Consider the following 50,869-nt stretch of genomic DNA (forward strand, 5'->3'; position numbering starts at 1 on the left):
GCCGAACTGACCCTCAGTGCGCTGCAGGCGGTCGAGTTCGACACATCGAGGCTTACGCTCAAGTCCTACCCCGGCGGCGAACTTCGTGACTCCGTCTGTCTCGACGGGGTGGTAGTCGATCTGGAAACCTCTTCGACATCTCTTGAAGCGCTCAGTCACCCAAGTATCCAAACGGACGACGAGCCGGCTATCGCGATGGTCGACGCCGAAATCGGCATCGAGGAACCGAACAGTATCGAATCGGTGGAGCTACAAGACGCGACACAGCGGAACGCGTTTCAGGCCCACGAACAGGACCGGAGAACGGAGCTGGTAGAGCAAGTGGTGCAGTCAGGTGCGACCGTCTTGTTCTGCCAGAAAGCCATCGACGAGGCGGTCAGAACCGCGCTCGCTCAACGAGGTGTACTCCCCGTCGAGCGGACCCGGCGGGACGAGTTCGATGTCATCGCCCGGGCGACAGGAAGCACGCCAGTGATGGCCGTCGACGACCTGACCGTGGACAGCACCGGCACTGTCGAATCGGTCACACAGCGGACGGTCGGGACCACACAGACGCTTACCTTGCAGGGCTGCCCTGAGGAACAACGAGCAACACTGCTGCTCCGTGGCGGCACGCCACACGTTGCAGAAGAGGTCCGCCGAATCGTAGCAGACTGTATCGACGTTACTCGTGTCATACTCGACGACGGTGCGTTCCTGCCGGGCGGCGGTGCGGTGCCGGCCGCACTGGCGATGGACATCGCCGCCCTGTCCCGTGGGATACCGGACCGGACACAGATCGTGTTCGATGGGTTCGGGACCGCGCTGGAAGCCATCCCACGGACACTGGCCACGAACGCGGGTACGGACTCACTGAACACGCTGACGACGATAAAACAGCGGCACGACGCTGGTTCAGAGACAGTCGGTGTCGGCCCCGATGGCCATCCCCGCGATATGATTGCGGCAGGTGTTCTGGAACCATCCACAGTGTTCAGGAGTGTTCTGCAACGGGCAGTCGCTGTTGTGACACAGATCCTACGGGTCGACGACATCGTGCGGACTAGTGCAGACGAGCGCAGAACTGACGCTGAACACGACCACGCCCACGCGGCGACGGGTGGCTATCCGTGGGCAGTGGGGCACTGAGGGCATGACAGGAGCGCAGACACAGACAGCTATCCAGCCGACCGAATACTGAATGAGGGCGAGTTACTCGTCTTCGTCCGCTGCAGCGCGTTCCCGCTGGACCACGAACACCGGCCCGAGAAACCGGTTGGCGACCTGATCGGCTGGCATTCCGAACACGAACGTCGCCAGCGACGGGTCGGTTTCACCCATCACGACCGTGTCAAACGCGTCTGCTACGTCGACAATTGCGTCAAGGGGGTCCTGATCGCGGTCGATCCGTGTCTCGATAGTCGACGGGTCCATGCCGAACTCCGCCAACCGGTCCGCCATTCCGCCAAGCAGTGTCTGGATATCGTCGTCCGTTGTGTCTTCGTCCGCGACGTGATATAACGTCACGTCGGCGTCCATGTCCCCAAACACACTGGCGACGACGCGGGAGAGACGGTCAACGCCGATAGCCCCACGGACTGGGACCAGTACGTCTTCGACCGGTCCCGTAGCGTTCGGAACGAGAACAGCCATGCAGTCGTGCTCGGCGATCATGCGGTCAATGGTCTTCTGGCCGTTATGGGTGAACACGAGTCGCCGTTCGACGGTGGCTCCGGCGTCCTCGAACATCTCCTCGTACTCATCAAGCCGTTCCGTGGCCCGATCCTCGAACTGCATCCGCGCCTGTCCGGGCGCAGTCTGCTCCGGGATGACGTGATACCCCAGCAGGACAACGTGCGCATGGGCGAGCAGTTCGGGGACACCCTCCGGGATCGACTCTCCCTCAAGGACGCGGATCGGAACGAGTATCGATAGACGGTCGGTCATATTCAGATATCTCCCTTGAGTGTCACGTCCCCAGCGTAATAACGGTACCAGAGGTACGAGGCGAGCATGACAACGACGCCAATAGCGATTGACGCGGGCTGCATGAAGATGATCAGGCCGAAACTCGCGAGCGCACCCACGGCCGGGACCACCGGATAGCCCGGTACTCGATAGCTAGGTGAGTACCACTCCGGGTTCCGACGCCGCAACACGAGCAGGGCGATACACATCAGCCCATACATAATCAGGTGGAGGAACGAGGCGACTTCGGCGAGGAGTTCGACCCGGCCAGTCGCGACGAGGACGAGAATCGGGCCGCCAGCAGAGAGCAGTGCGACGTGTGGGGTACCGTACCGGAGGTTGACCTCGCTCGCCTTTCTGGGGAGCAAGGCATCACGGCTCAACGCGTACACCGCCCGCGAGGCACTGAGAATTGACGCGTTTGCACTCGAAAACGTCGCCAACAGTCCGGCACCCAGAATCGCGACCGCACCGGGTAACCCGAGGAAGTCACGGGCCACTTCGACCATCGCAGTCTCCCCGAACTCCCCGAGACGTTCAGCGCCGAAGGCGCTGGTCGCGACGAAAATCGTCACGACGTAAAAAACGGTCACAATCAGGACCGAGCCGACCATCGCCAGCGGAAGGTTCCGACCCGGCTGTTTGATTTCACCTGCGACAGTTGCGACCTGGGCGAATCCCAGATACGACGTGAACACGAGCGCAGCGGTCGTCAAAACCCGAAAGTACCCCCTGGAAAAGAACTGCTCCGGCACGGTGCCGCCGCCGAAGACGCCCACAGCGTCGAGGACACCGTAGGAAAGGAATCCCGTGAGCACGACAAGGAGGACCCCCACCACCACGTTCTGGATCTTCGCGGTGTTTTCTGTGCCACCGATACTCAATGCCGTCAGTGCAGCCCCGAACAGCAACCCAATGCCGATGACTGGACTGAACGGGAGCGCGACGTTTAGCTCAGCGAACACGGCGCTCGCGTAGTGGCCGAGCCCGACCAGATAGAACGCCGAGGCGAACATCAGTCCGAGCCACAGTCCGAGGCCCACGATTGCGCCATATGCTGTCCCCATTCCACGCGAGATGAAGTAGTACCCGCCACCGCTCCGTGGCATGGCCGTCGCGAGTTCGGAAGTCGGAAGCGCCACGAGCAACGCGATCAGCCCGCCGATTGCGAACGAAAGGGTAGCTGCAAGCCCAGCGTTGGCGGCCGCCAGCCCCGGAAACACGAAGATTCCGGCACCAATCATCGTCCCGATTCCGATTGCCAGCCCACCGACCAGCCCGATAGTCCGTTCCAGTTCAACGTTGTCGTCGTGGACGACTGCGTCGTCGGTGACGGCTTCCGGCTCCTCAGCAGGTACCTCACCGGCGATGTTCTCGCCCGCTGCGTCGACATCAACAGGCTGGTCAACCATATGCTAGAAATTATATCACCTACCCGATAAAACCGCCGACGAAATGCGTGCCGACTCGCAGGCCGCAACGCCGGTGAACTGGATGAACAGGCCGGCGACATAAGCGTAGCGCCACATAGAGAACCATCTCTGTGGGCTCGCGAAACCCCGCTTGCGGCTCCGGAAGCCAGTGAACCGGCCACACACTACCGGCTGGCCAGTCGAAACAACTCTATGTCTCGGTCACCTGCTGTAGGTACTGTGCGTTTCAGTCATCGGGCCCGAGCGCTCACGGTTCCCGACGAGGTTCGGGACGCGATAGCGGCGCACATCGCGGCGAGTCATCCCCACGAGGCTGGGGGATACCTCGCGTGTACGCGACAGGATGACCAGTTGTATGCGACCGATCACGTCCCGCTCGAAAATGTTTCGCCGAGGCCGCGGCGTCGGTTCGCCGCCACGGCACCCGATCAGATTCCGCCGGAGCCTCGGGTGTTCTATCACTCACACACGTCGGCGTCGACGCCGTCCGGTCTGACGGGCACCGACCGGCGGAACATCCGTGACCGGTTCGCACTCGTCGTGTTCGCCCCACACGGGGAGCCCTACAGTTACCGGCTGTTCCGACTGGGGTTGTTTAATTGGCAAGAGATCCCAGTGATGGGAGAACCATCCCACGAAGAGCCGACCAGACTGCCACGGCTCATCTGAGGTAACTGGTCTGAGTGTGGCAACTCGGGGCTGGTGCGTGCTGGTCGACAGTGAAATCGGAAGCGCTGGCGGTAAAGCGGTATATACTCAGTCTTCCTCGCCGCCGGCTACGATGTTGGGGTTGCTCTGTTTCTCGACGCTGTATATCGGGTAGTCGTCCTTGGTGACGAAGGCGATGACGAGGAACGCCACAAGCCCCACCGCGGCGGCGATGAACGTCGGCAGGCCGTCGAAAGCGGCGGTGAAGATGTCGTTAGGGATGTACAGGAGCGTGTTCTCGTAGGCGTAGGTCGTCGGCACCATCACGAAGAGCACGAGACGGGTGGCGGAGCCAGCGATCATCGAGCCGAGTGCTGCCGGCGTGGTCGCGATATCGGACCAGTATAGTCCCATCACAAGCGGGACGAACGCGCCAGCCAGCATGATGTCGAACGCCAGCACGAGCAACATCCCGGTCGCGGACACCCGTATCGCGAGGAACACGCCAAGTAGCGTTATCGGGACTGACATCAGGCGCGTGACGGTGAGGAGTTTGTCACTCTCCGAACCGAAGAAGCCCTCGTCGACGCCGCCGTCCGCGGCGGCTGCCGGGCTGGCGGCACTCTCCTCGTCGACGCGGATGTTACCGATGTTCCGAGCGATGACCGCCGACGTTCCCAGAATCGCCCCATCGCTCGTCGAGAACGAGGCGGCGACGATGCCGGCGAGGACGAGTGCAGCCAGCCACGGTGGGACAGCGTTCTGTAGTAGCGTGTACAGCACGGCCTGGTTCCCGGCCTCGACACCAAGGGAGGCCAGAATCGGGTTCGCCGACAACGCGACGACAGAGAACGGGACACCAATGATCAGCGTACCGGCGGCCCCGATGAAGCAGGCTTTCTGTGCGGTTTCGGGACTGTCAGCCGCGAACACCCGCTCCATGAAGTCGATGGCGACGATGTCACCAAGTCCGAGAGCGACGATGGTGGCGAGGTTGATGTAGGCCCCCTGACTCGGGTCGGTGAGCTGCCCGAGGTTCGTCGGTCCCATCCCGGACGGAATCGTGATGCCGTAGTTCGTCGTGACGTAGACGATGAGCGCGATGGAGCCGAAGAAGGCGATCCCTGCCTGTATCACGTCGGTGTAGGCGACCGAGAACAGCCCGCCGGCGACAGTGTACGCGAGCACGAGTCCGGCGATGATGAACACACCCAGTTGGAAGCTCGTGCCGACGAAAATCTGGAAGAGGTAGCCGCCGGCGACGAGGTTCCCCGCGAGCAGGAACGCATAGGCGACGGACATGATGATGCTTGCGACGATCTCGGCGGTACGACCGTACTTCCGGCGGTAGAAGTCCGGCAGCGTCGTGAGGTTGAGTCGGTTCATCGGCTTCGCAAAGAACAGTCCGGTGAGGAACAGGCAGAGCGCCAGCCCGACGGGCAGTGCCGCACCGGCCCAGAAGCCAAACCCTGCTGCGAGGTCGGTGTTCCCAAGCGTCGCGTTCGAGTCGAGCGATTGCGCCATCAGCGTCGCCGCGGCCAGCGGGAGAATGAGTCCCCGACCGGCGACGATGTAGTTGATACTGTCGCCGTTGACCTTCTTCGCGACGTAGAACCCGATGGCCATCATCGTCACGATGGTGGCGGCGAGCCCATAGAGGATGACGCTCACGGCGAACCACCACTGTTGACGATTGAACAACTATCATCGCCTCTGTAGCCCGATTCCACAGTTTTACGCCCAGATTGGTTCCGGGCCGGACGGTATTCAGTCACATCAGTTTCGTTTTGAGCACTACATAAAGCGATTATGACAGTATTGTTTACACAGTAGAGTTATCCCGCAACGAGCATGGACTGTAGGAGTGTGTTAGTGGACACATGTACGGTGCGTAACTCCTAGGACTGTTTTAATACCTTAGCTGCGCAGGCACTTGCATATCGTTCAGTTTCTTGCGAATGTGGAGAATTTGTTTCAACCGGAAGTAGAAAATGCGCCCTAATCTGATAAGAGATAGAGCGATTGATGGACGTTTCGAAAATCCATAGGAGTGGTGCGTGGTGACGCCCGATCCGATTCGAATGAAACGGAAAGTCCAGCAGCTGGGCTCGTCCACGCTGGCGGTGACACTGCCCGTGGACTGGGCACGGCAACACGACATCTCGAAGGGTGACGAGGTCATCGTCCAGCGCGACGAAAATGGTGGGTCGCTGCTCGTTGTCCCCGAACAGCCCACTATCGAGGACGTGGAGGCGACCATCGACGCCGACGCGCTGACCCCTGACGCGCTGGAGCGGGCCATCATCACGCAGTACGTTCTTGGCCGACAGCTCATCCGAATCGAGGCGACGGCACCGCTGGAGACCGAACACCGTACCGCCGTAATGAATGCCGAGCGTCGACTAATGGGGCTGGGTATCGTTGAACAGGCCGAAACAACGGTGACGGTGCGATGCTCGGTCGCGCCCGAGGACTTCGACCTCCCGACGCTGCTGGGCCGACTTAGTCGCACCGAGGCGGTGATACGTGGGGACGCGATTTCCGCGCTCATCGAGGGTGACACGGCCCTCATCGAGACGGTGGAGAGCCGCCAGGCCCAGGTCGAGAAGCTGTTTTACCTGTTCCTGCGTCTGGTGTTTACTATCTACCGGAACCCGCGACTGAACCAGACTGTCGGGCTGGAGACAGGCTTTCCACTGATCGGGTACCGCTCGGTCGCACAGGACGTGGTGTTGATGGCCGACACGGCCATCGAGATCGCGGGGCTGGCGAGCGACTCGGCGACGCCCGACCAACGGACCGCCTCGAAGCTCACCGAACTCGGGGACGCGCTCGATGACGCCGCGAGCGCGACCCGGTCGGCAGTGACGACCCCCGACTACGACGCGACCGAAGACGCCCGCGCCGCGTTCGACCTGGTCGATGACAGGATCGCCGAACTGAACGCCCACCTCGAAGCCGAACGTCCCGAACCGTTGCTGGCGCTCCAGCGCGCTGTGGTCCTGCTCGAACGTAGCGCCAGACACGCCCGCGACAGCCTCTCAGTTGCGACGCATCTGGCCTTCCGGAACGACCCTTCTCTGGTCACCGGGGAGTAACTGCTGACCGAGAGGGGCGAGCCAGCATTAAATTCCTTAAGGAAACTCGAACAGTACATGTCCACTCGTGGTCATAGGAGTGGGTTTTACACATCCGAAGGAACGCTTATCCGTAGTTCGCAATCATCTACTTTTGTCGATACACACGCTGGGTTCGACCAGTTCGAGCCCGGGGAACCACTATATCATGACTAACCGAAACGGCGACGACATCTACGGCGAAAAGCATAAAGAAGCGAACGAACCCATTTTCAGCGGCATCCCGACGTTCCTCAAACTCCCAGAAGTCGAACGCGACGCGCTCGATGAAGAGGATGTCGACATCGGTATTCTCGGTGCACCGCTGGACACGGCGACGACTATCCGTCCGGGCACCCGCTACGGCCCGCGTGCAGTCCGGGCCGCCTCGACGGTCCCTTCGCCCCCCTACGAGCATTTCAACATCGAGACCGGTATCGACCCCTTCGACACATTTAGCGTGGCCGACACCGGCGATGCAGCCGTCTCGCCCGGGGACACCCGTCAGAGCCAACTGAACATCGAGGACGCGGTCTACGAGATCAGCGAGCAGGCCACGCCCATTGTCATCGGCGGCGACCATTCTATTTCCTACCCCGACATCAAGGGCTGGGCCGAGGCGAACGGCTACGACGACATCGGCCTCATCCACTTCGACTGTCACGCGGACACGGGCGACGAGGGCCTGACCGGCTTCGAGTACGACCACGGGGCGTGGGTCAAGCGGGTCTTCGACGACGACCTCATGGCCGGAGAGAACTACACGCTCATCGGTCCGCGTGGATTCTGGCCCGGTCCGGACACCTACGAGGAGATGCGAGAGGCCGATATGAAGTGGTACACTTCGATGGATGTCGGCGGGATGGACCTCGACGATATCGTCGCCGACGCGGTCCAGCGAGCTACTGACGGGACCGACGCAGTGTGGGTCTCTTTCGACGTGGACGTGATGGAGCCGGCCTACGCACCCGGCACCGGCGAACCCGAACCCGGCGGCCTCGTTCCGCGGGAAGCCATCTACATGGTCCGCGAGGTTGTGAAGGCCCTCGACCCAGAGGACTTCGGCTTCGACGTGGTCGAAGTCTCCCCGGCCTATGACACCAGCGACAGTAGTTCCTACAACGGCGGCGTCACCAGCGGGCTGGCCAACCGTCTCATCATCGAGGTCATGGGGAGCATGGCACTCGCCGAAAAGGGACTGGAATCGGGGGACCCGATCAAGCCCAAGGAACCGCTCGGTCCCACGGAGGAAGCCGAGACGCCGGCCGACGACTGACCACCGCCGCGGTATACGGCTCAATCGCTGTTGTTGTACTCCATTGGTGGAATGTGCTTGGGGGGTGGTGTGTCGGCCGGTAGACGCTGGCTCGGATGACGTCAAAAGGGGTCACCGGACAGCAGCCAGTCATCAAGCGTTGCGAGTACCCGCGCATTTTTGATTATCACAGCGGTATATTGAGAAGTGGTAGCAATTCAGCCGGAACTGGACGGGCGTACTGCTCTTGTGACAGGGTCTGCGAAGCGTGTCGGCCGAGAGATGCTCCTCGAGTTGGCGGCTGCCGGTGCCGATGTCGCTGTGCACTACTGGACAAGCGAAGAAGCGGCGGCGGAGACAGCAGCCGACGCACGGACCCACGGCGTCGAGGCAACCATGGTGGAAGGTGACGTAACAGATCCCGACGCCGTTGATTCGCTGTTCTCGGAGTGTGAGTCAGAACTTGGCGATATCGATATCTTGGTCAATGCCGTCGGGCCGCTCCCACAGGGACAGTGGGACGAACTGTCCCTCGATGAGTGGAAAACCGCTGTTGAAGGGTGTCTATACTCGACGTATCTGTGCTCGCAGCGAGCGCTCCCATCGATGCGGTCGGCCGGTTGGGGACGAATTATCAACTTCGGCGTGGCAGATGCGCGTGACGACAGGGCAGTGCCGATGAACTTCCCGTACTTCGCAGCGAAAAAAGCCGTCCTGCAGTTTACGCGCACACTGGCGTACGATACACAGGACGACGGGATTACGGTCAACGCTGTGTCGCCCTTTGCGGTCGAGAACACTGTGGTGGACGTATCGGAGTACCCGCGCGGGCGGCCAGCCACATTCGAGGACGTTGCGGCACCGATTCTGTTTTTCTGTAGTGACGCGGCTGCCTACATTTCCGGTCAGAACGTGGCCGTCGACGGTGGTCGACTACAGGAAGCGTGACCGGGCAGACACCAGTCGATGCATACTCACAGCAGGTATGTTGGGACGGCGAGAGTCCCACAATCGCTACAGTCCACACTGGTCACCAGCCATCGCAGGTCCGCGGCTAGACGGTGTCTGCGGCTTCCGACTCCTCGCTATCCAATCGAGCGAGTACGATGCCGGCGATGAAACACGCAGCCCCCAGCCCGTACAGGCCATAGCTCAGTGGTGCCGAAACGAGGAACCCTGCGACGATCAGTACTCCGAACGCGGCGTGCAGAATCGCAGTCTGGTTCACAGCCGGTGTAGCGGGTTCAGAAGCAAAAATGCCGCGGTACGGGGCTCACTGACCGAGTCTAATCGATAGGAATTTGTGGGAGTATGGACCAGAACGGTCCCATTCACCGTTGATGTATCGCTCCAACACCAATTCAGATCACGGGCACAGGTCGCCGATCCACACGGTTGTCGCCGAATCAGCCGATTCTGGCAGGTCGGAGTCGGACGATGGGTGCGTCCGGCGAGTCGATGGCAGCAAGGACGTTCCCAGTCTCGGGTTCGACGACGACATCACGGATACGCCACCCTCGGTCGGCGAGGAGAGGCGTCGCTTCCTCGACCGTTCGCCCGTCGACGGTGAACCGGGCGAGGTATTGCGATGCCAGCCCGCCGACGAGCAAGTCGCCGGTCCACTCCGGGAAAGCGTCACCGGTGTAGAAAGTCGCGCCGCTGGGCGGGAACCCACCTGATCCGCAGCCCCACGAATAAACTGGTGCCACGACGTCGTCGCGATCCGCGTGGCTGACGCCGATAGGGTCGCCGCTGCCGTAGGTACAGCCCTCGTCGGCGACCGGCCAGCCGTAGTTAGCGCCACGTTCGACGATGTTGATTTCGTCACCGTCCTGTTCGCCGAACTCAGTCTGCCAGATAGCTCCCGTGTCGGGGTGGACGGTCATCCCCTGGGCGTTGCGGTGGCCGTAGCTGAATATCGAATCGACCGCGTCCGGGTCGTCGGTGAACGGGTTCGCATCGGGAATACCACCCGAGGGTGTCAACCGAAGCGTGGTCCCGAGCTCGTTCGTCCTGTCCTGAGCGACGTGGTCGGGTCCAAAGTCCTTGAATTGCCTGTCGCCGACAGTCATGTACACCAACTCGTCCGGGCCGAACACGACGCGAGACCCGAAGTGCCCGTCGGAGTCGACGAACGGCTCCGCGACGTGCAGTTGTTCAAATCGATCGAACTGCGCGTCAGCCGCGTTCAGGCGACCACGACCCAGATGTGTTGCCGATTCACCGCTATCGTTGGCTTTCGAATATGTCAGATACACCAACGCCGGGTCCGGAAAGTCGGGATGGAGCGCCGTATCGAGCATCCCGCCCTGACCGCTCGCGTACACCGACGGTACGTTACTGATCGGTGTGACTGTGCCGTCTGACGGATCGACCAGCACCACGCGGCCGACGCGCTCTGTGACCAGCCACTGTGAGCCGTCAGGGAGCGGCGTGACGCTCCAGGGGGATTCGAGCCCATCGACGACGGTTTCGACAGTCACAGCGGTCGCTGAGTCGTCGGTCTGCCCGGAATCCGTGGCTGTATCGCCGTCGCCTTGTTGGTTGTCGCTGGGAGCACTACAGCCCGCGAGTGTCCCTGCGACCGTGAGCCCGCTCGCAGCAAGGAAGGTCCGTCTGTCCATCGTGGCCACAGCTACGGTCGCAGTGCTGTTAACTGCGGTCCCAGCCGCGGCCAGCCCGCAGAATCAGTCACTCTACGACCGAGCGTGTTCGACGGCGTCCTCGGCAGTGTCGCCGACGTACTCGTAGAACTGTCCGCGCAGGCTATCACTGTGCTGTGACATCTGTGTGATGACTGCGACGTGGTCGCTTTCGACGGCGAACACGATGTCAAGCTGTAGTCCGTAAAACTCACCGCGCAGTGTAAATTCGTTGTCTGGGTACAGGTCGTCATGATTCGGTGACGCGCGTCGGCACACGTAGCCGGTGTGTTCCCGCAGCACGGTCTTGAGTTGCTCCGGCGTGAGATATCGGTCAGCTTTCTCTGCAGCGGTATGGCTTACTTCGATCCGGTCGACGTTCATCAGATATCTATCCAGTAGGCAGCGACGGCTTATTTTGGCTCCCATCGGGAAGTTCCAGTCATTGGAGAGATATTCGTACGCCGACCGCCCGTTGGGCCTGTCGCGGCGAAGTGTCTTTTAGCCTCCCGCAGCTACGCAGCACTGATGGACCGTCACAATCAGCCAGCAGGTGATAGAGAGCGTCTGCCAGCGGAGACACTCTCGCCGCTGGCGACACGGGTCGACGAACTGCTGGCCCTGTATCGATACGAACTCACCCCCGCTATCGATGCGATCAATGCTGCCGTCGCTGGCTACGGTGGCCTGTTCGACCCGGAGACAACTGCTGCTGAAATACGGACCGCAATCGACGAGCTCATCGAATCTGGCCCGCCCCCGGCACAGCAGAGCGCGGCTACTTCCGCCGTGTCACAGGTAGTTCTCTATGTGGACGGCAGCGCACACAGTAACGGGCCGGCCGGGGCCGGTGCTGTGATTCAGGCTGATGAGACGGAGATCGCCCGACTCGGGCGTCCGGTTGGCTCCCGGACGAACAACAACGTCGCCGAATACGCTGCCCTCCAGCTCGGGCTGCAAGCACTGGTGGCACGATGTGATCCGGAATCGGTCGAGATCCGCATCGATTCGATGACCGTCATCAACCACATCTGGGGTAGCAAAGAGAGCACTGTGAAAGCGACGCCGTACAGCACAGCGATCACTGACCACCTGTCGGCGCTGCCCGCCCACGAGTGGACGCATCTGGCTGACAGTGATCCGAACCCAGCTGATGCACAGGCGACGGTCGGGGCCGACATCGCAGCCCTCGGTCCTGGGTGAGACAGGGGCCAGAGAGCCTGTCGGTCGCGTTGCTCGCGAAATGGCTCACCAGCGAGAGATGGGTGTGTAAGTAGCCGCTGTTCTGCTGTTTTTATTCCTTGAGCACGTGTTTTATGCTAATGTATACTGATGGGCAGTTCGACTATGATGTGGTCGTGGTCGGCGGCGGCCCGGCCGGGCTGACGAGTGCACTATACACCACCCGACTGGGGATGGACACGATTGTCATCAACCGCGGTGGGGGCCGCGCTGCAATGATGACCGACACGCACAACGTCATCGGCGTCACTGAGGACGTTTCGGGGAACGAGTTCCTGGAGACGGCACGCGAACAGGTGCAGGATTACGGCGGCACCTACGAACGAGGTTTCGTGGAGTCAGTCGAGCCACTCGGAGACGAGGACGGCTTCACGGTGACGACGAGCGACGGCGAACTGGTGGTCAAGCGGGTCGTCTTGGCGACCGGGTTCGCCGACGAGCGTCCAGACCCGCCGCTGCCACGCACCGGGAAAGGGCTCCACTGGTGTCTCCACTGTGACGCGTTCATGTTCGTCGGCGAGCCGGTGTTCGTCATGGGGACCGGCGAAGCCGCGGCCCACGTCGCGATGATTATGCTGAACTACACTGACGACGTGGACGTCCTGACTCGCGGCGAGGAGCCGGAATGGAGCGACGAGACGCAGACGATGCTCGACAATCACCCGGTCGAGATCGTCGAGACAGAGTTGTCCGGCAAGCAAACCGACGATGACGGCTGGCTATCAGCGTACGAATTCGAGGACGGAAGCGTCCGGGAGTACAAGGGCGGCTTCCCGATGCTCGGTTCGGACTATCACGCGGAACTGGCCGACGAGCTGGGAGTCGATAGAAACGACGACGGGACGGTGGCCGTCGACGACCACGGCGAGACCAGTATCGACGGGATCTACGCAGTCGGAGACCTGACGCCAGGTCACAACCAGATTCCAGTCGCGATGGGCGAGGGCGCGGATGCGGGCATCGCTATCCACAAGGACCTCAGGAAGTACCCGCGTTCAGTCGAAGACATCGAGTCCGAGGGAGCGGTCGAAGATGTGGAGGTGCCCGCTGTCTCGGAAGAACTGTTCGCGACGGCGCTGGCACACGAGGGTCACGCCGCCGGGCCACGCTCGGCTGAGACGCCAGAGGCCCGCGCTGACGACGACTGACGCTCCGGAGTAAGTAACCGAGTATCGGCCCCGAGAAGCGACTATTCGTCTTCGGTGTCGTGCTGTCGATAGGATTCGAGCAAGTCGTCAAGCAGTAAGCAGCGAGGGTCTGTCACGGGGTACGCAGTGTCGATGTACTCCTCTGCGGTCTCGATGTCACCACGAATCGCGAACTGTCGGACGCGAGCAGCGTTCTCGTAGAAGTTCTCGTTGATCTCCGGCGACATCTCGGCCCCACTGGAAGCCGGTTGGTGCTGGAAGACCTCTTTCTGTAGCTCGTCGAAATCAACCATCTCGGGTTCGTAGTCCTCGATTTCCGAAAGGACGTACTCAACGGCGAACCGCTGAAACTCGGACTTGTTCGAGAAGACACCCTCTTCTACCATCTCCTCGACGCAGTCCATCACCGCTTCAGGGAACCGAACCGTTGACTTGACCACGTATTACTCATCAGACTGTCGACCCATATAAAATATGCTCCCGCGGGGGCTGGCACACTGTGTGTTGATTGTTTTGGTATCGCCTATTTGATTGTAAAATCCCGCCTGACAGTACTAGCAGCGGTGATGATTTCTGGCGGCAGTGAGGAACGTAGAGTGCGCTCACTGACACAAAGTCGATCCCGTCCAATGACGGGGAGGCAATTAGTTCTGTACACCGATGCTATCGACTCCCCGGCAAGTAGATACTGGCTACCAGCACGACAATGAAAATCCCGATTACAGAACATACTTTTGCCGTGGACACCTTCTAAAGTTTGACAATGGGTCGGCCAAACGTGTTACTCGTCGTTCTCGACTGCGTACGCGCGGCGAACACCTCGTTGTTAGGTCACCGGCGCAAGACCACACCCTTTCTGGAGGAATTCGCTCGGGAGGCGACAGTGTACACGCAGGCACGGACGACCGCGAGCTGGTCGCTGCCGGCACATACGAGCCTGTTCACCGGTGTTCCGTCCGAGGGGCATAAACTCCAGATAACCGAACGGCTGGAGCCCGGGCAGACCATCTTTGATTTCCTCGATGGGGAAGGCTACGAAACTGGCGTGTTTACCGAGAACCCGTATCTTACGGTTCACCCATCCGGTCTCAGTGATAGCTTCGAGTCCGTCGTCACGGAACGGCCCGACTCAACGGACGTTGACGACCCGTCCGAGACCCGCAACGGTGTCGACGGGTTCTGGTACGCTGACAGGCTGACGGAGTGGATCGACGAGCAATCGGAGTCATGGGCTGCGTGCCTGAATCTGATGGATGCGCATATGCCGTACGCGACGCGGGACGCCTACGATGAGTGGGGCGCGGACTTTTACTGGGCAATGCACGACGAACTCCCGATCAAATGGGAGTGGAGCGTCTACGGGGAGCAACTCCCAGCGGGCATCGGACAACTACTCGAACCGCTGTACGATGGGGCGATTCGACAGACTGACGCCATTCTGGAGCAGGTCATCGGTGCTCTGGAGACACGCGGTGTGTTAGATGAGACGCTCGTGGTCATCACGTCGGACCACGGGGATGGGTTCGGAGAGCCGCCACAGGCGGCCACAGAGCCACCGGCCGTCATGCACGGCATGGGCACGCAGGAGGAACTGTTTCACGTCCCGCTGGTCGTCCGCGGACCGGGGCAGACCGAGGGGCGGCGAATCGAGTCCCTGGCGACGCTGTCACGGTTTCCCGACGCCGTACTGGCTGCCTTTGACGGGGATGAGGACGACTCCGGATGGTTCGTCGCACCTGATGGGCAAACGACTGCATACCAGTCACCGCCCACCGGACAGACAGCTGAGTACGCCGAGCAGTACACTGACGAACCGGACCGATTCCGACAGCCTGCATCACTTGTGTATCTTGACGGGCCCGGCGACACCGTCTACAAGCGCGCAGCGTGGGGAGAGGATGAATACGAAGCGGTCGTGCGGGGCCGGCGGTCCGAGTCCAACCACGATACACCTATCGACCGCTCGCCGTCGGACGTTGTCGCTGACTCCGCAGCGCACAGTGAGACGCTCGAAATCACCCAACTTGCGTCTGGGGAGGACGAAATGGCAGAATACGATATCGATGGCTTCGACGACGTAGACCTCAAGTCGCGGTTGGAGCGACTCGGCTATCTCTGAACCGGTGCTAATCAGGCCGAAACCGAGCATCGTCCGCCACACTCGTATTATAGCTGTCGTACTTGCGATGGCTGAACAGAATCGAAAGGGATGTTTGTCGCAACTTGATTTGTACGAACGATGTATAGCGATATTCTCGTTCCAACGGATGGGAGTGCGTCAATGCAGCAGGTACTGGAACACACAATCGATATTGCCGACGGGCGGGATGTCACCGTCCACGCGCTGTATGTCATCGACGACCGGGCGTTCTTGTCGATGGATGACGAGATGCAGGACGAAGTGCTTGAGAACCTCCGAGCGGAGGGCGAAGAAGCCACGTCGGCAGTCCGGGACACACTGGAACAGGAAGGAATCGAAGTCTCGACAGCGACCCAGCGGGGCAAACCAGCAGACAACATTGTGTCGTACGTTGAAGACGCCGATATTGATCTGATTACGATGGGAACGCAGGCAGACAAGTATGAACAGAATATGCTCGGGAGCACGGCACAGAAGGTCGTCACGAAGTCGTCCGTTCCGGTCCTCACTGTTGGCGTTTCCGAGTCGGAGTAAGCGCGCGGTTCGTCAGTGGTCGCAGGCTGCGGTAGTTGATGCAGGCGGAAACTAGAAATTCGGGTCCCTACTTACTGTGACTGAGCGACATCGGTTCTGACGCTGAACGACCCGACCAGCGTTTCGAGCTGTTGTGCCTGGTCGGACAGCGACTCCATCCGGTTGCTCACTTCATTGATCGAAGCAGTTTGTTCTTCGACTGTCGCAGACACAGATTCAGTTTCGTCTGCCGACTCAACACTAATATCCGCGACCTCGTCGATCATCGACACGACACCTTCACTGGTCGCCGCCTGGCTATCAGTCGTGTCGCTGATTTCTTGGACACCGGTATCGGTTTCCGCGGCGTTCTCAGCAACCCGTTCGAACGCAGTAACGGACCGCTCAACGGCTTCGATCTCTTTTTCCACTAACTCACTCGCCCGTTCAACCTGACTGACGACAGTGCCGGTCTGGTCCTGAATGTTCTCGATTCGGGTTCGAATGTTCCCCGCAGACTCCTGGGTCTCGTCGGCCAGTGTCTTGACCTCGTCAGCCACAACAGCGAAGCCGTCGCCTGCATCTCCGGTCCCGGAGTTCCCAGCGCGGGCCGCTTCGATGTTCGCGTTCAGCGCCAGCATATTCGTCTGTTCAGCAATATCGGAGATGAAATCGACAATTGTCGCGATCTCTGCCATCTGGTCGTCGAGTTCGGTTACTGTCTCCACCGTTTCGTCGATAGACGCCTTGACATCTTTCGCATCAGTTAGCGTGTCTTCGGCGAGTGACTGCCCATCACTCGCGATTGTTGCGGTCTCGGCAGAAGTCTGTGCGACTTCATCAGCCGACGCCGCGATCTCTTCGACCGCCGCTGAGAAGTTCGACACCTCGGCGCTCGCCTCTTCGACCATTCCCCGCTGTTCATCAGCGCCGGCAGCGATCTGCTGGATAGAGCCGCTCACACCGTCGCTCGCCGTCGCGACTTCCTGCAGTGCTGAATCCGACTCCGTGACCTGTCTATCGACAGCAGCAGCGAACGACTGAATCTCGCCGAGCGTCGCTTCGAGTTCGTCCGCCATACCGTTGAACGCAACGCCGATTTCAGCCATCGAATCGTTCATACTATCCGCATCAACACGCGTTGTGAAGTCGCCGTCCGCCATGTCCTCCATTGCGTCTTTGTACGTCTGGGCCTTCAGTTCGAGATGGCTGTTGAGCGCAGCGACCTCTTCACGCTCCTGCTCGGCCTCGTCTTTGAGACGTTGGGCTTCCTCGCGCTGCTGTTCAATTTCGGCTCGCTCCTCTTCGAGATTATCGATCTTATTCGCCCGCTCGCGGGCACGTTCAATCTCTGTCTGTGCCTTTTGTCGAGACTTTTCGATGGAACTCAGGTGGATCGTCAATGAGATCGCCAGCATTGCAACGAAGCCGCCATGGATAGCGCCCCAAGCGATGGGGTTCAGTTGCGCTGCCGTGTGGTTGTAGACTGAGGCGGGGTCGATGATGCCGAAGATAATGTGGCTCACGACGACGTACGCGATGCCGATGCCGAACGGAATCCAATCTTCATAGATTGCGGCGATGCCGATTGCGATGAAGAAGTGGAAGTGTGCCTCAATGTACCCGCCGCTAAAGTGCACAAGCGTGCCGGTACAGAACGCGAGTCCCGTGACCGCTAGCACAGTTCGCACTCGACGGCTGAGTTGCGGTAGGGCTGCGGCGAACGCAAACCCAGCAATGAGACCAATCTGAAGCAGCACCCGTCCGGTCGGTACGGCGGGGATGGCTGCGCCGATGATCGGACTCTGCGTCGTTTCGACGAGCCCTAGAATCAACAGAAACGGGATATGCGCCAGAACTGTGATGATGAAATATTTGTGGCGGCGTTGCCACGTTTCGTCGGGAATTGAACTCCCATCCGGGATGGTCGAGAGGAAGCCACCATCGCCGCCGGTGGTGTCCCGGCTTCCAATGTTTCCAGCACCTGTCATGTTACCATTTGCCATACCTCTGAAAAACGCTCAGAAATTATATTACTGTTCATGAAATTATCAAATTTGATTAGTGCACGCTGGACGGTGCAAAGACATACACTATTATTCAATATGGTTTGTTCACTATTTGCGCTGTTGTCATTCGGTCAGGTATGTGCTGAGGGTCAACAGCTACGACAGACGACCGCGTATATTCAGTAATTGATAGCTAGCCACTTCGTTGCCTGAGGTGGATGGCAGCGACTGCGAGCACAGTGCTGCGGTAGCGACCCTTGAAAACGCAGGTCTTGGTTTACTCACAGCAACACTAAAGTCGGTACATGGCAGTCTCTCTGTCAATAAGGGAAGACACACTGACCGCAACTCGGGTCACGGATGAGTGGGCTGCAGGTGGTGGGGTGGGAGAAACTGTGTGCAACCCACTGTGTGTCGCCAACCACGACGACAGGTTCTGCACTCCGGTACATCAGTGGCCGGGGGGAGACACACACTGACTGTGGAGCCAAGTAGCAGAACCCACGTGCAAGGTTACCAAGCAAGTAAAAAGCTCTTGTGACTTTCAGTTACAACACAAACTGTTTCGCCCAGATTACAGCACTTCCGAATGAGGTTTGTGAATATCTGACTGTTGTTTTCGAGGCTATTTGCTAGGTTTTTGGTAGTTAATTCGTAATCGAAAAGTTCCATGCCTTCCTCGTTTAAAACACCATGTCCACAACCCTGACCGTCGAAGGGATGAGTTGCGGTCACTGTGAGCAGACCGTCGAAGAAGCCATCGAGGCGCTCGCCGGTGTCAAAGACGCAGAGGCCGACAGAAACGCCGATCAGGTGTCTGTCGACGGCGATGTCAGCACGGAACAACTCATCGCCGCTGTGGAGGATGCGGGGTATGACGCGGGGACCTGAGACAGCCAGTCCCAAATACTGTAGTAACTGTTGTCGATACGGGTTCGGTACCACTGCTGGGTAGCGGATGACTGTCACCCCGTGGAGAGGGGAGACGGAAAGTTCGGCTCAGTCAAACAGCCCTTCTTCCCGAAAGCCGGCCATCAAATCGTCGATAAGGGCCGAAGCCGTCTCGTAGGGATAGTCCTGATACTCGGCGTATTCTGTACCAAAATCCATCACCCCGACGCGGACATCCCCTGCTTCGAAGGTCGTACTTGGGCCGTCCGGCAGCACTGGCACTAGTTCCATCGGTTCCTCGACAGGGTACTCTGCGCTGGTGAAAACCGCCTCTAATTCCGCTCGAAGCTGCCCGGCAGTGTCTTCTGTCATACCGGAGACTTGGTTGAGAGAGACAAAAGGCTTGTTCTGTGCAAACAGTCGTAGTCACGCATCACTCGGTATAGCCGAGTTAGCGGATGTTTTTCAGGATGTCTTCGCCCTCGGCGGCAGTATCGATGGCTTCGACCACGATATCCTGTGGCTCTTGAACTACTTGTAGAAGTTGTCGCGCACTTCTGAGTTTGTATCGGGCTTCAGAGCCATCCCCGTCGTCGAAAGCGCCTTCCAGTCGTTCGTCAGTTGTAGCGAGCGTCGTTTCGGCTATAGAACCGCTGTTGGGAATGTTTTTCTAAGTTTTGTTACATTTGTCTGAGAAATAATTCTCGAATAATAGTAGAGAGTCTCCCAGACTGTTGCTGAGAATGTGTATGAGTCTTCTGGACAACCGGTGGTTGAATTTCTTGCACGTTGGGATATCGTATTAACATTTTTTATCGAGCTATCAGAACAGGCAGTCGATGCCCTCCACGCTGCGGCGGACATTCCTCGGAATGGTCGCCACTGGATCAGTCGCCAGTATCGCTGGCTGTTCGTCGTCGTGCCCTGACGACGGCGCACCAGACCCATCTCATACAGTCGAACCGGATATCGACAGTTCTGGCTTCGAGACAGTGCCCGACGGCTCGTGGCCGTTGCCGCGGTTCGACGCGACGAACACGGGCTATGCGCCAGTCGGGATGGAAACCACGACACCATCGGTCAGATGGCACGCAGATATTTCAACATCGTCCGGTGACAGTGAAACCACCGGTGCAAGCGCGGTGGTCGTCGCCGACAGCACTGTCGTGCTAACGACAGCGACCGGTGTCGTCGCCCTATCGCTCCGTGACGGCGAAGAACAGTGGCGGCGAGATCTCACACCGGCGACGGTTCCGTCAGTGGTCGACATTGGAGACGAACCAGCGCCACCGGTGATAGCGAACAGTCGCGTCTTTCTCGCGACGACAGACAGTATCGCTGCATTCGAGGTTGCGGACGGAGCAGTTGCGTGGCGAAACACCGACACGGCCGGGGCAGGCGTTCCAGCTGTGACTGACGACGCCCTGTTCGTCCCCACGACTGACGGGGTAGCGAGATTTGCGACCGACGACGGACGCCGGCAGTGGACGGCGACCGCCGACGGGACGAGGCTGGCCGTAGCTGACGACACCGTCATTATTGCTGGACAGGAGATAGTGGCGGTAGACGCCGCAACTGGCGAGGTCCAGTGGGAACACTCGGATCGACCTGAGGGCTATCCCGTCGTCTCTGATGGGACCGTCTATGTGAGCAACACGTACGGCGACCTGATAGGCCGGTCACTTACGGACGGGAGCGAGCAGTGGCGTCTCGACGACAGACGGTCACTCGAGTTCCCGGTCGTGACGCCTGATAGCGTGTATGCGATCGAGCGCCCGGGTGAGTCCGCCAGCGCAACATTCGCCTTCGACCGCGTCGAAAACGGGCCACCAGAGCCCCGGTGGTGCTCGAAAATCAATCTCGGTGGCGCGGTGACTGCCGCGACTGATGACGCTGTGTTCACGTTCCAGAGTGATGATGGCCTCACCGCGTTCACCACGCGTCTCGGCGAGGCAGTATGGCAGTATCCGACCGAGTATCAGGCAGTCTCACTGGCGGTACTCGATGGCGGAATCGTGAGCGTGTCGCCGGACGGAACCGTCGTGGCCCTCGGAGGTGAGTGACCTGCCATGTGGCGTCGCTCATATCGGTTGGCCGGTCCGCTGCTTGGGTTGAGTGCAGTCTGTCTGCTCATCACCGCAGTGCCGCTCGAACTTTGGCCGACACCGCGGCCGGGTGATTCGTATGTGTTCAACCCACCGCCGTTTAGCGCAATTTGGGTACAACGGACGCTCAGACCGGGACTCATCATAACCGCGAATGCGCTGCTGTTAGTCGGGCTGGGCACAGTACTCAGGCGTGACAGCGCGTCGATGTCTCGCTTACAGCGCGTGTTCGCATTCAGTGCTCTCGTTGGGGCCGGAGCCTGTTTGCTCGGAACGCTGTTGTTCACAACAGCCGGGACAAACGATATCGGAAGAGAGCTCACCGCGCTCCTCATATTGGCGCTCGCGATTCCGCTTATAATACTGGGACTCGTCGGCTGGGGCGCTGGCTATCTCCGGGCGGACAGCACTCGACTCGGTGCTGCACTCACTGTCCCACCGGTACTGGCTGTGGCATACATCGGTCTCTCGATGGCTGGCATTGACTTCGCACCCGTTGGCAGGCTGCTATTGATTATCCCAACGAGTGGCATGGCGCTGGTCGTCGGCTATGACCTATGGAGCGACAACACGATCGCCAATGATAGATAGTGAAGCCCGCCACAGGCCGCTCAAACGACTCACCCGAGTAATCCAGCCCGACCGGGGAGTATCTGTTCTGACCGCTCGGGTTGTCGGTCAAACGCCGCGACGACTGAGGCGGTATCAGGCAAATGTGGCAGTATATACTCGCCTTCAGTGTGTTCAATAGTAACCGTCTCTGTGCCGAGCAGCGAATCAAGCGGCGTCTTCTCAACGCGGAGGCTACGTTCCTCCCCCGACTCGACGCGCCAGAGTGCCGTGCCAAACAGACGGTCATATGCGACGAGCACACCAGCGTCAGCGTCGATTCGGTATTCGATCGTTCCATATCGCAATAGCTGGTCGAGACACAGCAGGAAAACCGGGATGCTAACGCTTGCGACAACGATCACGGCGACGATATCCCAGGCACTGCCGATTGCAAACAGGACCGCAACAAGCAGCCCCATACCACCGATAAACAGGCTGCCTGGGTGAGATGGAAATCTGAGGAGGCCGCCGATGACCCGTCCCCAACGGACCGGACGAACCCGCTCAGGTGCATCAGCGAGTGTCTTGTCGATAGATCGTGCCTTCGGCGGGGCCGTTTGCCAGCCGTATTCCTGATCGTAGGACTTGAAATAGACGGCAAGACGGTCGCTATAGACGCCCAAGAGATCAGACGTGAATTTGAGACAGACGACCATGAGTAACAGTGGGAGTCCGACAACAGTCGGGTCGAGACTGCCGAGTTCTGCTTCAGGCCCCTCGGTAGCTGCTGTTATCAGTGTCAAAGTGAGTATGCCGCCGAAAAAGACGGTACATATCCGAGGTAACAGTCCGCGAAACGCCGTCGTCGAGTTGTGTTTCCGATACTCCCCGTTGTAGAAGTAATTCCGTACCGTAGTGACGCCCGTCAGAAGGAAAATTCCGACAGTTGCCAGCAGGACACCAGTTACCGTCTCCGTGCCGGGTTCCGGCAACGGGCCGATCAGCAAGGCCCCAGTAAACAACCAGACGACCACCAGGATGAGAACAGTAACCGGGAGCACGAGCAGGGTCGTGAAATAGACTCGCAGATCGGTTCGCGGGATAGCGAGGGAGAACTGCCGTTGTGCCAGCGGTCCGATAAGTAAGGTTCCAGTTTCAATCTCCGGCGGGCGACCGGCGAACACTGCCCGGATGAGTGCCCAGACCGAGTCGACGCCAAGCTCAAACCAATAGAGAAACAGCAATGCAGCCGCACTCCAGTCGAGAAACGCAACACCGACGATCGGAAGCGAATTCGAGACGATAGTTCCGAGTAGTTCCGTCCGACGGCTATCCTCTGTACGGAGAATCCGTCCGGGGGAGGGCATTATTCTATGGTGATAGCTAGTGACGTATGAACGAACTGATTGCACAGCCGACTGCGTCAGGTAGCAGGGCAAGAGTCGGCACACAGCTTCGGCTCATGTAGGTGGCAGTTCAGGGAATACAGGCAGACCAGTCGCTGTCCGAACTAGCCACTGGCACTACCTGCACACTCCCAATCCAACGATATATCCGGCGAGAACCCCTAGTGAATACATGGTCCGTTTTAGCTCGGTTCTCATCTACGACGGCGAATGTCCGTACTGCTCGGTGGCTGCGAAAGCCCTCGAACAGGTCGACGATATCGGCGCGATCTCGTGGTACGATGAGTCGGCCCAGTCGTTTCTGACGGCCCAGTTCGACGAGCCGCCGTTTGCGATGGTTTTAGTCGACCGGCCGGCACAGCAGGTGTTCGCGGGCCGCGCAGCCGCCGAAGAACTCGCCGGCCGCGCCGGGCTCCCCGATCTCGTCGGTTCGCTCGTCAGAGAGAACTACGAGAGAATCGCCCACGTCGTTGGGCTGGCGAGTGGGCGTGGGAGAGAACCAGACGATGTCCACGAGCAATACGCACTGACAGACGACGCGCAAGACCGCTTCGGGACGCTTGCGAGAAACGCCGTTGGTCGGGACATTCGCGCCGACGCATAATCGTCTGTTCTTTCCCAGCGTTTTCTGAGGCAGTGGTAACGAGACGATAGCAGGAAGGCACCTGTGCCTTACTCACTAGCTGCCCTCGCGGCGGTTGTAAGCCGCCAGCGGCGAACACCCCTGTGCGTGTTGAACCCGACCAGACCTTTCAAAGCGAGTTGCTGGAGATGTGTCGTGACATACGGTTTCGGGGCCGAAAGGCGTGCAGAGATGTGTGCTGTCGGGACCGCCGTCGCCTCGCAATCTTCGAGGACCGCCAGAACGTCGTCGTTCGTCAGTGGGTCGATTGCCATACCTCCTGTTCGGACTGACAGGTAACAAAGCCTCGTACTCAGGTAGCAGGTGACAGGGATTGCTGTCGCTTGTCAGCTGTTGAATTGGTGGTCTGTGCTCCTGCGCTTCCCCGGGTTCGTTAATTAAGAGTCGCATTCCGAGTACCCGAGAATCGTCTCCGGGTTTAATTCAGCATCAAGAACATATTTTGATTATGAGTTCAGATTACCAACCATTATTGGGCGCAGAGTTGGAAGATTCCATTATTGATGAGGTGCTAACCGAGAGAGGTGTTGGTGTGCTGTCGATGGCCGCTGAGGGAGTGCCATACGGCGTGCCGCTATCTTTCGGGTACGACGGAGAGGACACCCTGTACTTCGTGTTTTTGGGCGCAACCACCGAACTCCGGAAAGAGAGTTACGCGGAGCAGGCCGACGTAGCGAGTTTTACCACCTTCGATATTGGTCAAGATGGTGCATGGCGGAGTGTGATTGTCGCCGGACCGCTCAAACGCATCGAAATAGACGAATGGGACAGCGCACGTGAGTCACTCGCTGATAACGCGTACCAGTCAAACCTTCTCTCTGAGTATGAACTACAGGAGAATCCCAACGTATGGGCACTGAAAGTCCAGGAACGGTCAGGCCGCGCTGTCGGACAGCAGTGATCGTGTGTCTTTTCTAGCCCTGTGCTGACGGGCCATGCTGTAGTTAACGCTGCCATGGACATGAACGAGTCGCCATGTGGGCACGAGCGCGGGGGTTTCACAGCAAGCTAACTCCACGAGTTCTGCAAAGCGTCATATGATTGTTTTAATCGCTCGGTATATGATGGCTGGTTCCACTGTTCCCAGCTGTACGTGGCTGTGTCCACTGTCGTACCGTTGCGTCCGGGGAGAGCGTCTATGAGATTTGTTGTGCCATCGATGGCCCGTGCCTGTTGTCCGTCTGTGGTCGGACGGTATGTTGCGGCGCTAGCTGTTATTGTATCGAAGGACGTTGTTTCAAGACCGTCAGACCAGTCCGATGCGATTCGCTGTTTGGTTGACGGATCAGCAATGTTGAGTAGAACCCAGGGCAGTCGCACTTCGACTGTTCGGTCTGCTGGACTGACGTGGACATCAGTGAGCGAATTGTAATCTGGCGATGACGGGTCCCCGTTCGCGTAAGTGAGCTGTCCCGTTTCGACGGCCTCGAACGGAACCACATCGCCGGTCGCTGGGACAGTGTATCCACGATTGATAGGCTCGCGTACCGGAACGAATCCCGCCGTTCCGTCGCGATATTCTTGCACTGGTACGCCCGCCTGAGAGCCGAATTCGCGGGCGAACGCGTCGAACGACGACTGGACCAACAAGCGGGATGTCGCTGGTCCACACAGATGAACGACAAAGTCAGCAGCGGCTGTCGCACCCGTATTGAGTGGGAGTGGCGTCTCTTGCCCACGTAGTCCAACTGTCAGGATGATGTTCACCCGACTCCAGTCCATCGGGTCGGCTACGTCACCGAGCATTACTCGCATCTCTAATCCTTCTAAACTGTGTGAGATGCGAAGCTCCTCGAGTTGTTGATCGGCTGGAACATTGGCTGCTGTTTGTGGCTTGATCACAGTGGCGTCGTCCCAGTCTGAGCTGTTGCCGGACAGGGAAACCGCATTCTCCGGCTCAAACGCCAACAATCCGAATCGCTGTTCGGGAGTTTCGATGTTTGACCAGTACGGACGGCGGTCGGGGACCGAGCGGGCATCGAGATTCCACGTCCGCTTGAACCACTCGTCTTGCCATGCGAACGCAACGCCGCCTGCGGTGCCTGCCTTGACGATGTCCTCGTACATCGCCGCGACGATCTCGCCCTGGGACTGCTCAGTATGTTGGCCCTGATGACGCCCATGTACGTCACGGTGTGCGATACCCCGTGAACTCGGCACTCCGAACTCAGCGATGAGGAGGGGATGGGTTGTCACACTGACCAAGTCATTGAGGTAGCCGGCATAGCTATTGGGCTCACCACGGTGGTCAATAAAGTCGACGTAGTCCGGTGTTTCATTGAGCAGGTCGGGATAATACGGATAGACGTGGTATGCCGCAAACGTGCCCGGATCGAACTCGTCAGTTGTGGTGACAGTATCCGGATCAATCGTGACCGAATCTTCGTCTACAAATGGCTCATACGGATGCTCCAGCGGATCAGTCGTCACCCAGTTGACGAACCCGACAGGGGCTTGCCAGTCATGGTTGGTGGTCTCGTGTGCGACAGCGCCGTCTAACCGCTCCGCAAGCCACCGCTCGAAGGCACTCCCATCACTCTGTACGTACGACCCGCTGTACGTCCCAGCGTCGATGGCTTGATTCGTTGCCTCGACGACGGATGGTGGCCACTCGATGCCGAATAAGTACCCCAGAAGCCACTCGTGAACGTCAGCATCGTAGACACCACCAGCGTGCCCGGCTCTGTCTGGAAGAGTCGCATCACCGTGGACAACGTCCACGGTACGCTGTAGCTCCTGATCGACTGTGTCTGAGATGCTGGTTGCATCGCCTGCTGTGACCAGTGGCTTGTGTGGTACCCACGTTCCCTGCAGTAGGTACAGCGGATCGGTTGCATCCGCGTTGTACGCTGCAAGGGCCTGATAGAACTCGGGGGGGTGAATCGTATACGTTCGTATCACGTTGGCGATAGCGCCGATATCCGCTATCCAGCGGTCGTATTCATCACGCGTAATGGCTGCCGACCCCGGGAAATAGCCGGGCTTTGCCATACCAATGTTCAGGCCACGAACGGTCAGCGGTTCATACCCGTCGTCAGTGAGTCGCTCAAACCCTTTCCGACGAACCTGAAACATCGGTTGATTACCGTTCTCGCTTAAACACCCCGCAACACCAGCAGCCCCAGTCACACCGACAGACGCGAGAAAGCGGCGACGTTCCATAGATAGCATATGGCTCTGTATCTGATTACTCTATTGCTCTCTAATGGATAGTAATTACTAGCCACTGATATATTATTAGACGGACTTTTGACTCTGCATATATTAGCGACAACAACAAATGGGTGATGAAATACTCGTAGTTGATGACGATGAAACACTTCGGCAGTTGCTCACCCACCGATTGGAGAGTGCGGGATACGCTGTCCGCGTCTGTGAGGACGGACAGGCCGCGGCCGATCTGCTTGATACAGGATATGAACCAGCACTGGTTATTTGTGATGTGATGATGCCGCGTCTCGACGGGACCCGACTACTACGGATGATCCGGAGCGGTGAGTTAGCAGTGCGTTCGGACTTACCCATTGTCATGCTCACATCTCGTGGACAGGAAGAGCACGTACTGGAGGGGTTTGACTCCGGCGCAGATGATTATGTCACCAAGCCGTTTCGTGCGCAAGAGCTGCTAGCTCGGGTTCGAAGATATGCGACGGCGTGAGCAGGAGTGCCGGTGATGCAGGGTGCCGTGGCAGTAGGTGAGTATTCCGTACCCATCAGTGTCATCCTCTCTGTTCTGGGACTTCTCGTTGGAATCGGACTCGTAGTCTCGCTTGCACTCACAATGGGGCTGTCGAGCTACCGGTATCTCAAGGCCACACAGCGGAGCCGCGTGCGATCGAACGTGCAAAGCGAGCTACTCAGCAGAGCCTTTGCACCAGAACCGAAATGGGACGAATGGGCTCCTACTCTTTCGAAGACAGAACGGAGCGTCGCGACGGAACTTCTAGCAGAGTATCTCCGTGAACTGGACGGGAGCGAAGCCGATTCACTCAAGCAACTCGGTGTCGCATTGGGCATCCCAGATGAGGCTCGAGCTGATTTAGAACGTGGTCATACGTTCGTTCGATTACAGGCGTTAACGTGGCTCATCAGACTAGATGATCCAGACCCGTACCATGCGGCATCTTACGAGCCAACGACACAGGCCGAACGAGCGGCCGTTGCGCGCCTTCTCTTTCAGACCGGACAGTTGGATTCTCCCGCGGAGGGCGTCGAGTTACTGCTAGATGGGGCGACAACAGAGTTCAGTGTCTTCGGGCAAGATACACTGTATCGGCTTGCCCGGGAGGCCCCTGATGCGATGTTTGCACTTGCAGCAAACCGGTACGAGGCGTGGTCAGATGCACTGTTGGCGCAGGTGTTACTCGTTCACGGACAACTCGGGACAGGCATTCGCACAGCAGATGTGTCGTGGTTGACATCCAATTTAGAGGCTGATGATGAGGGTGTACGAGCGGCCGCAGCAAGTGCGCTTGGCAGTTTTGGTTGGCGGCCGGAACTTCGGGATTCACGGTTTCTGGCCCGGGCCACGGCTGATTCCTCGCCGCGTGTTCGGGGTGCTGTCTACGAGATGCTGGGTTCATGGGGCGATCAAGAGGCAGTGACAATCCTTCTCTATGCGCTTGTTTCCGAAGAGGATCCACGGGCGTTAGTCCGTGGAACGAACGCACTGGTGCGGCGACAGGATCAGATCGGTCGTAGTGGACCGGCCATTCTCGGCGCTGCCTGGGAATGGAGCAGTGAACACGCATCATACGATAGTGTCGCCCGGGGCCACACCCGGGCCACCCAGGGATAACGAATGCATTCAACGACTCATCTGGCCGTCACGGTGTTCGGCGTAACTGGACTGTTCGTTCTTGCGTACTATCTCGTAGTAAACGGCTATTATCTCTGTCTCCATATCCTGGCTCTGTTCGAGCTACGCGACAATGTTCGCGAGGCAAACTGGGATGAGCCGTTCAGGCGGTTTGCAAGCCCGTTCTATCCAGGGATTGCGCTTGTCGTTCCAGCCTACAACGAGGCAGCAACCATTGAAGAGAGTGTCCAGTCGATGCTGTCGCTGAACTACCCAGAACTCGAGGTTGTCGTCGTCAACGATGGGTCAACTGATGCAACACTCAAGAAGTTGATCGAACGGTTTGAACTCGAAGAAATCGAGGCAGAGGTGCCATTCGAAGTGCCCAGCGAAGCGATACACGGGACATACCGGTCAACCCGATATGAAGAGCTATTGGTTGTTGACAAAGTAAACGGTGGTAAGAGTGACGCACTTAATGCTGGTATCTGGCTGACAGAGATGCCGCTGTTCTGTGCAGTCGATTCGGATACGCTTATCGACAGAGATGCCTTACTGCAGATTGTCAAACCGTTTCTCAAGCGGCCAGGGACGACGGTTGCGACGGGCGGCGTCATCAGAGTGGCAAACGAATGTAGCGTCAGAGATGGCCTCGTCAAAGAGGTGAATCTTCCGAAGACTGGGCTCCCAGGACTACAGGTAATGGAGTATCTCCGTGCGTTCTACTCCGGCCGACTCGGACTCAATCGGCTTAACGGATTGATTCTCATCTCAGGTGCGTTCGGTCTCTTTCGAACCGACGTTGTCCGGGAAATCGGTGGCTACCGCCATGACACGATCACAGAAGACTTCGACATCATCGTTCGCCTCCACCGGTATCTGACCGATGAAGGTCGGGAATACACTGTTGATTTTGTGCCCGAGCCGGTCGCCTGGACAGAAGTTCCAAGCAGTAGACGCGTGCTCGGCCGCCAACGCCGTCGCTGGTTCCGTGGAATGGTTGAGACGGTTGTCACGAACAGAGGAATGCTATTTAACCCATCGTACGGCCGCGTTGGAACAGTCATTTTTCCGTTCTTTGTCGCAGCGGAGATGTTTGGCCCACTTATCGAAGGGTTAGGATATATTATTCTCCCGCTTGCGTGGTACTTTGGGGTGTTGAGTATCGAATTTTTCATTGTTTTCTTTTTGCTGACGACTGGATTTGGGATATTCCTGTCATGGTTCGGCGTGTTCAGCGAAGTCTGGAGTTTCAACCGATACGAAGATCCACGACAGATAGGACGACTACTGTGGTACGGCGTGCTGGAAAACTTCGGTTACCGACAGTGGAAGACTATCGTGGCCTGGCAGGGCCTCCTCGAGTATTTCCGCGGGGTAGATAGCTGGGGCGTCATGGAGCGAGGCGGGTTCAGCGTTGAAAACCATGAAGATAGCTGAGTGATATATGTAACCAAATGGCTATGGCAGCGGATGCTGACGATTACTTTCGAGACCTGTACGAACTCGGCGCAAATCGTTCATTGTCATTAGATGAAAAAATCGAGCAGGCGATAACAATCGGACGTGATCGGCTGGGGCTGGCTTATGGCGTGCTCTCATACACGGCTGAAGGAGAGTACAATGTTGTTGGATCGACAATTGAGACGGGAGACTACGCGGCCGGGACAGTCCACAATCTTGACGAAACGTGGTGTCGACACGTTGTCAACGACCGCGAGATGCTGATTGTATCGGATGCAGACGCTTCGGAATATGCTGATGATATCGCTGCAGAGGCTACCGGCTTGCAGTGCTATATCGGCTCACCAATACTGGTCGACGGTGAAACATATGGAACGCTTTGTTACTCTGACGACAGCCCTCGAAAGCGCGACTTTGGAGAGCAAGAACAGCAGTTCGTCGAGTTATTAACGCAGTGGATCAGCTACGAAATAGAGCGGCACAAACACTACCAGACCGTCGAAGCGCAAAATGAGCGCCTCAACGAGTTCGCTGGGGTGCTTGCACACGATATTCGGAACCCACTGACGGCTGCAATCGGATACACAGAATATGCCTTGGAATCTGTGCCTGACTCAGTTGCGACGCACTTACACACAGTGCTTGACTCTTTAGACCGGATTGAGACACTCATTACAAATACACTCTCACTGGCCCGCGACGGTGCAGATGTCGGAGAGCGAGAGCCGGTCGATATCGCGGCGATTGCACGTGACGCATGGGATATCGTTTCGCCGCCGAACGCCACATTGACTGTCTCTGACAGTCGTACGATTATGGCTGATAGATCGCGTCTCCAGCAACTATTCGAGAATCTCTTCCGCAATGTCAAAGAGCATTGTGGGGAGGATGTGATAGTCTCGGTTCGGGGCACGGAGACCGGATTTGAGGTCAGTAATGACGGACCTGAACTGCCAGAACCGATAGCAAAGTCGGTGTTTGGTGGCTCGTTCGGCCAAAATCGAGTCGGCCTTGGCCTCTTGATCGTAGAGCGAATCGTTTCTGGGCATGGCTGGGAGGGCGACGTAGAAACGACGCCCGAAGAAACTAAATTCATCTTCTCAGACATTGGGACGGCCACGAAAGCTGGCAAGACGGTCTGACTTCACGTCATTCGTCCATCAGTACGGGTACAAAGTGTAGCGTCGCCAGACTAAACAGGTTTTGTTTAATTGCGCACATATGGAATGATATCTCAGTACATTCATCCAAGACTATGGCTAGTTATGCGTCTAGTTGCCCCCTCAATCAGATATTCTCCCCAAATATTAAAATATAGGACCGCATATGGTGTTATATGAAGAAGCGATTGCGAAAAGCACTGGACACGATACCTGTCCCACGGGAGAAGCCAAGCGCGGGCCTCGATGCGTGCACAGAGTGTGGTCAGTCCTCGCTTCCCGGTGCTAGTCGTTGCACTGATTGTGTCGAAGGCTAACAGCGAGGGAATCGTCCGGGGGGAAGTCAGTTACAGTTATTGCCTCCAGATCGTTCTCTTCAGGTGCGAGGCCATCACAGTCGGTACGCAAAACCGACAACGGCATCGGACTCAATCAACCGGAACGAAGATACTCAGCATAAAAAGCGAGCTGCCAGCGGACCCGCTGCCGACTGATGGGTAATCATGTTCAGGTTTCGGCAGGTATTTACTACAAACCAGATAATTGACAGCAATGTCTTCTCGCAGGTCAGTGTGTCTTGAGGAACTGGCATGGCCAGAAATTGAATCCGCCATCGAAAACGGAACACGGACAGTAATCGTCGCTGTCGGTTCGATCGAACAACACGGCCCACACCTGCCACTGAATATGGATACGCTGGACGGGGACGAACTCTCGCGCCGAATGGCGACTGAGTTGGGTGATGCTCTTGCGGCCCCCACAATTCGCCCCGGATGTTCAGGACACCATATGGAGTTCCCCGGTACCATAACCGTTTCACCCGAGACATTGATGAATGTCATCCGATCGTACTGCGGATCCCTCGACACCCATGGCTTCGAACACATCGTTCTCGTCCCGACTCACGGTGGGAACTTCGGGCCGGTCAAAACCGTGGCTCCCGACATCGCACGTGAACTCGAAGCCTCAGTGATCCCGCTCGCTGACCTCGACGAGCATATGCAGTTGCTGAATGAGGGTCTCAGTAAGGCCGGTATCGAGTACGAACAGGATGTAATCCATGCTGGGGCCGCCGAAACAGCGATTGTACTAGCCATCGATGAGGGCCTCGTCAGGACGGAGAATATCGAACCCGGGCCTGAAGGTGATATTTCGCCGGCTCGGCTGCTAAGTGAAGGGTTCAAATCAATCACCGAAAACGGTGTCCTCGGTGATCCGACAGCGGCGACAACCGAGGCCGGCGAAGCGATTATCGAGAATGTTGTCGAGGCGTACGTCGAAGCGGTCGAGGCAGAACGCAACGCAATTTAGTCGAAGGCGTGAGAGTGTGTGTCCGCTTGGGCGCTGTCTGAGAAAGACGGTACCAACAGTCCTCGCCGATGCGTACTGGTTTGTGACTACGACTCGAATACACGTCAACACCAGAATGCGTACGTGGCAATCTCGCAGACTGTCTCAGACTGTTCCGGCGGGAGCGATGCTGTGGGCCAGAACACGGTAAAAAGGCGAGATAGCCACGTGTAAGTATCCCGCAGCTTGGCTGTGTCGTTACTCGTCGGTCTCGCGGCGGATCATGGCTGTCGCTTCGTACGAAATAACCAGCTCGTCGTCTTGATTCAGCCCTTCGTGGCGGGTTGTGATGAGTCCCCGGCTGGGGTCGCTGTCGGAGGGTCGCTTGTTGATGATTTCAGTTCGTAGTCGTAGCGTGTCACCGGGCTGGAGCGGCTGATGCCAGCGGAGATCGTCGACGCCGACGCCAGCCTGAGTTGCCATGTCCTCGCTGTTCTCGACGTTGAGACGCATACAGATCGCGGCGGTCTGCCACCCGGAGGCGACTAGCCCGCCGAAGACGGAGTCTTTCGCTGCCTCCTCATCGGTGTGGAACGGTTGCGGGTCATACTTCTCGCCGAACTCTACAATCTCGGATTTCGACACAGTGTATCCATCGGATTGACGTACGTCACCAACCGAAACATCCTCGTAAAGTTTCATACGATCATGAACAGGGTGCACAAACAAAAAACCCGGCGCGACCACCGACAGGATGCATTTCCGCGAGTATGGCGGCAATACCGGATTTAGGAATTATTGCACTGCATATGGGAGTCGTTGGCGAACGATGTGCAGGAAGCCAAAGTGGAAAAGAAAGCCCTCTCGGTGGAGACGTGCTCAGAACATCGGCAGAATCAAGACGGGCGTACTTAGCTCGAACTCAACCGGTCGCTCCAGCTTCCGCTCGTAACTACGACAGCAAGGGCAACAGTGCCGACCACAGCAATAAGTGCTCGGCCGCCGAGCCCCAGCGACATTCCGGCGAGCGACGCGAGCGTGTTCGTCAACAGGAACAGCACGACGACGGGGAGAACCCAGCTAACGGTTAGTAGCCACGGTCTGGCTACCCATTCGAAGCGATCGGTTCCAGCTCGGAACTCCGCCAGCGCTTCCCCACGGAGCAGCCAGCCCACGATGACAGTGAATGCGAACAGTCCGACGGTCAGCATGAGATCTGCGAGCGTGCCGGAAACGAACTGGAACACCGGGCTCGTGAGTGCCAGCCCGCTCCCAGTGGCCGCAAGCAGGACTGTGACCAGCACCGTTGCACGGCGTCGGGGGACGCCGAAGCTGTCGACGAGCGTTGCCACCGGCGTTTCGAGCAGGCTGATCCCGCTGGTCACCGCGGCCATCAAGACCGTCGCAAAGAACGCCGTTGCGACGAGTTCCCCGCCCGGCAGCGTCGCAAACGCCGTCGCGAGCGCGACGAACAGCGCACCGGGGCCGCCCTGTCCTGGGTCGACACCCTGGGAAAACAGCAGCGGAATGACGACCAGCCCGGCGAGGACACCGATGAACGTGTTCGAGACAGCGATAACCAGCGTATCTCGCGGAAGAGATGCGTTGTCGTCGAGATACGAGGCGTACGTCAGCATTACCCCAGCACCAAGCGAGAGGGTAAACAGCGCCTGGCCCGCCGCTGGCCCGATGACGCTCAGGAAGTTCGCGGCGAGGTAGTCGGCGTCGAAGCTGAGATAGAACGCGTAGCCGGCGGCCGTGCCCGGCTGAGTGGCCGTCCACACGGCGAGGCCGATGAGGATTATCACGACGCCAGGGAGCATCACTTTCGAGACGCGTTCGATGCCGTGGCTCACGCCGAAGAAGACGATTGCGGCGACGATACCGAGGAACAGCAGGTGATAAGCGACCGCTTCGAGCCCGAAGCTCATCGCCCCGAAGTACTGCTGGGGCTGCCCGAAGTATGCCCCGACCGGAGAGACCAGTGTGTAGCGAAGGATCCACCCGCCGACGACGGAGTAGAACGAGAGGATGACGAGAGTCGTCAGAACGTTGAACGCACCCAGCCACGATCCCCAGCGGGAGCCCGTGAGCGAACGAAGCGCCGCGGTCGGTGTCTGCCGCCCGCACCGTCCGAGGACGAACTCAGCGAGTAGTCCCGGGACGCCGATGCCGACGACGACAAGCAGGTACACGATGAGGAACGCGCTGCCACCGTTCCCGGCAGTGAGCCACGGAAACCGCCAGATGTTCCCGAGGCCCGCTGCACCGCCGACGGCGGCAAGTACAAAGCCGAGGTTCGATATCCATGAGTCACGATCGGACATTCGTGTACAGGTCTGTTCAGTGGGTACTCAAGTTCCTGTTGATTCGGTTGCTTCCGTGTAATTAGGAAGGAGTTAGCTAGCCGACAGTCCAGTATATCTCCGAACTGCTGTCAATCGTTTCTACGGCGACCGCCTGTCGCTGGCGACGGAGTCGAAAACTGCGATGGCAGCCCGCCTCAGACCGCGAGATATTCCGCTATCGCGTCCTCGTCGGCAATCGTCGACGGGCCGAGTTCGTCGACGACTGTGCCACGCTCCATCGCGTAACAGCGGTCAGCCATCTCGCGGATGACCCCGAGGTTCTGCTCGACGAATAGAATCGTCGTCCCGAGGTCGTCGTTGATCGTCTGCATGTCCTGACTGATCTGGTCAACGATCGAGGGCTGGATGCCCTCGGACGGTTCATCGAGCAAGAGCAGGTCAGGGTTCGAGACCAGTGCGCGGCCGATGGCGAGCATCTGCTGTTGCCCGCCCGAGAGCGTGCCGGCTTCCTGGCTGGCCCGCTCTTCCAGGACCGGGAAGTAATCGTATATCTGGTCGTACAGCGTCTCGTCGCTGTCTGACCGGATGGTCTCGCCCATCTTGATGTTCTGCTCGACGGTTAGCTTGGGGAACACGTCGCGGCCCTGCGGAATGTAGCCGATACCGGCCCGGGCGCGTTCGTCGGCACTCGCGTGGGTTACGTCAGTGCCATCGTAGCTGATGGCCCCATCGCTGGGCTCCAGCAATCCCATCACCGTCTTCAGGAGCGTCGTCTTGCCGACGCCGTTTTTCCCCATCACGCCGACGATTTCTCCTTCTTCGACAGAGAGGTCCACGTCCCGCAGTATCGGTGTCGTGTCGTAGGCAGCGGTGACACCGTCGAGTTCGAGCATCACGACTCACCTCCAAGATATATCCGCTGGACCTCGGGGTCCGACTCTATCTCCTCGATCGGCCCTTCGCGGAACACCTCGCCGTTGTGCAGGACAGTCACTTCTTCGGCGATGCTCGCGACGAAATCGGTGTCGTGCTCGATGACGACGAAGGCGATCCCTTGCTCCTCGTTGAGCCGCGTGATCCGCTCGGCGATGGCTTCCCGTTCGGCCACGTCAAGGCCGGCGACCGGCTCGTCCAGTAGCAGGAGGTCGGGTTCCAGCGCGGCGGCCATCCCGATTTCCAGTTGCTGTTGCTGCCCGTGTGAGAGCTGCCCGGCATCGACGTCCTCGTAGCCGGTGAGCCCCGCAGCCTCGATAGCCTCGGCGACCAGCCGCCGTCGCTTCTCCCCGTCGGCGAACTGCTGGACGGGAAGCCTGACGTTCTCTCTGACGCTCAGGTCACCGTACACGGACGGGACCTGGAATTTCATACTGATACCACGAGAGACCCGCTCGTGTGGGTCAAGGTCGGTGATGTCGTGGCCGTTGTAGTAGATACTGCCGTCGGTCGCCTCGTACGAGCCGGTAATCAGGTTCAGCAGCGTCGACTTGCCAGCGCCGTTGGGGCCGATGAGACAGCGGAGCTCTCCCTCGGCGACCGAGAAATCTACGTCGTCGGTGGCAGTGAATCCGCCGAACTGCTTGACCAGCCCGTCGGTCTGCAGCAGCGTCTCCGTTCTGTCTCCCGTTGCCAGTTCCGCAGCGGTCTGTCGGACGTTCGGTCCGAGCGAGTCGACCTCGGATTCGGTTTCAGTATCACTCATTAATCACTCACCTCACTCGACGCGTCGGGTGCGTCAGCCCCGCCGGCTTCGCCCGGGCCGAGTCGAGTTTCGACAAGCTGCTCGTGGAGCCACGGAACGAAGCCACTCGGAAGGACCAGAATCGTCACCAGCAACAGGGTCCCAAGCAGGACCAGCGCCAGCTCTCCAGCCATCGAGATGCGGAGGTATTCGACGGCGAGCGTTGCAACGACGGCCCCGAGCAGACTCTTTCGGCCACCGATACTCACCCAGATGACCGGCAGCGTCGCGAACAGCAGCGAGAACACGGTGGGGTCGATGTAGACGTTCCGTGCAGCGTACAGTACGCCGGACAGGCCCGCCAGCGCTCCCCCGAGCGTGAACACGACGAACTTGACGCGAGTCACGTTGTAGCCGAACATCTCGGTTCGGTCCTCGTCCTCCCGGACAGCGACCATCACGCGGCCGTAGTCGGAGTTAACGAGGATACGCAGTCCGAGATACGTCCCGACCAGCAGGAGGAGGACGAGGTAGTAGAACGGGCTGATCTCGAACGATCCGATTCCGATAACCCGCATCGGGAACGGGTTGTACATGAACTGGTAGGAAGCCCCCTCGACGCCAAGCGTCAACACCGGAATGTCCGGCATTCCGTTGAAGCCGCCAAGCGCCGCCTCGCCGATAGCCCACTCGGACCCCGCGGTCTGGGCCATGAACGTGTGCATGACGATCGTCGAGACGAGCGTGATTATGGTGACGTAGACGTCTCGCACCCCGCCGTAGAACATGAAGTAGCCCAGTATCGCCGCGCTGACGCCCCCGCCGACAATGCCGGCGACGACGGCAGCCGTGATACCGCCCGGGGTCGCGAAGTTGATCGAGACGACGCCGAACGTGTAGGCTCCGATGCCAAAGAAGACGACCTGGCCGAAGCTCAGCACGCCCGAGTAGCCCCAGACGATTGACAGCGAAAGCCCCAGCAAGGCAAGCACCATGAACAGCGACAGCTGTGAGCCGTCACCGAACGCTGGGTAGACGGCGAGCGCCGCCACGGCGACGACGAAGCCGACCCAGAACCCGCGGGACTCCCCTATCGTGTTCGGCCCCTCGAACCGACTCCGGAGCCGACTCGCGAGAGACCTGTTCGCCTCGCCGGTTGCACTATCTGTCGACATCTAGTCGCTCTCCTGTCTCCGTTGCCGCAGTTGTTCGATGAAGCCGGTGATGCCATCGGGAAGGAACCGGAGCGCGATGAGCGCGGCGACGAGCAGCGCGATACGACCGATGAACGTCCCGTAGAGGTTCGAGAACGTGGCTAGAATCGCCCCGAGGACACCCCCCGACAGCGCGGTCCCGAGGACGACGCTCGGCCCCCCGACAACGACGGCAACGAACGCCTCAACCAGGAACTGGTCACCCAGCGTCGGCTGCATCGTGATGACTGGTGCGAACAGCGCGCCCGTCAGCCCGGCCAACGCCGATCCGAACCCGAACGTCAGCATGTACATTCGGTCGGTGTTGACGCCCATGGCCTGTGCCGTTTCCTTATCCTGTATCGTCGCCCGGGCGCGCATTCCGAAGTCAGTCCGGGTGAACAGGTAATATGTGGCCAGAAGCAGCCCGATGCTGACGCCGGCCAGGACGATCCGGTACGTCGAGTACGAGAACTCCCCGTACGAGATTGCGCCGAACGGCGTGGCTATCTGGTCGATTGAGTTGCCGAAGCGGATTCGGGCCCCCTGAGTCAGTATCAGGCTGAGCCCGAACGTGGCGACCATCGAATCGGCCAGACGGTCGTACAGGGGGTCGATAACATCCCGGCCCAGCGTCCGTTGGCTGATGTAATTGGGCCAGGCTCCGGAGATAATCACCCGCTCGGTCAGAATCCCGAAGAGGCCGGTGACCAGACCGCCAACGAGCATCGCCACGACGAGCGGGAGGCCGAGTTGCGTCACGGCCAGCGTTGCGGTGTAGGCACCGATGAGGATGAACTCCCCGTGTGCCAGATTGATGACGCCCATGATCCCGAAGATAATGGCCAACCCCGCCGCGGCGAGCACGATGAACGCGAAGCTATCGAGGAACTGAAGCGCGAGGTTGATCCCGTTTACCATCCCTACTCGGCCTCCTCGTAGTAGTCCACCGGGGTGTACTGGGTCTGCTCCGGGTTCTCGGGGAGGTTACAGCCGGCCGTCTCCGAGAGGAACGTCTCGGGGATCTGGCGGTTCTCGACGGCTTCGACGTTGTGCTCGTCGTCGGCGCGCATGATCCACATGTGATGGTCGACGTGGTGGGTCGCGCCGTCGAGACGGATCGTCTCGCCTTCCGGTGCTTCAGGTGCCTCCTCGGTGCCGAGTTCGATGCCCGACTCCAGGGCATCGATGACTTCCGGCTGTTCGGTGGTTCCGGCCTGCTCGACGGCTTTCTTGTACATGTACGTCGAGAAGTAGTTGGTCTCGGCTTCCTCGTTGAGGTAGGGCGCGTCGGGGTACATCTCGAAGTACCGGTCGACGAAGCCACCGTCGCCCGTGTTGCTCTCGGTCGGCACCTCCTCCATGTAGTTGACGCCGGCGTAGATGTTGGCCATCGCCGGGGCGTCGAGCCGCCGGTGCTCGTACCCCTGTGCCATCGCCGTCGAGGTGCCGATCGGGATGTCGAGCCCGGCAGAGGCTTTCTGTTCGTAGAACGACGTGTGGTTCGCCCCGACGAGCATCGACATGACGAAGTCCGGATCGGCCTCCTGAATCCGGTTGATCGTCGAGCCGAATGAAGACTCGCTCAGCGGAATGAACTCCTCGCCGAGGACGTTCGCGTCGTTTTCGTTGGCCAGCACCTTCACCCAGTCCGCGGAGAGCTGACCGAAGTTGTAGTCGGCCGCGATGGTGTAGATGTCCGGGCCGAACTCCTCGACCAGATACGGGAGCACGATACCGAGCTGTTGGCGGGCGGTCGGGCCGACTGCGAAGGTGAACTCGTCACAGACACCGCCCTCGTACTGCGTGGTGTAGAAGTAGAGCTGTTCGTTGCGGTCGATTATCGGCCGGATGGCCTCCCGGGTTGCCGAGGAGTAGCCGGCCCACAGGGCGTCGACGTTCTCCTCGTTGATCGCCGTGCGGGTCAGCTCCTGATAGCGCTGATTGTCCGACTGTGGGTCGCGCTGGAACGTCTCGATTTGCTTCCCGTCGATACCGCCGTTGGCGTTGATTTCCTCGATAGCGAGCATCGACGCCTTTGCCTTCGGGTCGCCGACGAGGGCGAAGTTCCCGGACTGGTCCTCCAGCACCCCGATTTTGAGGGTGTCGGTGCTGCTTGCCGTGTCCGTGGAGGTCCCGCCTTCGCCGGCGGAACAGCCGGCGAGGCCGGTGACGAGTGCGGCCCCGCTCGCGCCGAGGAACTGTCGGCGGCTGAGAGGGGACCGACTCATGCTTTCACCTCCGATGCGATGTATTTGCTATGGCTGTTGTGTCTATCATGATTGGCCATATTTCGTTCTTTATTCACTATATCCTGACATTCGTCCATGATTTCGTTCACAATGTTGCCGTCCGGGAGGTGGCAAATAAGGTTTGCCACTTTTATCTTATATTGTCCACCACACAGTCTTGACAGTATAAGGTCGTCAAAGGATATGACGAATAATCACCTGAGCCGATAGTATTAACGAGAATATTTAGATTTTTCCGCAATTTTGATTCCTAATTGGTCGATGCGGCAAAAGCAGAGATTATGATAGTAATCTTGTCACATCGACTTGGCTCACCGCTGTCGGCGAGTTTTGCGTTCTCAGTCCGCAAATCACCCGTTATATTCTCGCCCGCGTCACAGGAGCAGTCCCCGTCGACACTGCCGACAGACTGGACGTGAGTCGTGTTGACTCCCGGAAGTAGGACAGTTCGATAGTCGAACCCCTTTATATAGGTCTGAAACTTTAGCATTTAATCCGATTCTCGATATAGAGGCGTCACTTGCGCAGAGAGCAATCATTTTAGTATGTGTATTCAAAGAGGTGGGCAGATGATAGACAAACAGTCAGAAATTCTCGGGATGGTGGCGCGATGAGTGACGGACTCGTGCCTGGCGAGGTCATCCCAGGCGAGGGGACAGTGTCGCTGAACGAAGGTCGGGAAACGACGGAAGTGACTGTCGGGAACACCGGCGATAGGCCCTCGCAAGTCGGATCGCACTTCCACTTCTTCGAGGCCAACGCGGCCCTGGAGTTCGACCGCGAGGCGGCCATGGGGATGCGGCTGAACATCCCAGCCGGCACGGCCGTCCGGTTCGAACCCGGCGACGAGCAGACAGTCGAACTCGTCGAAATCGGCGGGAAGCGCCGCGCTCATGGAATGAACGGATTGGTCAACGGGAGCGTCGACGGCGATACGAGCAACGCCGTCGAACGCATGCGTGCAGCCGGGTTCGGGGATACCGGCGAGGAAGCAGCGGACGACAGCGACGCGGAGTCCGACCAATGACACGAGATATCGACCGCGAGAACTACGCCGAGCTATACGGGCCGACGACGGGCGATAAAATCCGGCTCGGCGACACGGAGCTGTTCGCCGAAGTCGAAGAGGACCTGCGCACCCACGGAGACGAGGCGGTGTTCGGCGGCGGGAAGACGCTCCGGGACGGGCTGGGAATGGCTCCCGGCGTCACACAGGCAGAGGGCGCGCTCGACTGGGTGCTGACGAACGCGACGATCATCGATCCGATACTCGGTATCGTCGCCGCCGACATCGGGATTCGCAACGGGGAAATCGCCGGCATCGGGAAGGCCGGCAACCCCGACACGATGGACGGCGTCGACATGGTCGTCGGCCCGTCGACGGATGTCTACCCAGCCGAGGGGAAGATCGCCACCGCTGGCGGCCTCGATATCCACGTCCACTTCAACTCCGCCCAGCTCCACGAACACGCGCTGTCGGGTGGAATCACGACGATGTTTGGCGGGGGGTACGGTGGCGGCGCGACCACCTGTACAACCGGCCCTGAGAACGTCAAGCGGTTCCTGCAGGCCGCCGAAGCGTGGCCGGTCAACGTCGGCTTCTACGGAAAGGGGAACGCCTCCGACCCCGGCCCGCTCCGCGAGCAGGTCAGGGCCGGTGCCTGCGGGCTGAAACTCCACGAGGACTGGGGGTCGACGCCGGAGACGATCGACACCTGTCTCGAAGTCGCCGAAGACGAGGACGTGCAGGTGTGCATGCACACAGATACGCTGAACGAAGCTGGGTTCCTCGAGAACACCTTCGGTGCCGTCGATGGTCGAACCATGCACCTGTTCCACATCGAGGGCGCTGGCGGGGGTCACGCGCCAGACATCATGGAGATGGTCGGCGAGCCGAACATGCTCCCGTCGTCGACGAACCCGTCGATGCCCTACACCGACAACACGTTCGACGAGCATCTGGACATGGTGATGGTGTGTCACCATCTCAACCCCGACGTACCGGAGGACGTGGCCTTCGCCGAATCCCGCGTTCGCGCGGAGACCATCGCTGCCGAGGACGTGCTCCACGACATGGGTGCGATCTCGATGATGACCTCGGACTCCCAGGCGATGGGCCGGATAGCCGAAGTCATCCCGCGGACGTGGCAGACGGCCTCGAAGATGAAATCCCAGCGTGGCCCGCTGCCCGAGGACGAAGGGACCGGCGCGGACAACCACCGTATCAAGCGCTATATCGCCAAATACACCGTCAACCCCGCTATCAGCGCCGGCATCGAAGAGCACGTCGGGACACTCGAACCCGGCAAGCTTGCCGATATCTGCCTGTGGGACCCCGCCTTCTTCGGCGTCAAGCCGGCGATGACGTTCAAGGGCGGCTTCCCGGTCCACTCGGAGATGGGCGAAGCCAACGGGTCACTGATGACCTGCGAGCCGATCCTCCAGCGCGAACGCGCCGGTGCGGTCGGCAAGGCCAAGTACGCCCTTTCGCTGTCGTTCGTCTCCCCGGCGGCCGCCGAGGCCGGCATCGACGAGGAGTACGGGCTTGACTCCCGTGTCGTTCCAATCGAGGGTGCGCGGACGCCCGGCAAGGACGACATGGTGCACAACAGCTACTGTCCGGACGACATCGAAGTCGACCCGGAGACCTTCGAGGTCCGGGTCGACGGCGACCACGTCACCTGTGAACCGTCTTCCGAACTCCCACTCGCGCAGCGATACATGCTATGAAACTCACAGCCAAAGAACAGGAGCGACTCACGGTCTTTACTGCTGCAGAGGTCGCGCGGCGCCGCAAGGAACGCGGCGTCCCGCTGAACCACCCCGAAGCCGTCGCCTACATCAGCGACTGGTGCATCGAGCGCGGCCGGGACGGCCAGTCAGTCGCCGAAATCCGCTCCGGCGCGTCGAAACTGCTCGGCCGCGAGGACGTGATGGACGGCGTCCCGGAGATGATTGATATGATTCAGGTCGAACCAGTGTTCCCCGACGGGACGAAACTGGTCACGGTTCACGACCCGATTCGCTCAGACAGCGTCGGGTCGGCAGACGACGAAACGACAGAGACAGAAGCGGCGACCGACGGCGGGGACTCGGCGGGGACAGACGAATGAGTCTCACACACCGCGATGTAGCAACAGTCGGCATCGGCGGCCCGGTCGGCTCCGGGAAGACGTCGCTACTGACTGCGCTCGTTCCCGAACTGCGCGACCAGGGCCTTGACGTGGGCGTCATCGCCAACGACATCCTCACACAGGAGGATGCCGATGTGCTCCGCGAGCGCTTCGCCGGCGTCGTCCCCGAAGACCTCGTCGCCGGCGTCGAGACCGGCGCGTGTCCGCACACGGGCATCCGCGAGGACCCGTCGATGAACCTCCAGCAGATCGATTCGTTCCTCGCCGAGCATCCGGAGCTGGACCTCGTGCTGGTCGAGAGCGGCGGCGACAACCTCGCGGCGACGTTCAACCCCGAACTCGCCGACTACTCGCTGTACGTCATTTCGGTCGCGGAGGGCGAAGACATCCCTCGCAAACGCGGCCCGGGAGTCGTCGACTGCGACCTGCTCGTCGTCAACAAGACCGACCTCGCCCCCCACGTCGGCGTCGACCTCGACGTGATGGAACGGGACGCTAACGAGGTTCGGGGCGGCCCCGTCGTCTTCACCAACTGCAAAGAGGAGACGAATATCGACGAGGTGCTGTCACACGTCCGCGACGGGGTGCTGTTCGCCTGATGGCCGCCGACGCGCCCCATCCGGCGTTCGAGGGGTATGCGACCGAAGCGGTGCCACAGGCCGCCGTGGGGTCCCCCGGGAAAGACGGCGTGCTCGAACTGACCTTCGAACGGACAGCTGAGGGAACGACCCTGGTCCACGACTACGCGACGGTCCCGTTCCACATCTCGGGAACGCTGGGCTACGACCCACTCCCCGAGGCCGATACCGTCTTCATCCAGTCGCCGACTGGCGGCGTCGCCCAGGGTGACCGCCACGACGTGTCGATAACCGTCAGGGACGAGGCCGTCGCACACGTCTCGACACAGAGTTCGACGAAAGTCCAGTCGATGACGTGTAACTACGCCGCCGCCGACACGACGCTTCGCGTCGGCGATGGCGGCCACCTAGACTACGTCCCCGAACCCACGATCCTCCACGCCGATTCCCGGTACCTGCAGGAACTGACCGTCGATCTGGCCCCCGGCGCGACTGCCGTTGTCAGCGACGTGGTCGTCCCGGGCCGTCTCGCCCGGGGCGAACGGTTCGAGTTCGAACGATACCTCTCCCGGGTGTGCGGGACCGGGCCCGACGGCCTCCTGTTCGAGGACGCGACCCACCTGACGCCCGAGGAGGAGGACCCCACGGCCCCCGGCGTTCTGGGCGAGTTCACTGTTTACGGGACGACGTTCGTTCTCGCACCGGACCATGACGAGGCCAGACTGAGCGACGCGCTCCACGCAGTCGTCACTGAGAGTGAGGCCCGGGCCGGCGCGACAGCGTTGCCGAACGGTGCCGGCGTCGCCGTTCGTGCCCTCGGCGACCGCGCCGAGACCGTCCAGTCGACGCTCCACGCGGCCTGGGACCACGCACGCACCGAGCTATTGGACGCGCCTGCACCGTCCGGGAGAAAGTACTGATGCTGGTCGCAGACACGTATCTCGGCCACCGCGACGACAAATCCGTCGCCGAGGCCGTCGAAGCGACTGACAGCACCACTGTCGTACTCTCGGACACCGAACGCCGTCGGTCCAGAGTCCGCACTGAGACGATAAACGGCCGCGACCTCGGTATCGTTGTCGCCCACGACCTCGCGGATGGAGACGTACTGGAAGCCGAGGACGGCACTCTCGTCGTCGTCGAACTCGCCGCAATCGAGGCTCTCGTGCTCGATTTCGCTGATAGCGAGGTTTCGCCGACCGCAGCGCTGGAACTCGGTCACGCAGTCGGAAACAGACACTGGAACCTCGCAGTCCGTGGGACGGAGGCCCTGTTTCCCGTAACCGACTCGAAGGAGCGGATGGAGAAGACGGTCGCCGACCTGCTCCCTGCGGACGTACCGACGCGATACGAGTACGTGCCACCGACGACGTTCGACGATGACGGCGTCGATCACACCCACGGTGACGGCACCGATACACATGACGACGGTGGCCACAGCCACGGCGGCGCTGGCCACGCCCACGACCACGGCGTCCGTACTATTGACGGAGGGGACCAGTGAGCGACGCTGCGACGCTCGAATCGTTCCGCCTCGCGGATTCGTTCCTGCCAGTCGGGACCTACACCGTCTCGTACGGGCTGGAGCAGTTCATTCAGGACGACCGGGTCGAAGACGCGGCAGGCCTCGAAGCGCTCCTGTCGACGTACCTCCGACGGCAAGTCGGCCCCGCCGAACTCGTCGCGCTCCGGGCAGCACACGCCGCTGCGACCGATGGCGATATCGACGCAATCTGTCGGGCTGACCGGCGGCTTTCGGCCGTGACGCTGGCCGCAGAGTTCCGTGAGAGTGCCCAGCAGTCAGGCGACCGGTTGCTCTCGCTCCAGACCGACCTTCGTGACGAGACGACACTAGACAGGTACGCGGAGCGCGTTGACACCGACGAAACACCCGGGAACTATGCCGTCGTGCTCGGCGTCGTGACGGCGCTGGCCGACGTGGCCGTCCGCGAGGCCTGCTTGCTGTGCTGTCACGGCTTCGTCACCGGACTGCTGGGCGCTGCCCAGCGTCTTCTGTCACTCGGCCACACGGATGCCCAGCGGATTCTGGACGAACTACAGCCGGTGATGACGGCCGTTGTCGAGGAGAGTGCTGACGGAGCAGTGGATGCGATGACGCCGTTCGCCCCACTGGTAGACGTATTGGCTGCCGAGCACGAACGTGCGGAGCGGCGGCTGTTCGCCAGTTAATCCTCGTACGTTCGAGCGCAACAGTACGAGCAGTCCCGTTCTCGAACCGACCTTCGTAGGAAGCGAAAAACCGAGAGGTCCCGGTGCTCAGTGTTGACCGTTATTCAGCCTTCCCAACAAGCAAGAACGTCTCCGGTCGCACCGCCTCGAACTCAACCGTGAACCCGTGCTGTCGGAGTGCGTTCGTGGCCTCGTCAGCGGAAAACCGTTCATCGACGGGCGGGCCGTTGCGACCACTGCCGGAAGCCGCCCAATCGGCGATTGCGAGCGTCCCACCAGATTTGAGCACCCGCGCAATCTCGCTCAGCGCCTCGTCGTTGGCGAACTCGTGGTACGTCATCGTCGAAAACGCCGCGTCGAGACTACTGCTATCGAACGGGAGGTCATCGATCCCACTCGTCACGAGATCGACGTTGTCTGGGACACCTTTCTCACGGTAGTAGTCGTGCATCGCTTCTTGAATATCTACGGCGTACACGTGGTCGACACCCGGTGCAACATCGTCGGTGTAGAAGCCGGTCCCGCTCCCGAGGTCTGCGACCGTTTCGTCACGACTGGCCGACAGCGCCCAGCGGAGTTCTTCCGCGGAGAGGGAACGATACCGTTGCTGTGCGTCTTCGAGCTTGTCGGCCCGGCCGGCATCGAACGTATGATACCCCATATTAGAGGTTCTGGAACGCCTCGTCGACGATTTCACCAGTGTCGGCGACGATGTCTGCCATCTCCTCGTTGTCGGGTGCCATCCCGACGAGGCGGGCGATACGCATAATCGAGACGTGATAGACGCGCTGTTGTCCGGGCTCTTCCTCCCAGATGACGACGTTACAGGCCATGAGCGCACCGAGTTTGTTGTCTGTCGCGTCGAGGGCGCGGTCAGCGACTTCTGGGTTGCAGGCACCCAACACGTAGTACGGATCACGGGCCGCGTCGACCTTCTCGTTGAGCATCTCGGAGGGCGAGAACTCGACGGGGACACCGAATCCGGCGTCGGTGAACACGTCCCGGACGTGTTCGATCGCGTCTTCATGACTCATGTCGAGCGTCGCCTGTTGTTCGCCGATGTCTTCAGGGTCGATCTGGCTCGGGTCGATTGGGAGTACCATTAGTGTGTTATATTGTGCCTACAGAACAAAGTCTCTTCGGATACACTGTCAGAACAATGAGTGAGTTTTAAACTGTTTATCGAGCAGAAAGGTCACTACTCGTCGATGTTACAACTGTAGCTTGTCGGCCGGATATGGACTACTAGCCGGCCCCTCAGAAGAGACATGGCTACAAAGTGGTCAGTAAATTAGGTCGGTAGCGAGTACTAGCACGATTTCTGAGCCGGATACGCTTCTGAAATTCCACCAGACAATTAACGCCAATCGGTAGCCGATGTCAAACGGCCTTGCTCAATTAGGGGTTGCGCAAAGGGACGACGGGAACGCCAAGCATGGAGATCCACAGTTGGTGAGGTTCCACTCTTGAATCTCGATAGACTCTCACAGAGACAATAGTATTGTACTAAATGTGCAAATATACAAGTGAGTACGGTGCGAATATCGTAGTGATGACTGACGAGCTAGAGGAGATCAGACGAGAAAAACTGAACGAGCTTCGTAGCCGAGACGAGTCGGATAGTACCGACGAATCTGAATCAGGAAACCTCTCCGACCCGGTTTCGATCGATGGAAAAGCCGAGTTGTCCGACATAACCACCGATAACGACGTGGTTCTGGTCGACTTCTACGCCGATTGGTGTGGGCCGTGCCAGATGCTCGAACCCGTCGTCGAAACCGTCGCCGCCGAGACCGCTGCGACAGTGGCGAAAATCGACGTCGACGCGAATCAGGAACTCGCCGCAGAGTACGGCGTTCGGGGTGTCCCGACGCTGGTTCTATTTGCTGACGGGGAGCCGGTCGAGCGACTCGTCGGAATGCAGGACGAAGCACAACTGCGTTCCGTTATCGCAGAATACGCCTGATTCGGGCGCTTAGGCACACTTGGGGCGAAACGGGAAGCAAAACCCATCTCATAAGCCAGGGAACTCGCAGCGATTCGTCTGGACACCTACCGGACGGTCGTGTACAACGTTTCACTCAGCGCTCGCGTCTTAACAGTCAATAGCCCACAGTATTGTATTCTCTTCGAAATACTTTTGCGTATACTGATCTAATTACAAGGTATGGCCGATATGTCGTTGGTCGTCGACCACTCGAAAATGGTCTTGACGGCAGCAAATATCCTCGACGGCAATGACCACGCATGAGCAACGCGACTCCCCTCGCCTACGTTCGAGACCATCCCAGTCGATGTGCTCGTCGACAATGCAACCGTCTACACGAGACTGCCGGTAGTGTGGGCCTCACAGCTAGCCCCGTAGCAGTCCGCCGAGATTTGTTTTCCCTGGATTGACCGCTCCGGTGGTCACCGTGCATCGAGTAAGACTTAGGTATCTGTAATGTGTACTTGTGGGTATGGAGAACAATATTGGTGCCACTGACAGACTGACCCGCATCGCTGTTGGCCTCGGGCTGGCAGTTGTTGGACTGGCGACGCTCGGCGGCCTGTTGGGTCTGGAGACGACAGTCGGTGCTGTCGTGACACTGCTTGGTGTCGTCCTCGTCGCGACTGGCCTCGTCCGGGTGTGTCTCCTGTACCGACTGGTGGGTATCGACACGTCGGGTTCTCGGTAGGAATGGACCGGTTCCAGAACACCGGCCAGCCCGACTGGGACTGGTGGAGCAAACTCTGGCCGACGCCGGGCGCGACGCTCCGGACACTCGGCGTCGAGTCCGGCGAGTCCGTCGCCGAGGTTGGCTGTGGCAGCGGGTACTTTGCGCTCCCGGCCGCCCGTATCGTCGAGCCCGAGCCGGTGTACGCGCTCGATCTGGATGCGGCCCTCCTCGACGAACTCGAACACCTCGCCGCTCAACAGGGGGTCGAGAACATCGTTCCGATCCACGGCGACGCCCGGAACTTGTCTTCGGCGCTCCCCACCCGGGTAAACACACTCGTGGTAGCAAATACGTTACACGGCGTCGACGACCAGTCCGGCTTTATTCAGCAGGCGTTCCGTGCGATTGAGCCAGGCGGGAGCCTGCTCGTCGTGAACTGGCACGACCGTCCACGCGAAGCCACGACCGTCGCGGGCGAACCGCGAGGACCGCCGACAGCGCTTCGGATGACACCCGAGGAAACTGAGGAAGCGGTGCTCTCTGCGTCGGATTTCACGCTTGAGAGCCAGGTCGAACTGCCGCCGTACCACTACGCCCTCGTGTTTACCCGATAGATATAGCGTCGCGCTCCCAGCGGTGCTGTACTCGCCACACCTGCGATAATCTTGTTTCACTGCGCTGACCCAATTTTTCATAATCTTGGAATTTACGCACAATACTAATACGGATGAGGCCTAACTACCTCCTGTGAGACTCCCATGACTGACATCGAACCTGACGAAACCGTCGACGCCCGAGGCGCAGCCTGTCCCGGTCCGCTGATGGACCTCATCGGACAGATCCGAGATGCCGAAGCCGGTGACGTGGTTCGGCTCCTGAGCGACAGCGACCAGTCGCTCACGGACGTTCCGGAGTGGGCCGAAGAGGCCGACAACGAACTGCTTGCCGTCGAGGAGTTCGACGATCATAACGCGTTCTACGTGGAGAAATCATGACTGAGCACGTCGTCATCGTCGGCGGCGGGACCGGTGGCACCGTCCTCGCGAACGACCTCGCCGATCGACTCGATGCCGAACTCGACGCCGGCGACGTCCGAGTCACGCTGGTCAACGACGGGTCCGACCACGTGTACAAGCCAGTCTGGCTGTACGTGCCGTTCGGCCAACGCGAACCGGAAGACGGTCGGCGACCGCTCGATGAACTCGTCGACGACGCCGTCGATCTTCGAATCGATCGCGTGACCGAAATCGACACCGAAGCCCAGCGACTACGGTTCGACGGCACCGCCCCGGCAGTCGACTACGACTACCTCGTGCTGGCGACCGGGTCGACGCTAGAGCCCGAACGGATTCCCGGCCTCGCGGAAGGCGGGTACGATTACTACAGTGAGGCGGGCTCGACCGCCCTCCGTGACGAACTGCTGGAGTTCACCGAGGGGCATCTCGTGTTGAGCGTCATCGGGACGCCCCATATGTGCCCGGCTGCACCACTCGAGTTCGTCTTCATGGCCGACGACTGGCTCCGCGAGCGCGGGCTCCGCGAGGACGTCGACATCACCTACACGTACCCGATCCAGCGCGTCCACGGCAACCCCCATATCGCCGAGTGGGCCCGGCCGATCATGGACGACCGCGGCATCGAGGTCGAGACGTTCTTCAACGCCGAGTCGATTGATCCCGAGGCGAAGACCATCACGTCGATGGAGGGGACCGAACTCGACTACGATCTCCTCGTGACGATTCCACCCCACGGCGGTATCGACCTCATCGAAGAGGCGGGGCTCGGCGACAATGGCTGGGTCGACGTCGACAAGCACACGCTCGAAGCGCAGGCTGTCGACAACGTCTACGCGCTCGGCGATACCGCCGACACCGGCGTCCCGAACGCGGGCAGCGTCGCCCACTACCAGGCCGGCGTCGTCGGGCAGCGCCTCGCCAGCGAAATCCGCGGTCGTCCGCCGACAGCGACCTACGACGGGAAGACGCTGTGTTTCATCGAGACGGGAATGGACGCGGCGTCGTTCGTCGAGTTCGACTACGAGAACCAGCCGTCGCCGGCACCGCCCTCGGAGAAACTCCACTGGTCGAAGCTGGCGTACAACGAGTCCTACTGGCTCACCGCACGGGGGTTGCTCTGACCATGTCCGGAGAACAGGTCTCCGAGCAGACCGACCTCGAAGCGGCGATCCAGCAGAACCCCGAAGCTGTCGCCGAGTTTATCGAACACCTCGACGCCGTCAACGAACTGCTGGACGTGCTCTCGCTGGGCGAGAGCGCGCTCTCCGACGAGATGGTGCGTGAGCTCTCGGCCACGGGCTCGACGCTCGCCGAGTCCGCAGACGGGCTTGCGACCGACGAGACCGTTGCCCTGGCCGAGACCGTCGGTGAGAACGGCGACGAGTTGCAGGATGCCCTCGAAACCCTGCTCGTGCTCCAGCGAAGCGGCACGCTCGACGAACTGGCCGAACTCGCCG

The 50,869-nt window shown here is 59.7% G+C and carries 52 protein-coding genes and 1 pseudogene (1 of these 53 cut by a window edge); 32 read left to right on the forward strand and 21 right to left on the reverse strand.

The window, feature by feature from the left end; translation table 11 throughout:
* On the forward strand, positions 1–1,128 hold the 3' portion of the coding sequence (locus ACYJ11_RS17035; protein ID WP_461648685.1) for a TCP-1/cpn60 chaperonin family protein. The gene continues 489 nt to the left of window position 1, outside the view; the window shows 1,128 of its 1,617 coding nt (coding positions 490–1,617); its start codon lies beyond the left edge, outside the window; it ends in the stop codon at positions 1,126–1,128.
* A 63-nt stretch (positions 1,129–1,191) separates the two neighbouring features.
* Here ACYJ11_RS17035 and ACYJ11_RS17040 read toward each other — a convergent pair whose 3' ends face one another.
* Both ACYJ11_RS17040 and ACYJ11_RS17045 read right to left on the reverse strand, forming a co-directional pair.
* Positions 1,192–1,926, reverse strand: a complete 735-nt coding sequence (locus ACYJ11_RS17040; RefSeq protein WP_461648686.1) for a universal stress protein — start codon at positions 1,924–1,926, stop codon at positions 1,192–1,194.
* Positions 1,927–1,928: 2 nt separating this feature from the next.
* Positions 1,929–3,359: an APC family permease gene (locus ACYJ11_RS17045; RefSeq protein ID WP_461648687.1), complete on the reverse strand. Its 1,431-nt coding sequence runs from the start codon at positions 3,357–3,359 to the stop codon at positions 1,929–1,931.
* A 213-nt stretch (positions 3,360–3,572) separates the two neighbouring features.
* On the opposite strand from ACYJ11_RS17045, the gene ACYJ11_RS17050 reads away from it, so the two are divergent.
* Positions 3,573–4,049: a Mov34/MPN/PAD-1 family protein gene (locus ACYJ11_RS17050; RefSeq protein ID WP_461648688.1), complete on the forward strand. Its 477-nt coding sequence runs from the start codon at positions 3,573–3,575 to the stop codon at positions 4,047–4,049.
* A gap of 87 nt (positions 4,050–4,136) precedes the next feature.
* Here the strand turns inward: ACYJ11_RS17050 and ACYJ11_RS17055 are convergent, their stop codons facing one another.
* Positions 4,137–5,699, reverse strand: a complete 1,563-nt coding sequence (locus tag ACYJ11_RS17055) for a high affinity choline transporter 1 (protein WP_461648689.1) — start codon at positions 5,697–5,699, stop codon at positions 4,137–4,139.
* 410 nt (positions 5,700–6,109) lie between these two features.
* On the opposite strand from ACYJ11_RS17055, the gene ACYJ11_RS17060 reads away from it, so the two are divergent.
* The 3 genes from ACYJ11_RS17060 (at position 6,110) to ACYJ11_RS17070 (ending at position 9,347) form a co-directional block, all read left to right on the forward strand.
* A complete protein-coding gene (locus tag ACYJ11_RS17060) occupies positions 6,110–7,126 on the forward strand; it encodes an AbrB/MazE/SpoVT family DNA-binding domain-containing protein (protein ID WP_306710562.1) in 1,017 nt (338 codons plus the stop codon).
* 187 nt (positions 7,127–7,313) lie between these two features.
* Entirely contained in the window at positions 7,314–8,420 is a 1,107-nt protein-coding gene (locus ACYJ11_RS17065; protein ID WP_461648690.1) for an agmatinase family protein, read from the forward strand.
* 228 nt (positions 8,421–8,648) lie between these two features.
* Positions 8,649–9,347 (forward strand): SDR family NAD(P)-dependent oxidoreductase, encoded by a 699-nt coding sequence (locus ACYJ11_RS17070; protein ID WP_461648729.1) that lies wholly within the window; start codon positions 8,649–8,651, stop codon positions 9,345–9,347.
* 106 nt (positions 9,348–9,453) lie between these two features.
* On the opposite strand, the gene ACYJ11_RS17075 is transcribed toward ACYJ11_RS17070, so the two are convergent.
* From ACYJ11_RS17075 to ACYJ11_RS17085, 3 genes are all read right to left on the reverse strand, one after another.
* A complete protein-coding gene (locus ACYJ11_RS17075) occupies positions 9,454–9,627 on the reverse strand; it encodes a hypothetical protein (RefSeq protein WP_005533154.1) in 174 nt (57 codons plus the stop codon).
* 178 nt (positions 9,628–9,805) lie between these two features.
* Positions 9,806–11,023, reverse strand: a complete 1,218-nt coding sequence (locus ACYJ11_RS17080) for a PQQ-dependent sugar dehydrogenase (protein ID WP_461648691.1) — start codon at positions 11,021–11,023, stop codon at positions 9,806–9,808.
* Positions 11,024–11,095: 72 nt separating this feature from the next.
* Entirely contained in the window at positions 11,096–11,425 is a 330-nt protein-coding gene (locus ACYJ11_RS17085; protein ID WP_170098685.1) for a hypothetical protein, read from the reverse strand.
* A gap of 144 nt (positions 11,426–11,569) precedes the next feature.
* Here ACYJ11_RS17085 and ACYJ11_RS17090 point away from each other — a divergent pair, with 144 nt between their 5' ends.
* Positions 11,570–12,244, forward strand: a complete 675-nt coding sequence (locus ACYJ11_RS17090; protein ID WP_461648692.1) for a ribonuclease HI family protein — start codon at positions 11,570–11,572, stop codon at positions 12,242–12,244.
* Between the two features lie 119 nt (positions 12,245–12,363).
* Positions 12,364–13,431, forward strand: a complete 1,068-nt coding sequence (locus tag ACYJ11_RS17095) for an NAD(P)/FAD-dependent oxidoreductase (protein WP_461648693.1) — start codon at positions 12,364–12,366, stop codon at positions 13,429–13,431.
* 41 nt (positions 13,432–13,472) lie between these two features.
* On the opposite strand, the gene ACYJ11_RS17100 is transcribed toward ACYJ11_RS17095, so the two are convergent.
* The gene (locus ACYJ11_RS17100; RefSeq protein ID WP_049943816.1) at positions 13,473–13,871 is read right to left on the reverse strand and encodes a ribbon-helix-helix domain-containing protein; all 399 of its coding nucleotides are present in this window, start codon (positions 13,869–13,871) and stop codon (positions 13,473–13,475) included.
* A gap of 323 nt (positions 13,872–14,194) precedes the next feature.
* Between ACYJ11_RS17100 and ACYJ11_RS17105 the strand changes: the two genes are divergently transcribed.
* Positions 14,195–15,550 carry a sulfatase gene (locus ACYJ11_RS17105; protein ID WP_461648694.1) on the forward strand — a complete coding sequence of 452 codons (1,356 nt, stop codon included), beginning with the start codon at positions 14,195–14,197 and terminating at the stop codon, positions 15,548–15,550.
* Between the two features lie 120 nt (positions 15,551–15,670).
* Positions 15,671–16,105, forward strand: a complete 435-nt coding sequence (locus tag ACYJ11_RS17110) for a universal stress protein (protein ID WP_049943817.1) — start codon at positions 15,671–15,673, stop codon at positions 16,103–16,105.
* 71 nt (positions 16,106–16,176) lie between these two features.
* Here ACYJ11_RS17110 and ACYJ11_RS17115 read toward each other — a convergent pair whose 3' ends face one another.
* Positions 16,177–18,075, reverse strand: a complete 1,899-nt coding sequence (locus ACYJ11_RS17115) for a methyl-accepting chemotaxis protein (protein WP_461648730.1) — start codon at positions 18,073–18,075, stop codon at positions 16,177–16,179.
* A gap of 711 nt (positions 18,076–18,786) precedes the next feature.
* Between ACYJ11_RS17115 and ACYJ11_RS17120 the strand changes: the two genes are divergently transcribed.
* Positions 18,787–18,984 carry a heavy-metal-associated domain-containing protein gene (locus tag ACYJ11_RS17120; RefSeq protein ID WP_188978430.1) on the forward strand — a complete coding sequence of 66 codons (198 nt, stop codon included), beginning with the start codon at positions 18,787–18,789 and terminating at the stop codon, positions 18,982–18,984.
* 108 nt (positions 18,985–19,092) lie between these two features.
* On the opposite strand, the gene ACYJ11_RS17125 is transcribed toward ACYJ11_RS17120, so the two are convergent.
* Positions 19,093–19,356, reverse strand: coding sequence for an MTH865 family protein (locus ACYJ11_RS17125; RefSeq protein ID WP_005533173.1), 264 nt, complete (start codon positions 19,354–19,356; stop codon positions 19,093–19,095).
* Between the two features lie 500 nt (positions 19,357–19,856).
* Here ACYJ11_RS17125 and ACYJ11_RS17130 point away from each other — a divergent pair, with 500 nt between their 5' ends.
* Entirely contained in the window at positions 19,857–21,047 is a 1,191-nt protein-coding gene (locus ACYJ11_RS17130) for an outer membrane protein assembly factor BamB family protein (protein WP_461648731.1), read from the forward strand.
* Between the two features lie 306 nt (positions 21,048–21,353).
* Positions 21,354–21,680 carry a hypothetical protein gene (locus ACYJ11_RS17135; protein ID WP_461648695.1) on the forward strand — a complete coding sequence of 109 codons (327 nt, stop codon included), beginning with the start codon at positions 21,354–21,356 and terminating at the stop codon, positions 21,678–21,680.
* A gap of 29 nt (positions 21,681–21,709) precedes the next feature.
* On the opposite strand, the gene ACYJ11_RS17140 is transcribed toward ACYJ11_RS17135, so the two are convergent.
* Positions 21,710–23,008 (reverse strand): DUF6498-containing protein, encoded by a 1,299-nt coding sequence (locus ACYJ11_RS17140; RefSeq protein WP_461648696.1) that lies wholly within the window; start codon positions 23,006–23,008, stop codon positions 21,710–21,712.
* 211 nt (positions 23,009–23,219) lie between these two features.
* Here ACYJ11_RS17140 and ACYJ11_RS17145 point away from each other — a divergent pair, with 211 nt between their 5' ends.
* Positions 23,220–23,651, forward strand: a complete 432-nt coding sequence (locus ACYJ11_RS17145; protein ID WP_461648697.1) for a DCC1-like thiol-disulfide oxidoreductase family protein — start codon at positions 23,220–23,222, stop codon at positions 23,649–23,651.
* A 68-nt stretch (positions 23,652–23,719) separates the two neighbouring features.
* Here ACYJ11_RS17145 and ACYJ11_RS17150 read toward each other — a convergent pair whose 3' ends face one another.
* Positions 23,720–23,944, reverse strand: coding sequence for a hypothetical protein (locus ACYJ11_RS17150; protein ID WP_188978424.1), 225 nt, complete (start codon positions 23,942–23,944; stop codon positions 23,720–23,722).
* 194 nt (positions 23,945–24,138) lie between these two features.
* Between ACYJ11_RS17150 and ACYJ11_RS17155 the strand changes: the two genes are divergently transcribed.
* A complete protein-coding gene (locus ACYJ11_RS17155) occupies positions 24,139–24,591 on the forward strand; it encodes a pyridoxamine 5'-phosphate oxidase family protein (RefSeq protein WP_461648698.1) in 453 nt (150 codons plus the stop codon).
* Positions 24,592–24,698: 107 nt separating this feature from the next.
* On the opposite strand, the gene ACYJ11_RS17160 is transcribed toward ACYJ11_RS17155, so the two are convergent.
* Positions 24,699–26,852 carry a hypothetical protein gene (locus ACYJ11_RS17160; protein ID WP_461648699.1) on the reverse strand — a complete coding sequence of 718 codons (2,154 nt, stop codon included), beginning with the start codon at positions 26,850–26,852 and terminating at the stop codon, positions 24,699–24,701.
* A gap of 118 nt (positions 26,853–26,970) precedes the next feature.
* On the opposite strand from ACYJ11_RS17160, the gene ACYJ11_RS17165 reads away from it, so the two are divergent.
* From ACYJ11_RS17165 to ACYJ11_RS17185, 5 genes are all read left to right on the forward strand, one after another.
* Positions 26,971–27,348 (forward strand): response regulator transcription factor, encoded by a 378-nt coding sequence (locus tag ACYJ11_RS17165; RefSeq protein ID WP_421642697.1) that lies wholly within the window; start codon positions 26,971–26,973, stop codon positions 27,346–27,348.
* Positions 27,349–27,363: 15 nt separating this feature from the next.
* The gene (locus ACYJ11_RS17170; RefSeq protein ID WP_461648700.1) at positions 27,364–28,488 is read left to right on the forward strand and encodes a HEAT repeat domain-containing protein; all 1,125 of its coding nucleotides are present in this window, start codon (positions 27,364–27,366) and stop codon (positions 28,486–28,488) included.
* 3 nt (positions 28,489–28,491) lie between these two features.
* The gene (locus ACYJ11_RS17175; RefSeq protein WP_461648701.1) at positions 28,492–29,928 is read left to right on the forward strand and encodes a glycosyltransferase family 2 protein; all 1,437 of its coding nucleotides are present in this window, start codon (positions 28,492–28,494) and stop codon (positions 29,926–29,928) included.
* A 23-nt stretch (positions 29,929–29,951) separates the two neighbouring features.
* Positions 29,952–31,094 carry a GAF domain-containing sensor histidine kinase gene (locus tag ACYJ11_RS17180; RefSeq protein ID WP_461648702.1) on the forward strand — a complete coding sequence of 381 codons (1,143 nt, stop codon included), beginning with the start codon at positions 29,952–29,954 and terminating at the stop codon, positions 31,092–31,094.
* Between the two features lie 570 nt (positions 31,095–31,664).
* Entirely contained in the window at positions 31,665–32,423 is a 759-nt protein-coding gene (locus ACYJ11_RS17185) for a creatininase family protein (RefSeq protein ID WP_461648703.1), read from the forward strand.
* A 237-nt stretch (positions 32,424–32,660) separates the two neighbouring features.
* Here the strand turns inward: ACYJ11_RS17185 and ACYJ11_RS17190 are convergent, their stop codons facing one another.
* The 7 genes from ACYJ11_RS17190 to ACYJ11_RS17220 form a co-directional block, all read right to left on the reverse strand.
* Positions 32,661–33,104 (reverse strand): MaoC family dehydratase, encoded by a 444-nt coding sequence (locus tag ACYJ11_RS17190; RefSeq protein WP_188978410.1) that lies wholly within the window; start codon positions 33,102–33,104, stop codon positions 32,661–32,663.
* A 209-nt stretch (positions 33,105–33,313) separates the two neighbouring features.
* Positions 33,314–34,729 (reverse strand): sodium-dependent transporter, encoded by a 1,416-nt coding sequence (locus tag ACYJ11_RS17195; protein ID WP_188978409.1) that lies wholly within the window; start codon positions 34,727–34,729, stop codon positions 33,314–33,316.
* A 176-nt stretch (positions 34,730–34,905) separates the two neighbouring features.
* Positions 34,906–35,604, reverse strand: a complete 699-nt coding sequence (locus ACYJ11_RS17200) for an ABC transporter ATP-binding protein (RefSeq protein WP_461648704.1) — start codon at positions 35,602–35,604, stop codon at positions 34,906–34,908.
* Entirely contained in the window at positions 35,604–36,410 is an 807-nt protein-coding gene (locus ACYJ11_RS17205; RefSeq protein WP_461648705.1) for an ABC transporter ATP-binding protein, read from the reverse strand. The genes ACYJ11_RS17200 and ACYJ11_RS17205 overlap by 1 nt, the downstream gene beginning before the upstream one ends.
* Positions 36,410–37,564, reverse strand: coding sequence for an urea ABC transporter, permease protein UrtC (urtC, locus tag ACYJ11_RS17210; RefSeq protein WP_461648706.1), 1,155 nt, complete (start codon positions 37,562–37,564; stop codon positions 36,410–36,412). Before urtC ends, ACYJ11_RS17205 begins: the two co-directional genes overlap by 1 nt.
* Positions 37,565–38,503 (reverse strand): urea ABC transporter, permease protein UrtB, encoded by a 939-nt coding sequence (gene urtB, locus ACYJ11_RS17215; RefSeq protein ID WP_461648707.1) that lies wholly within the window; start codon positions 38,501–38,503, stop codon positions 37,565–37,567.
* Between the two features lie 2 nt (positions 38,504–38,505).
* The gene (locus tag ACYJ11_RS17220) at positions 38,506–39,813 is read right to left on the reverse strand and encodes an urea ABC transporter substrate-binding protein (RefSeq protein ID WP_170098721.1); all 1,308 of its coding nucleotides are present in this window, start codon (positions 39,811–39,813) and stop codon (positions 38,506–38,508) included.
* Positions 39,814–40,444: 631 nt separating this feature from the next.
* Here ACYJ11_RS17220 and ACYJ11_RS17225 point away from each other — a divergent pair.
* From ACYJ11_RS17225 to ACYJ11_RS17255, 7 genes are read left to right on the forward strand one after another with little or no spacing between them, the layout of a single operon-like run.
* Positions 40,445–40,861, forward strand: coding sequence for an urease subunit beta (locus tag ACYJ11_RS17225; RefSeq protein ID WP_461648708.1), 417 nt, complete (start codon positions 40,445–40,447; stop codon positions 40,859–40,861).
* A complete protein-coding gene (gene ureC / locus ACYJ11_RS17230; protein WP_461648709.1) occupies positions 40,858–42,564 on the forward strand; it encodes an urease subunit alpha in 1,707 nt (568 codons plus the stop codon). Before ACYJ11_RS17225 ends, ureC begins: the two co-directional genes overlap by 4 nt.
* Positions 42,561–42,947, forward strand: coding sequence for an urease subunit gamma (locus tag ACYJ11_RS17235; protein WP_461648710.1), 387 nt, complete (start codon positions 42,561–42,563; stop codon positions 42,945–42,947). The genes ureC and ACYJ11_RS17235 overlap by 4 nt, the downstream gene beginning before the upstream one ends.
* Positions 42,944–43,567, forward strand: coding sequence for an urease accessory protein UreG (gene ureG / locus ACYJ11_RS17240; RefSeq protein ID WP_461648711.1), 624 nt, complete (start codon positions 42,944–42,946; stop codon positions 43,565–43,567). The genes ACYJ11_RS17235 and ureG overlap by 4 nt, the downstream gene beginning before the upstream one ends.
* Positions 43,567–44,466, forward strand: a complete 900-nt coding sequence (gene ureD, locus ACYJ11_RS17245) for an urease accessory protein UreD (protein WP_461648712.1) — start codon at positions 43,567–43,569, stop codon at positions 44,464–44,466. Before ureG ends, ureD begins: the two co-directional genes overlap by 1 nt.
* Positions 44,466–45,050, forward strand: coding sequence for an urease accessory protein UreE (locus tag ACYJ11_RS17250; RefSeq protein WP_461648713.1), 585 nt, complete (start codon positions 44,466–44,468; stop codon positions 45,048–45,050). The genes ureD and ACYJ11_RS17250 overlap by 1 nt, the downstream gene beginning before the upstream one ends.
* On the forward strand, positions 45,047–45,736 hold the full coding sequence (locus ACYJ11_RS17255; RefSeq protein ID WP_188978386.1) for an urease accessory protein UreF: 690 nt from the start codon (positions 45,047–45,049) through the stop codon (positions 45,734–45,736). The genes ACYJ11_RS17250 and ACYJ11_RS17255 overlap by 4 nt, the downstream gene beginning before the upstream one ends.
* A 100-nt stretch (positions 45,737–45,836) precedes the next feature.
* Here the strand turns inward: ACYJ11_RS17255 and ACYJ11_RS17260 are convergent, their stop codons facing one another.
* Positions 45,837–46,397, reverse strand: coding sequence for a class I SAM-dependent methyltransferase (locus ACYJ11_RS17260; RefSeq protein WP_461648714.1), 561 nt, complete (start codon positions 46,395–46,397; stop codon positions 45,837–45,839).
* Between the two features lies 1 nt (position 46,398).
* Positions 46,399–46,839 carry a DUF302 domain-containing protein gene (locus ACYJ11_RS17265; RefSeq protein WP_461648715.1) on the reverse strand — a complete coding sequence of 147 codons (441 nt, stop codon included), beginning with the start codon at positions 46,837–46,839 and terminating at the stop codon, positions 46,399–46,401.
* Between the two features lie 449 nt (positions 46,840–47,288).
* On the opposite strand from ACYJ11_RS17265, the gene trxA reads away from it, so the two are divergent.
* The 6 genes and pseudogenes from trxA to ACYJ11_RS17295 form a co-directional block, all read left to right on the forward strand.
* Positions 47,289–47,702: a thioredoxin gene (gene trxA, locus ACYJ11_RS17270; RefSeq protein WP_461648716.1), complete on the forward strand. Its 414-nt coding sequence runs from the start codon at positions 47,289–47,291 to the stop codon at positions 47,700–47,702.
* A gap of 493 nt (positions 47,703–48,195) precedes the next feature.
* Positions 48,196–48,414 carry a YgaP family membrane protein gene (locus ACYJ11_RS17275; protein ID WP_058991778.1) on the forward strand — a complete coding sequence of 73 codons (219 nt, stop codon included), beginning with the start codon at positions 48,196–48,198 and terminating at the stop codon, positions 48,412–48,414.
* Positions 48,415–48,416: 2 nt separating this feature from the next.
* A complete protein-coding gene (locus tag ACYJ11_RS17280) occupies positions 48,417–49,010 on the forward strand; it encodes a class I SAM-dependent methyltransferase (RefSeq protein ID WP_461648717.1) in 594 nt (197 codons plus the stop codon).
* A gap of 144 nt (positions 49,011–49,154) precedes the next feature.
* Positions 49,155–49,391 carry a sulfurtransferase TusA family protein gene (locus ACYJ11_RS17285; protein ID WP_461648718.1) on the forward strand — a complete coding sequence of 79 codons (237 nt, stop codon included), beginning with the start codon at positions 49,155–49,157 and terminating at the stop codon, positions 49,389–49,391.
* Positions 49,388–50,533, forward strand: a complete 1,146-nt coding sequence (locus ACYJ11_RS17290; RefSeq protein ID WP_461648719.1) for an NAD(P)/FAD-dependent oxidoreductase — start codon at positions 49,388–49,390, stop codon at positions 50,531–50,533. The genes ACYJ11_RS17285 and ACYJ11_RS17290 overlap by 4 nt, the downstream gene beginning before the upstream one ends.
* Before the next feature lie 2 nt (positions 50,534–50,535).
* Positions 50,536–50,869: pseudogene (locus ACYJ11_RS17295) on the forward strand (DUF1641 domain-containing protein); the annotation flags it as partial.

The organism is Haloarcula sp. H-GB5 (assembly GCF_054850705.1).

Bases quoted from the DNA above. Each gene is read 5' to 3' on its own strand.
- ACYJ11_RS17040 (WP_461648686.1), bottom strand. From the start codon at position 1,926: ATGACCGACCGTCTATCGATACTCGTTCCGATCCGCGTCCTTGAGGGA.
- ACYJ11_RS17045 (WP_461648687.1), bottom strand. From the start codon at position 3,359: ATGGTTGACCAGCCTGTTGATGTCGACGCAGCGGGCGAGAACATCGCC.
- ACYJ11_RS17050 (WP_461648688.1), top strand. From the start codon at position 3,573: ATGTCTCGGTCACCTGCTGTAGGTACTGTGCGTTTCAGTCATCGGGCC.
- ACYJ11_RS17060 (WP_306710562.1), top strand. From the start codon at position 6,110: ATGAAACGGAAAGTCCAGCAGCTGGGCTCGTCCACGCTGGCGGTGACA.
- ACYJ11_RS17065 (WP_461648690.1), top strand. From the start codon at position 7,314: ATGACTAACCGAAACGGCGACGACATCTACGGCGAAAAGCATAAAGAA.
- ACYJ11_RS17080 (WP_461648691.1), bottom strand. From the start codon at position 11,023: ATGGACAGACGGACCTTCCTTGCTGCGAGCGGGCTCACGGTCGCAGGG.
- ACYJ11_RS17085 (WP_170098685.1), bottom strand. From the start codon at position 11,425: ATGAACGTCGACCGGATCGAAGTAAGCCATACCGCTGCAGAGAAAGCT.
- ACYJ11_RS17090 (WP_461648692.1), top strand. From the start codon at position 11,570: ATGGACCGTCACAATCAGCCAGCAGGTGATAGAGAGCGTCTGCCAGCG.
- ACYJ11_RS17095 (WP_461648693.1), top strand. From the start codon at position 12,364: ATGTATACTGATGGGCAGTTCGACTATGATGTGGTCGTGGTCGGCGGC.
- ACYJ11_RS17105 (WP_461648694.1), top strand. From the start codon at position 14,195: ATGGGTCGGCCAAACGTGTTACTCGTCGTTCTCGACTGCGTACGCGCG.
- ACYJ11_RS17110 (WP_049943817.1), top strand. From the start codon at position 15,671: ATGTATAGCGATATTCTCGTTCCAACGGATGGGAGTGCGTCAATGCAG.
- ACYJ11_RS17115 (WP_461648730.1), bottom strand. From the start codon at position 18,075: ATGACAGGTGCTGGAAACATTGGAAGCCGGGACACCACCGGCGGCGAT.
- ACYJ11_RS17120 (WP_188978430.1), top strand. From the start codon at position 18,787: ATGTCCACAACCCTGACCGTCGAAGGGATGAGTTGCGGTCACTGTGAG.
- ACYJ11_RS17125 (WP_005533173.1), bottom strand. From the start codon at position 19,356: ATGACAGAAGACACTGCCGGGCAGCTTCGAGCGGAATTAGAGGCGGTT.
- ACYJ11_RS17130 (WP_461648731.1), top strand. From the start codon at position 19,857: ATGGTCGCCACTGGATCAGTCGCCAGTATCGCTGGCTGTTCGTCGTCG.
- ACYJ11_RS17140 (WP_461648696.1), bottom strand. From the start codon at position 23,008: ATGCCCTCCCCCGGACGGATTCTCCGTACAGAGGATAGCCGTCGGACG.
- ACYJ11_RS17145 (WP_461648697.1), top strand. From the start codon at position 23,220: ATGGTCCGTTTTAGCTCGGTTCTCATCTACGACGGCGAATGTCCGTAC.
- ACYJ11_RS17150 (WP_188978424.1), bottom strand. From the start codon at position 23,944: ATGGCAATCGACCCACTGACGAACGACGACGTTCTGGCGGTCCTCGAA.
- ACYJ11_RS17155 (WP_461648698.1), top strand. From the start codon at position 24,139: ATGAGTTCAGATTACCAACCATTATTGGGCGCAGAGTTGGAAGATTCC.
- ACYJ11_RS17160 (WP_461648699.1), bottom strand. From the start codon at position 26,852: ATGGAACGTCGCCGCTTTCTCGCGTCTGTCGGTGTGACTGGGGCTGCT.
- ACYJ11_RS17165 (WP_421642697.1), top strand. From the start codon at position 26,971: ATGGGTGATGAAATACTCGTAGTTGATGACGATGAAACACTTCGGCAG.
- ACYJ11_RS17170 (WP_461648700.1), top strand. From the start codon at position 27,364: ATGCAGGGTGCCGTGGCAGTAGGTGAGTATTCCGTACCCATCAGTGTC.
- ACYJ11_RS17175 (WP_461648701.1), top strand. From the start codon at position 28,492: ATGCATTCAACGACTCATCTGGCCGTCACGGTGTTCGGCGTAACTGGA.
- ACYJ11_RS17180 (WP_461648702.1), top strand. From the start codon at position 29,952: ATGGCAGCGGATGCTGACGATTACTTTCGAGACCTGTACGAACTCGGC.
- ACYJ11_RS17185 (WP_461648703.1), top strand. From the start codon at position 31,665: ATGTCTTCTCGCAGGTCAGTGTGTCTTGAGGAACTGGCATGGCCAGAA.
- ACYJ11_RS17190 (WP_188978410.1), bottom strand. From the start codon at position 33,104: ATGAAACTTTACGAGGATGTTTCGGTTGGTGACGTACGTCAATCCGAT.
- ACYJ11_RS17195 (WP_188978409.1), bottom strand. From the start codon at position 34,729: ATGTCCGATCGTGACTCATGGATATCGAACCTCGGCTTTGTACTTGCC.
- ACYJ11_RS17200 (WP_461648704.1), bottom strand. From the start codon at position 35,604: ATGCTCGAACTCGACGGTGTCACCGCTGCCTACGACACGACACCGATA.
- ACYJ11_RS17205 (WP_461648705.1), bottom strand. From the start codon at position 36,410: ATGAGTGATACTGAAACCGAATCCGAGGTCGACTCGCTCGGACCGAAC.
- urtC (WP_461648706.1), bottom strand. From the start codon at position 37,564: ATGTCGACAGATAGTGCAACCGGCGAGGCGAACAGGTCTCTCGCGAGT.
- urtB (WP_461648707.1), bottom strand. From the start codon at position 38,503: ATGGTAAACGGGATCAACCTCGCGCTTCAGTTCCTCGATAGCTTCGCG.
- ACYJ11_RS17220 (WP_170098721.1), bottom strand. From the start codon at position 39,813: ATGAGTCGGTCCCCTCTCAGCCGCCGACAGTTCCTCGGCGCGAGCGGG.
- ACYJ11_RS17225 (WP_461648708.1), top strand. From the start codon at position 40,445: ATGAGTGACGGACTCGTGCCTGGCGAGGTCATCCCAGGCGAGGGGACA.
- ureC (WP_461648709.1), top strand. From the start codon at position 40,858: ATGACACGAGATATCGACCGCGAGAACTACGCCGAGCTATACGGGCCG.
- ACYJ11_RS17235 (WP_461648710.1), top strand. From the start codon at position 42,561: ATGAAACTCACAGCCAAAGAACAGGAGCGACTCACGGTCTTTACTGCT.
- ureG (WP_461648711.1), top strand. From the start codon at position 42,944: ATGAGTCTCACACACCGCGATGTAGCAACAGTCGGCATCGGCGGCCCG.
- ureD (WP_461648712.1), top strand. From the start codon at position 43,567: ATGGCCGCCGACGCGCCCCATCCGGCGTTCGAGGGGTATGCGACCGAA.
- ACYJ11_RS17250 (WP_461648713.1), top strand. From the start codon at position 44,466: ATGCTGGTCGCAGACACGTATCTCGGCCACCGCGACGACAAATCCGTC.
- ACYJ11_RS17260 (WP_461648714.1), bottom strand. From the start codon at position 46,397: ATGGGGTATCATACGTTCGATGCCGGCCGGGCCGACAAGCTCGAAGAC.
- ACYJ11_RS17265 (WP_461648715.1), bottom strand. From the start codon at position 46,839: ATGGTACTCCCAATCGACCCGAGCCAGATCGACCCTGAAGACATCGGC.
- trxA (WP_461648716.1), top strand. From the start codon at position 47,289: ATGACTGACGAGCTAGAGGAGATCAGACGAGAAAAACTGAACGAGCTT.
- ACYJ11_RS17275 (WP_058991778.1), top strand. From the start codon at position 48,196: ATGGAGAACAATATTGGTGCCACTGACAGACTGACCCGCATCGCTGTT.
- ACYJ11_RS17280 (WP_461648717.1), top strand. From the start codon at position 48,417: ATGGACCGGTTCCAGAACACCGGCCAGCCCGACTGGGACTGGTGGAGC.
- ACYJ11_RS17285 (WP_461648718.1), top strand. From the start codon at position 49,155: ATGACTGACATCGAACCTGACGAAACCGTCGACGCCCGAGGCGCAGCC.
- ACYJ11_RS17290 (WP_461648719.1), top strand. From the start codon at position 49,388: ATGACTGAGCACGTCGTCATCGTCGGCGGCGGGACCGGTGGCACCGTC.